The organism is Flavobacterium lacisediminis (assembly GCF_025909975.1).
Lineage (GTDB): Bacteria > Bacteroidota > Bacteroidia > Flavobacteriales > Flavobacteriaceae > Flavobacterium > Flavobacterium lacisediminis.
Genome location: NZ_JAPCIO010000007.1, coordinates 345 through 58015, shown reverse-complemented (window position 1 = coordinate 58015; position 57671 = coordinate 345). Strand labels below are relative to the sequence as shown.

Sequence of the window (57671 nt, the reverse complement as noted above, 5' to 3'; positions counted from 1 at the left end):
AACCTGCTAAAGTTACAACCCCCAATTGAATAAAGTTAACGGCTAAAACTCTGATAGTCCAAGTAGGAACTTCTGGTAATTTCCAACCCGGAATTAATCGCTCTAATAAAAAGCAACCTCCAAAAACGATAAAGATGATGGTAAGTGTCATAGTAATTTTTTTAATTGATTTCTAAACCAAAATTACTATTCATTAAAGATACAATTGATGCACCTAAGTTAATAAATGCGTTTTCGGATGCGGCTTAACGATTGTGGTTTTACGCCAACATACGAAGCAATTAAATATTGAGGAATACGTTGGGTCAAATCCTTGTAATGTTCCAAAAAATAGCGGTAACGATCTTCTGGATTATAACGATGAACGGTCAACAATTGATTTACCATGATAATAAATCGATGCTCAATGATGATTCTCCCTAATAAATTTGCATTTTTTGAAATCTTATAGAGTTCTTGTAATTTATCATAATCAATAACTAAAAATTCACAATCCTCTAATGCTTGAATATTTTGTATTGACGGTTCTTTAGCAATAAAACTTCCATAATCTGCAACAAATTCGCCTTCTTTGGTAAATTCCAAAGTTGCTTCTTCATCATTTCTAAAAACGTAATAACGAACCAATCCTTTACACAAAAAACCTAGTTTAGTACACACTTCTGTAGCTTGTAAAAAGTGTTCATTCTTTTTCAACTTGTAAGGTTTGAAAGCATCTAAGAACAATTGTTCTTCATGGGCTTCTAAATTAGTAATCTGTTTTAATGTTTGTAAAAGAATATCAGAATTTTGCATAAAGTCATTGAAGTTGAATTGAGAAATACTTTTTTAATTGTTTTCACGTTTCATAAAAGTATGAAAAAGTTTATAATTATTCTTGCGATTCTATTTTTTAGTTGCCAATCCAACGAAACCGAAAAGTTAACTGTTGGTATTCAACCTTATGGCATATTTCCAGAAGATAAAACTGACACTATCTCTAAGACAATTGCCGATTTTTATCAGATTAAAACGGTTATTCTTCCTGCTAAAGAATTATATAAAGAAGCTTTTACAGAAGTGAAATCACCTCGTTATCGTGCAGATAAAATGATTAATTTACAGAAAAAGAATAAAGTAGAATCGTTAGATTTTGTTTTAGGATTAACCACTAAAGATATTTCGGTTACCAAAAAAGACAAGTGGGGAAAAATAAAAACCCCAACCTACAAATATGCCGATTGGGGAATTATGGGTTTGGCGTATTGCCCAGGGAATAGTTGTATTGTTTCGACTTTTCGCATTCAACATCCCAACTTAAAAACGCATTTTACACGTTTTAAAAAAGTAGCTGTTCATGAATTTGGACACAATTTAGGATTGCCACATTGTCCTGATAAAACTTGCGTTATGACTGATGCTGTGGAAAGCGTGAAAACTATTGATAATGCTAAATTGGCGTTGTGTGGGAAATGTAAAGCGCAATTGAATTAATACTTTCCACTTAACAATTCACCACCAATAGCTGATTTGGCTTCGATTCCTAATTTCTTCATCATTTCGTATGTTGTGCAAACCGCTGCTGAAGTCACAGGAATTCCGCATTCTGCTTGTATTAAATCAATCGCTTCTAACGATGGCATTTGTACACAAGCCGAAGCCACTAAAACATCCACATCGGTTAAATCTAATTGTTTGTAGATTTCCAATAAATTCATCGGGTTTTGAGCCGCAACTTCTAAATTGTCTGGAATCTCTAAAGCAATACTTTGTTTTACTTTAATTCCTTGATTTTCGATATAATCCACCACCATGTCGGTTAATGGACGCATATATGGTGTGATAATTGAAATTTGTTTCGCACCTAAAACTTTCAATCCATTAATCAAAGCACCAGCCGAAGTTACAATTGGAGTAGGGAAGTCGTTTGCTACCGTTTCTTGATGTAAATTTACTTCTGATACACAATGATAACCGCGTCCCATACTCATAATGGCTACTAAACATGCATAACCCATTACGTCAACATGAGCATCAGATAATTCTTGCGCACATTTTAAACTCATGGCATCCATAGCTTCCAATTCTTCTTTGGTAACTTTTTTCATGCGCATTCTGCTGCTGTGAAACGTAAAACGTTCCGGTAAAATGGTTTCACGTGAGCGGAAGATTGCTGGTATTTCGGTTTCCATCGTTACGTTTGATGATGGAACTATTTGGCCTATTCTGTATTTCATTCTTTTTAGTTTACAGTCTCATTCACAGTTAGCAGTCTGAAAACTGAAAACTGGGACTGAATACTTTGATTATATTTCTTTAATTGTATTTACTATTGTACCAATTCCTTCTACAGTAGCTTCCACAACATCTCCATCGTACATCCATTCTTGAGGGTCACGACCTGCGCCAACACCTGCTGGAGTTCCTGTTGCAATGATGTCACCAGCTTCTAAAGTAAAAACAGTACTTAAATCTTCAATTAAATCGTTGATGTTGAATAACATTAATTTAGTATTCGAATTTTGTTTTTCAACTCCGTTTACTTTTAATGACAAATTCAAGTTGTGTGGATTTTCAATTTCGTCCTTTGTTACGATAACTGGCCCCATTGGAGCAAAAGTATCTTGTCCTTTGGAAACAATCCATTGTCCTTCACGACGACAATCACGCGCTGAGATATCGTTGATAACTGTGTAACCAAATACATAATCTAATGCTTCCGATTTAGGTACATATTTACCTTTCTTTGAGATGATTACCGCCAATTCACATTCCCAATCTAATTGTGAAGTTAACTTGGTGTTTTTGATTATTTCGGTATTCGTAGCTGTAACGGTTGTTGGTGGTTTTGAAAAGATAATCGGTTTTGTTGGAAGCTTTCCAGTTGTATCTAAAGTACGAGCACTTTCAGCAACATGTTCCGTGTAATTTAAACCAATTCCAATGATGTTTTTTCTTGGTTTTTCGATAGGAGCTAAAATCGTTACTTCGTTCATTTCATAAGCGATTTCTTCGAAGAAATTTTCTGGAGTTTCATCAATCATTTCTGTAATTTCTGGAATAATTTCAAATCCCATATCAATTAATTCTAACATGTCATTAGGTAATGGGAAATTTGATATCTCTCCAAAATCTTCCATGTCAATTACTTGATTGTTATGAATGAAGCCTAAACGTGGCTCGGTGTCTTGTGTTTTGTATGTAAGTAGTTTCATATTCTTTATTTAAACGCAAAGAGCGCTAAGTTTTGCGCTAAGTTCGCAAAGTTTTTGTTTTTATTGAATTTGTTGGTGTCCGTTGTTTTCTGTTAATTCTCTTCCTTGAAACAATCCTAAACCTTCAATCACTGGTAAATCATTGAAATTGAAAAGGCAAGCATCTTCAGTTTCGGATAAGTTGTGGTGTTCGTGCCAAGCCCAACTCGGAACACAAAAAATATCGCGCTCTTTCCAATCGAAGCGTTTTCCGTTGATGATGGTGTAGCCTTTTCCTTTCGCACATTGGTACACAAATGAACCCGTGTGTTTGTGTGCTTTTCCTTTGAATCCTGCTGGTAATAATTGCATAGAAGCTCCCATGGTTTGCATCACGTGTCCGCCAGTTAACGGATTCGAATATTGCATAAAAATTCCATCAAATGGGTTGACTTCATTCACTTTTTGGGCTTCTAATAATGCTGGATAAACGTTTTTCCAAGAATATTTGAATAGCGGAGAATACGGTTTGTCCCAAGTCTTATCCGCTGGAATCAATCCTGCACCACCATATGTCATAGGAGAGAAGTTTAATGGTGCTGTTAATGGTTGTTTACCATCATAAACCGCATAATCATTGGCCTCCAAAGCATTAACTAATGGAATATCCAAACCATCTTGCCAAATACATGTTTTTCCGCCTTCTTCAACGCCATGTTCATGCCAAGTAGAATTTGGTGTAATGACAAAATCATTCACCTCTAACATAATTTTATTACCATCAACCACGGTATATCCTTTTTCGCCTTCCATAATAAAACGTAGGGCAGAAGCACGATGACGATGTGCCGAAGTACTTTCACCAGGACGTGTTACTTGAATTCCAGTATACAACCAACCCACGGCAGCGGAAACATCTTTTCGTTTGTCGTTTACCAAATAAACAACGCGTCTTCCGGCTTGTTCAGGTGTTACTAGTTCGGATGATTTTAGCACTAAATCACGTAAATCGTCATATTTCCAAAGCATTGGAACAGAAGAAGAACGTGGTTCCCATGGTTCTATATCGTTGGCAACTGTCCATAAAGCGCCAGCGCCTAGTGTTTCTAATTCTTTATAGTACGCAATTAATTCGGGAGAGTCTTGAACTCGAGCTCTTCCGTATTGGTCGTCTGAATAGTTGTTTTCTTCCATAATCTTATATTTTAATTGGTGATCTCGAGAGCCACAGTCACCAATTATTTATCTTTTATTAAATTCTTCGTGATTATCGATAAACGTAATTTTTCGAGTAGGAGCAGTGTTTACTCGTAAGTCGAAAATATCAAATCTATTGTAATGTCCTAAAATATCGTGCATTTGCTTCGGTTGGATGCATTTTGCTAAATCAATTTCGGCATATACCATTCCTTCTTCATCAATTAGTGGTTGTCCGATGACAGCACCATTAGGACCTATAAATCCAGAGAAAGCGGAACTTTTTCTATCCAATAATTCATCTACATTCGGAACATCTGCACGTAAAGCGTCTTTGATTTCTTGCGAAACGGTCGAACAAGAAACAATTGTAAACAATTTTCCTTCAAACGAATGCGCTGCAGCACGAATTTTAATTGCTTCTGCCATATCGTAATCAGGTGGCGCTACGGGAAGCGAAATATAATTCGCAATATGAATTAATTCGCCTTGAGAAAGTAAGGTAAAACGCGCTAATGTATTTGTGTTTTCGCCACAAGCTAAGGTTCCGATTGGACCAATTTCTGTATTGTACACTTTTAACGAAGAACCATCGCCTGAAGACCAGGTTAGTTTTTCAGCCCATGTTGGGACTAACTTTCTGTGCTTTCCAACGATAACTCCTTTGTTGTCGATGATTAAATTGGTATTGTATATTTCTCCAAAGCTTTTACCACGTTCGTTGATTCCCATTACAATATGAATATCATTCTCCTTAGCTGCTAAGCAAAGTTTTTTGATTTCTGGACCTGCTACGTCAACCGAATTTTTATACAATTCTTCGTACCATTTGCTCCCTTGAACTGGCGTCATAATCCAATTCCAATAGGGATATCCAGCGATAAATACTTCTGGAAAAGCGATTAATTTTGCTCCGCTATTACTAGCTTCTTTAATAAAAGAAATGGCTTTATCTACTGTTTTTTCTACATTAAGAAATACAGGAGAAGTTTGAACGGTTGCGGCTTTGAATTTTTTGAATTCCATAGTTTAATTATTGTCTAATGAATACTTTAATGATGTATTATCAGTATTTTCTTTGTTGTAATTTATGAGTATAATTTGTTCAAAAGCTTCGACAGAATCATCAATTTTTTTATATGACCATTTAGACCCAATTAAATTCCGAATGAAAATTTGATCAATTTTTCTACCTAAAGAGTTTATCACTTCTATATCAATAACTTCACCTTTTTCATTATGGATTAGCTTATAACATCCAAAAGTTTTTTTAGAATCTAAATTATTTATACTTAGTAAGGCTTTGTGATATCCATCATCTTTTGGCAATTTATTAGATGACTTTAGATTAAATTCTTTAATCTTTTTGATGTTTAATTCTTCTAAGATATTCAAAACTCTTTTTTGTTGTTTAGGATATTCTTCAAAATAATTTTTATATTTTAAAGAATCGATAGTTTTGTTTAATTGAAAATTACCACTGCAAAGGCTGGTGTAAATTTTACCATCTTTCTTATTTTTAAAACCATAAACAATCCATTCAGAATCTTTTGGTAAGTACATTCCACATGATGAATCATTCATACTTTCCAAATGTATTTCATTTACTTTTTCACCAAAATATTGTTTAACTGTTTCTATTTTTACAAAATAAGGGTTAAAAGTATCTATATAATTCTCAATTGTTTTAGATTCTGTAATTTTAATTTTTGCTATATAATCATGTGTTTTAACTTTATCAATTAATGATAATTGCGAACAAGAACAGGAAAAGCTCTTGTAGAAAACAAAAAATAATATTACTAATATTTTATATTTCATAAAACTTTATTTTATTCTTCATTTCTTCTGTAAAAGGTTCCGCTTTGATGCCATTTCTTTCTGCGTTGAAAGCTACGTTTACCAATGTTACTTCGCCTTCTAAAACGGTATTTTCTGCTTCATTTACAAATTGAAACCCACATAGAATAGAGGAGTTCTTTAATTCTTTTACCCAAAGTTTTTTGGTTAAGATTTCGCCTAATCTTGCAGCATTTTTGAATTGAATTTTTAAATCAACCGTCGGAATTCCATTGGTTTCGTGCATTTTTGAAAAAGGACGATCTAAGGCTTCTTCAAACCAATCTTCTACTAGACAATTTAGCATTTCTAAAAATCGGGGATAGAAGACAATTCCAGCATAATCTATATGTTGGAAACGTACTTTTTCTTGTTTTATAAATTGCATATTTTTATGTTTTAACTTTATAATTTTCCATAACGTTGATGTTCAGAAAAATAAAGAATTATTGTTTTGTTACCTTTTTTATATGGATAGAATAATTCATAATCGCCATCAGATGATGAAAATCGAACTTCAGTATTATTTTTATTGAAAACATTATCTAAATAATCTCTTTCAATTTTGGTTGTTTTATAAATGTAATTATTTTTTCTAGGAACCAATGTGTCATTTTCCTTAAATGAAGCGTAATCATTGAAAATTAGATACACTTGATTTTTGTCAATTGTATCTTTGACAATCAATCTAACATTTGGAAAATTCCTATCGGTATTTGAGTATTGCTCCAAAATATCTGCAGTATTTATTATGTAATTTTTAGAAAATTTATAATCTACAAGTTTGTTGGTTTTTTCTTGACTAATTTTAATGATGTATTCGGCAGAATTAATTAAAAGCTCTTCCTTTTTTTTCTTTGTTAAATAATCACCTCCAAAAAGTATAATTGCAATTGTTGGAAAAATTAGTAAAAGAGTAATGATTATTTTTTTGTTATTTTTCGAAACTTCTTCGTCATTGTTGTGTTTTTGGGCAATTCGAGTTAAATTGAACATTATATTGATTATCAAGGCTCCTGCCATCATTGCTAATATTCCTAAAACACTTAAATAAAATGAGTCAGTCATATTTTTTCTGAAAACTTTTAATCCAAAAACTTCTATTAAAATAAATGTAAATACCCAATACACCAATAATATAATTGATATGAAGCCAATATAATTGCTAATTTTTACTAATTGTTTTGCGTTCATTTAATGCTTATTTTAATTTAAACCTCTGTATTTTTCCTGTTTCCGTTTTTGGCAAACATTCCACGAAATTAATTACTCTTGGGTATTTATAGGGAGCAGCTACTTCTTTGAACCAGTGTTGAATACGGTTTTTCATTGCATCTGTTGCTTTAGTTGTATCGTGTAACACAATATGCGCACAAACCAACATTCCTCGTTCTTCATCAGGTAAACCTACTACGGCACATTCCAAAATATCTTCGTGGGTTAAAAGTACGGATTCTACTTCAATTGCCGCAATATTATAGCCCGAAGAAATAATCATATCATCGCCACGTGCCACAAAATGGAAGTAGCCTTCTTCATCTTGACGGAAAATATCGCCCGTGATGTTCCAACCGTTTTCTACATATTCTCGTTGTTTTTCTTCTCGGTTTAAGTATTTACAACCTGTAATTCCTCGCACCGCTAATCTTCCAGCTTCGTTTCTTGGTAATTCGTTGCCTTGTTGGTCTATGATTTTAGCTTCGTAACCTGTAATCGCTTTTCCTGTAGCGCCAGGTTTCATGTTCTCTTCGTTTGATGAAATAAAAATATGCAACATTTCGGTAGCGCCAATTCCGTCAATGATTTTTAAACCTGTCGCATCGTACCAATCTTGCCAAACTTTCAAAGGCAAGGTTTCACCAGCAGATACACATTTTCTCAAACTTGAAATATCGTAATCCTGAACTTTTGTAGTGATGATGCGCCAAGCAGTAGGAGCGGTAAAGCAAATCGTGATTTTGAAGTCTTGAATCGCTTTCAACAATAAATCTGGACTTGGTTTTTCGATAAGAAATGTTGAAGCTCCGAAATACATTGGAAATAATACTAATCCGCCTAAACCAAAAGTAAATCCTAAAGGTGGACTTCCTGTAAAAATATCATTTGGAGTGGCTTGTAGTGAATATTGTGGAAACGCTTCGCAAATATTCAAAATATCTTTGTGATAATGTGCCGTCATTTTGGGTAAACCTGTTGTTCCAGAAGTGAAACCAATCAAAGCCACCGAATCTGATTTTGAATGATAATTGTCGAATATTTTAGACTTAGAAGCCATTAATACTTCTAATTGTGAATTCCCATAAAAACACGTTTGTTTTAAGAAATCGGATTTTACCAAATGGATTTCCTCTTCCAATTCCTTATCACACATCACATGCGAAATTTCAGCACAATCGATAATTGTAGTCAATTCTTTAGAACGAAGCAATGGCATGGTTGCCACAACAATTCCACCCGCTTTTAAAATAGCGAACCAACACGCCACCATCATCGGATTATTAGCCGAACGAATCAAAACACGATTACCCGATTTTAATCCTAAATCATCCACCAAAACGTGAGCAATTTGATTCGCTTTTTCATATAAATCTTGATACGTCCAAGTTTCCTCAAACGTACGAATGCAAATGTTATTTCCGCGACCTTCTCGAACATGGCTATCTAACAATCTTTCTACGCAATTCAGCATTTCTGAATGTTGGAATTGAGGTAAATCCAAAAAGGTATATTCTGGTTGTAATTCCAGAGCAGGTAAGCTATTGTGAGCGAAATTATCCTTCATTAATTACGAATTTTAAATTACGAATTACGTAACGTTTTTTGAATAGAACCAATTATTCTAAGTAACTCATCAACATCTTTAAGTAAACTATCAGCTTCCTCAACAGATAAATAATCAGTATCTTTTAATAATCTAATCCAATAATGTGTTTCTCTTGCTTCTTTATATGATATGGTTATTTTGGCGAAAAAATCTTTTCCTGATTGTCCTCCAATGGCTTCTTCAATATTAGCTCCAATTGAAGTTCCACATCTTAATAGTTGTTTACTTAAAACAAATTCTTTTTTTTGTTCAGATAAATATTTAAAAACTTTTATTATTCGAACAGCAAAAGCATAACTTTTTATTTGAACAACATTATCATTTTTCATAATTCGTAATTTCTAATTCGTAATTATTTACTTCTTATTACTTTTCGGTTTTAATGCTTTTTTCATTCCTTCCACATGTTTTCTTTCCGAAGCTTTTAGCGGATACAGATGCGAAATTCCCATTTTATATGGATTTGGGATATCATTCGCTTGAAATTGTTCGTAAGCTTGTGCGTTTCTAACGAAATTAGCATCTAACAATAAAGGTCTTCCTAAAGCGACTAAATCAGCTCTTCCGTTAAGAATTATTGTATTGATTTGGTCGATATCTTGAATATATCCAGTGGTAATGGTTGGGATATGAACAGTATTTCGAACGGCATCTGAAAAAGGTGTCTGCCACATTCTTCCCGTTAATGGTTTTTGACCTGAGACCGTATTTCCTGTTGAAACATTGATGATGTCAGCTCCAGCATTTTTAAAAGCAGTTGTGATTGCAATTACTTCTTGTTCTGAAATTCCATTTTCTGCCCAATCTGTTGCTGAAATTCTCACTGAAATTGGTTTTTCAGTTGGGAATACTTCACGAATTGCTTTAAATACTTCTATTGGATATTTCAAACGATTTTCGATGCTTCCACCAAATTCATCTGTACGAATATTGGTTAATGGTGATAAGAAAGAAGCTAATAAAAAGCCGTGATGGGCTTGTAATTCTATCATATCAAATCCAGCTTCGTCTGCATTTTTTGTTGCTTGTACGAATTGTGCATTAATCGCTGTCATATCTTCCAAAGTCATTTCCTTTGGAGTAGCAAAATTTTCATTGAATGGAATAGGAGAAGCCGAAATTAAATTCCAAGGTGTTTCCATTGGTCCGTTGCCTTCCCATGGTTTTTTAGTAGCACCTTTACGTCCCGAATGTCCTAATTGAATTCCGATTTTAGTAGAAGTATTGTTATGAATGAAATCGGTAATTTTTTTCCATTGGTTCAATTGTTCTGCATTGTAAATTCCTGCACAACCTTCTGTAATTCTTCCGGTTTCGGAAATGGCAGTCATTTCGGTAATGATTAATCCAACGCCACCAGTTGCGCGACTTCCGTAATGTACCAAATGCCAATCAGAAACCAATCCGTCTGTAGCGGAATATTGTCCCATTGGCGCCATAACGATGCGGTTTGGGAGTTCTAATTCTCTTAATTTGAATTTTGAAAAAGCTACTGATTGATTTTTGATATTGACATTGCAATTGTCATTGAATTCTTCTAAAACTTTATCTGTAAACGAACTATCTCTTAAACGTAAGTTTTCATACGTTACTTTTTTCGAACGTGTCATACATCCAAACGCAAATTGTTGGAAGGGATGTTGCATGTGACGATCCATATTTTCGAACCAATCTAAAGAAACGATTGCTGCATATTGAATCATTTCTACTGTATTTCTTCTTGACTTGTCGTATTGTTCAAAAGCGGCTTGCACATTGTTTGGGTTAGCAATTACGGCATCTGATAATCCGATAGCACAATCCATTGCTAATTTTGTTCCTGAACCAATAGAGTAGTGGGCTGTAGCTTTCGCATCGCCTAATAAAACAATATTGTTATGATACCAATTTTCATTCGTTACATGCGGAAATTGACGCCAATGTGATTTGTTTGAGATTAGCGGATGACCATCTAATTCTTCTTTAAAGATTTCCGCGATTTTAGTCATCGTGTCTTCTTCATTTGTGACTTCAAAACCGTGTTTTTGCCAAGTTTCATCTGAACACTCGAAAATCCAAGTACTCATGCCTTCTTCATATTGATAGGAGTGAGCAACTATTGTTCCGTGAGGTGTACTTCTGAAGAAATAGGTAAATGCATCCAGCGGTTTTGTTGAACCTAACCAAACGAATCTGTTTTTCTTTAATTCGATTTTAGTTCCGAATTCTTTTTGGTATTTTGTTCGAATAGTACTTGCAATTCCATCAGTTGCTAGAATTATATCAGAATCTGCGAATTGCGACAAATCTTCAACATTTTGTTCGAAATGCAGATTTACGCCTTCTTCAATACAGCGTTGTTGTAATAATTGTAACAATGTTTTTCTTGAACAACCACAAAATCCATTTCCAGCAATATTAACTGATTCGCCATCACGAGCTACAATAATATCGTCCCAATACGCAAATTTGCTACGAATTAATTCATATGATTGCATGTCACGTTTTAGGAATTCACCTAAGGTTTCGTCGGAGAATACTACACCAAAACCAAAACTATCGTCGGGTTTATTGCGCTCGTAAATATCGATTTGGCAATGTGGCATTGCTTTTTTGGTTAATATCGAAAAGTAAAGTCCGCCTGGACCACCACCTATAACTGTTATTTTCATGTTTTTAATTGATAATTAACAATGAATAATTGATAATTAGTTATTGTCTTTTGATTGAAAAAATTTCTCCTAATTTACTATAATTTGAACCTGCTAAACGCGCAACTGGTTTGTATTTGTCTAAGTTAATTCTATGATTTTCCATTAAAATAGAGTCGTCAATATGCATGGTGATTATTTTACCAATAATAATACAAGCGCCGCCATTTTGATGATTTTCTATAAAATAATGATGTACCATTTCACATTCAAAATGGACTAAGCTTTCTTTGACACGTTTTGGTTTGATGTAAACAGCATTAATTGGAGTGACACCTGCTAATTCGAATTCATCGATATCAGAAGCAACACTTTGAGAAGTGGTATTCATTTGTTCTACAACTTCTTCCGTAACTAAATTGACAACGAATTGTTTGTTATCTAATATATTATTTAAGGTGTCTTTGTTTTTATTTCCAGTTCGAACAGTTGAAAACATAACGTGTGGCGGATCTTCGCTTACTACATTAAAAAAGGAAAAAGGAGCAAGGTTATTAATTCCATTGGCATCAATTGTTGAAATCCAACCTATTGGTCTAGGAATTACAGTTCCTGTTAATAGTTTATATAAAGCGGAAGATTCCGTATTAGTAATATCGAATTGCATGGTTTAGTGTTGTTTCTACAAATTAAATAAAATAACTATACTATTTCATAACAAAAATGCATTTTTTTTCATTTTAACAAAATTAAAAATGTAGTGATTTTGAGTTTAATTTATACTATTCATAATTTTAAAACCTAAAAATTGAAAGAAGTAAAAAAATGAATTGAAATTTTTATCATATTATTTTTTGTATATTTGCAAAATTAGTATATTTATGCAAAAATTATATATATGGAGATTTTATCCTGTCCAAAGTGTCAAAGCGACAATATCGTTAAAAGTGGTATCATCAAAGATAGACAGCGCTATTTATGCAAATCATGTAATTATTACTTCACAGTCAATAAATTAGGAAAAAAGATAGATGATTACTATGTAACTAAGGCTTTACAATTGTATTTAGAAGGATTGAGTTTTAGAGAAATTGAACGTATTATTGGTGTTTCACACGTTTCTATTAGTAATTGGGTAAAAGAGTTTAAAATCAAGAAACCACCACATCCTAATTACCATCCAACATATAAGATTTTTAAGCATAATGAATTGGTTGAATTCCTTCAAAACAAAGATCAATTGTCTGGTGCTGGTATGATAATCACAGAACTTGGAGATAAATTCATGTTGATTAAATGGGAACGATTTAAAGATTAACTATAGTAGTTTACAAAAATATATACCGTAATTTTTTTCGTTAACAGAAATTCAGAATTTGGTCATGCAGAAATGCCCAACTAACCAAATTTTAATTATGAAAAAATTACTAACTATTTCAGGATTATTTTTATCTCTGCTTGTATCTGCTCAGGGTTCACCTGATTACGGTGGAGGTTTAAAATTCAATTTAAATCCAGAAGGAAGCAAATACATGCGCTTTATTGCATGGAATCAAGTTTGGCTTCGTTCAACCGATTTGAATCCAGGTTCTATGATTGGAGATGAATCTGTTTCTTCTTATGAAGATGCTGGCTTACGTCGTTTACGTTTGTTAGCTTATGCACAAATTTCTCCACGTTATATGATTTTGACTCACATTGGAATCAATAATCAAACTTTTATTAATGGAGGTGCTTCAGGTTCGGCTGGAACTGGTGGATATGGAGCAGGAAAAAAACCGGGAATATTTTTCCATGATGCGTGGAATGAATATGCTGTAGTTTTACCACAAGAATCAAAACCTTTTAGTTTATCTGTTGGAGCTGGATTACATTATTATATGGGATTATCTCGCATGACAATGTCTTCTACCTTAAATTATTTAACTGTTGATGCACCAATCTTCAACTGGCCGTTAATTGAAAATTCAGATCAATTTGCAAGACAAATTGGAATTTTCGCTAAAGGAAAATATAACAAATTAGAATATCGTTTTAGTATCAATAAACCTTTTTCTACAAATCAAACACCAACAAATGTTACCGATGCAAGCATTGCAAGAGCTGTAGATAATAACAATGTTACTCAATGGTCAAAAGCGGGTTATGTGGAATATCAATTCTTTGATAAAGAAGCTAACTTTTTACCTTATAAAGTGGGAACTTATTTAGGAACTAAAAAAATGTTCAATATTGGAGCAGGTTTTTATAATGCACCAAAAGGAACGCAAACTTCAGTAAACGGAGTAATTGAAGAACATCCAATCAACTTATTTGCTGGTGATGTTTTCTTGGACATGCCAATTGGAGCTAAAGAGAAAAAAATGGCTATCACAGCGTATAGTGTTTTCTATAATTATGATTTCGGACCTAATTATTTAAGAAATCTTGGTATTATGAATGAAAGTATTGCGGATCCATCATTTTCAGGTTCACCATCTCTGGCAGGAGTAGGGAATTTACAACCGATGATTGGTACAGGAAATATTTGGTACACACAAGCAGGGGTTTTATTACCAAGTAAAAGTGAGAAACCAAAAGTAAGAATTCAACCATTTGGAGCTTATACTTATAAAAACTTTGATGCTTTAGAAAAAGCAAGTAGCCAATTTGACTTAGGTGCTAACTTTTTCTTAGACGGTCATCATGCAAAAATTACTACCCAATATTCAACACGACCTGTTTACACAGCAGTTGATAAAATTGACAAGTATAAAGGAGAATTCATCATACAATTACAAATCTATTTATAAACAACTAATAAAATTAAATTATGAGCGATAACAAATCATCAAAAGGAATCTGGAAAGTTATTTCGGCTTCCTCTATGGGAACAATGATTGAGTGGTACGATTTCTACATCTTCGGAAGTTTAGCTGTAGTATTATCTACTAAATTTTTCCCTTCAGATAATCCAACAGCTGCCTTCTTGTCAACGTTAGCAACATTTGCTGCTGGTTTCGTAGTTCGTCCGTTTGGAGCCCTTTTCTTTGGTAGATTAGGCGATTTAATTGGAAGAAAGTATACTTTCATGGTTACTTTAATGTTAATGGGGGGTGCTACTTTTATAATTGGATGTATTCCAAGTTTTGAAACCATTGGCTACGCAGCACCTGTTTTAGTGTTAATTCTTCGTTTACTTCAAGGTTTAGCGCTTGGAGGTGAATATGGTGGTGCAGCAACTTATGTAGCAGAACATGCGCCTAAAAACGAAAAAGGATATTGGACTTCTTGGATTCAAACTACAGCAACTGTAGGTTTATTTATCTCTTTGATGGTAATCTTACTTACTAAAGGGCTAATGTCTAAAGAAGCTTTTGATGAGTGGGGATGGAGAGTACCGTTTTGGGTTTCTATTGTAATGGTATATGTTTCGTTCTTGATTCGTAAAAACATGCATGAATCTCCAGCTTTCGCAAAAGCAAAATCGGAAGGTAAAACATCAACAAATCCATTAAAAGAGAGTTTTGGAAATAAATTCAATTTAAAATTTGTTCTTTTAGCATTATTTGGTGCAACAATGGGGCAAGGAGTTGTTTGGTATACGGGGCAATTTTATGCCATGAACTTCTTAAAAACAGTACAAAGTATTGAATCTTCTCAAGTAGATACTCTATTAGGTATTGCGCTTTTATTAGGAACTCCATTTTTCGTATTCTTTGGATGGTTGAGTGATAAAGTTGGAAGAAAAGTGATTATGATGAGTGGTATGTTGATTGCTATTTTAGCGTATCGCCCAATTTATAGAGCCATGTATGCTTCAACAGATTTAGCATTGAAAACAGAAATTGTTGAGAAAACTAAAGTAGTTCCTTCTTTAAAAGAAATTGATGCTACAAAAATGGATTCTATCTACACTACAACTAAAGCTTACACCGATGGGACTACTGTAGAAGAAATCAAAACTATCCATTTTGAAAGTGGAAAAGTAATGTTAGATGACAAAGGAAAAGACAGAGTAGAAACCAAAGTAACTAAAATGATTAATAATAGCGACCGATGGTTCTTAGTATTAATGGTTTTTATTCAGGTGATTTTTGTAACTATGGTTTATGGACCAATTGCTGCATTCCTTGTAGAAATGTTCCCTGTTAAGATTAGATATACCTCAATGTCTTTGCCATATCACGTAGGAAATGGTATCTTTGGAGGATTACTGCCTGCAATTTCAACGTATTTTGTTACCACTTCTAAAGAAGCAGGAGATGTAGAGTTTTACTTGGAAGGACTTTGGTATCCAATTGGAATAGCAGCGATATGTTTCGTAATTGGAATGATTTACATCGATAGAAAAATTAATACACTTCACGACTAAAAAATAATAATCATGAACACAATAAAAAAATATTTAGGAATCGTATGGATAGCGTTAGCAATTGCAATAGCCTATTTTTCGATTGGAATTTTTGGAGGTAAATTAACTTCAGGAAAACAAGATGATTTAGTTTTTGGAATTATAGTTTTCTTTATACTTTTACCAATGGTTGTTACCGGATTAACTATTTTTGGTTGGTATGCAATCACTGACGAATATGAAGATTAATTAAAAAAAATATACTTAACTTAGAAGCTCTTATTTTACATAAGGGCTTTTAGGTTTTATAAATAGATATAAAAATGAAAAAAAGACATCAACAAAAATTAGTGGTTTTGTCATTGCTATTGCTTTTGGCGCTCAACTTGCCAATAGTATTATTATTTGATAGTTCCGAAAGTTTTTTAGGGTTTCCCATCATTTATATTTATATTTTTTCAGCTTGGTTATTTTCGGTTTTAATGTCATGGATTGTAGTACAACGTTATTATGAATAGTGCGATACTTTTACTTATTCTACTAGGCTACTTGGGTATTCTTTTTTTTATTGCACATTGGGCTGAGAAAAAAGAAAACATCAAATGGACTAATAATTCATATATCTATTCTTTATCATTAGCGGTGTATTGTACGGCTTGGACGTACTATGGAAGTATTGGAGTAGCAGCAAATTCGGGTTTAGGATATTTGCCTATATATATTGGACCTATCATCATAATTCCCGCATGGATTATTATTTTAAAGAAAATCATTCGCATTTCTCGAGTGAATAAAATTTCAAGTATTGCTGATTTTATTTCCCTTCGTTATGGTAATAGTCGTTTTTTAGGAGCCATTGTAACTGTCGTTTGTTTGGCCGGAATTACTCCTTACATCGCTTTACAATTAAAAGCAATCTCAGAAACATTTCATATTGTAACAAAAACGAATACAAGTTCTTATATTTTTGATGACACCACGACTTATGTCGCCATCGCTTTAGCCTTATTTGCTTCTTATTATGGAACACGTTATGTAGATGCTTCTGAAAAACGTAAGGGAATTGTAACTGCTGTAGCTTTGGAAAGTATACTGAAGTTAGTCTTCTTTTTAATTGTTGGAGTTTACGTTACTTTCTTCGTTTTTGATGGATACGATGATATTTATGCAAAAGCCTCACTTTTAGAAAACTTTAAAGAAAAAAATACCATCGGCGGATTAGAACAAGGATTAAACTGGTTCTTTTTGAGTATGGTTTCGCTTTTTGCTATTTTCTTATTGCCTAGACAATTCCAAATGTCGGTAGTGGAAAATAACAGAGAACGTCATATTAAAACCGCGATTTGGTTGTTTCCATTATACTTATTGTTGTTCAATATTTTTGTGTACCCAATTGCTTGGGGTGGAAATGTTTTATTTGAAGGTCAAAATGTAAATGCTGATACTTACTCGCTTTTAATTCCTCAATTTTTCGATAATAAAACCTTAACTGTTTTAGTTTTTCTTGGCGGATTTTCAGCAGCAATTTCTATGATTGTAGTTTCAAGCATCAGTTTGTCTACGATGTTGAGTAACAACTTGTTGATTCCGTATACTTTCTTAGGAAAATTAAAAAACGAGGAGCAAATTATCAACAACAAAAAGATTGTAAATATCCGTAAAATCGGAATCTTTTCATTAATTATCGGCGCTTATTTGATTTACCGATTCTTCGCATTAGATTACAGTTTAGTTTCTATTGGATTGATTTCGTTTGTCATTATTGCCCAATTAGCGCCAGCATTTTTCGGAGCCATTTTCTGGAGAAGAGGTTCAAGAATGGGAGCTATTTATGGAATTTTAATTGGATTTGTAATTTGTATTTATACTTTGTTGTTGCCTTATGCTATCGGGTTAACCAATAATGAAAGTTCGTTTATATCAGAAGGTTTCATGAAAATTGGGCTTTTAAAACCATTTCAACTTTTTGGATTGGATTATTTGCAACCAGTACCACATGCTTTGTTTTGGAGTATGTTATTCAATACGTTGACTTATTTCGCGGTTTCGGTGAGTTTTAAAGGAAATTATCGCGAACGCAATTATGCCGAAATGTACGTTGACATCGATAAATACAGTACCAATCATGAAAACGCTTTTGTTTGGAAAGGAACGGCTTACACACGTGATATCGAAAAAGTCTTAATCCGATTTTTAGGAGAAGAACGTACCAAACGCGCCATGAATATCTTCAATGTGAAGTACAATGTGGATAAAGATCAAGAATTGGCAGATGCGAGATTAGTGAAATTTGCCGAGAATTTATTAACGGGTCACATTGGAACAGCTTCGGCACGAATTCTGATTTCGAGTGTGGTTAAGGAAGAAAAAGTTACACTTCCTGAAGTTTTGAAAATTCTAGAAGAATCAAAAGAAAATATCACCATCAATAAAAAATTGACGGAAACTTCGAACCAACTCCAAAAAATCACTTCAGAATTACAAAAAGCCAATGAAACGTTGGTACGAAAAGATGTTCAAAAAGATGAATTTTTAGATACGGTAACACACGAACTTCGCACGCCAATTACCGCTATTCGGGCTGCGAGTGAGATTTTGCACGATGATGACGAAATTCCAGAAGAATTACGAAAACAGTTTTTACAAAATATCATTTCCGAATCCGACCGATTGAATCGTTTGATTGATAAAATTTTGGATTTAGAGAAATTCGAAACCGGAAAACAAACCATTCATCCAAGTCAAAACAACTTAATTGCCACGATTGAACATTCGATTGAACCTCTAAAACAGTTAATTAAGAACCGAAATATCAGCGTTTATGTAGAAAGTAAAGACACGGTTTTGGCTTTTTATGATGAAGATAGAATTATTCAAGTGGTTACCAATTTACTTTCAAACGCCATAAAATTCTGTCCCGAAACAGATGGTTTAATCACGATTCAAGTCAAAAAGAAAGATAATTTTATAGAAACTTCGGTTCAAGACAACGGAAAAGGTATAAATCCTAACGATTTTGACGTTATATTTGACAAATTTTATCAAGCTTCCAATCAGAATTTCAAAAAACCCGTTGGTAGCGGATTAGGATTAGCGATTTGTAAGCAAATTATAGAACATCACAAAGGTAGAATTTGGGTAGAACCAAGTGTAAAAGGCGCTTGTATTGTATTCACTTTACCGATAAAAAATATTGAAAATACAGATTTATGAAAAAGATTTTAATAGTAGACGACGAACCTAATATCGTAATGACACTTGAATACACCTTCAAGAAAAGCAATTACGAAGTTTTCATAGCACGCGATGGACAAGAAGCTTTAGATATTTTAAAAACCAATTTCCCTGATGTTATCATTTTGGATATCATGATGCCGATGGTAGACGGTTTTGCCACTTTAGAACAAATCAGAAAAGACGCTAATTTACAACACACCAAAGTCATGTTTTTATCCGCAAAAAATAAAGAAAGCGACATTGAAAAAGGTTTAGCACTTGGTGCTGATGCTTATATGACGAAGCCGTTTTCGATTAAGAAAGTGGTAGAGAAAGTGGAGGAGTTGTTGAGTTAGTAATCATTTTGAGAGTAAAATTATAATGAAAATTGGCATTTATAACATATTTACAACCTTTTGGTTTTTAATAATGTTGCTATGTAGCGGTACTCTAACTTACTTTTCATTTTATAAAAACCTATATTCAGGTGATGCTATTTTAATTGTAAAAATAGTTATTGCAATAATATCTTTAATTTTTATTTGTGTTCTGTTCTATCTTTTATATAAGTTTAGAATTTTGATAGTTTATAAAAATCGTTTCATTTCAATTCATCCTTTTATTTTAAAAGTAATTACAATTGATATTTCGCATACAAAAAACGTGAAATGGAAAAAATTTTCTGCATTTAAAGGAACAATTTATAGAAATGTTGAACTTAAACAAGAAAAAAACAAAATTGATATATCAGATTTAGAATTTGAAAATTTTGAAAATTTGGTAAGAAATTTAAATAGAAATCTTAACAAAGATAAAATCACAATTGAGCAAGCAAAGTCGAATAATTCAATGATGATTTTTAATGTTGTTATACTCTCTGGTTTTTTGGTTTTTCTTGTTGTTAATACAAATTGGAAAAATATTCATAATGCAGAACTAATTTTCTTTTTGACAAACATTATCTTACTATTTGCTTCTATAAAAAGAGTATATAATTACAGAAAAGTTTTAAATTCATCTCAAAATTAGTTTTAAAACAATTAATTAAATATCTTTTACAATCTATACCTATTTAGCAAGATTAATTCATTTAGCATTATTTTATTTTCTACATTTACTAAAGAAAATAAATCACATAAATTGAATAATACAAATGAATTATTGCGATATTTATAATAAAAGTATAACTTCTTCTGAAGAATTCTGGAAGGAACAAGCGAATCAGTTAGAATGGTATAATCAACCTTCCAATATTTTATCAACTGATAAAAACGGTTATCCATTATGGTTTGCCGATGGAGATTTAAACGCTTGCTACCTTGCAGTTGATAAACACATTCAAGATGGCTATGGCGAACAAGTAGCTATCATCTACGATTCACCCGTTACACAAACTGTTAAAAAGTATACATTTAACGAAGTTAAAACCGAAGTAGCCAAACTAGCAGGCGGTTTATTATCACTTGGATTAGAAAAAGGCGACACCGCTGTAATATACATGCCAATGATTCCTCAAGCAGCTTTTGCTATGTTAGCTTGCGCTCGAATAGGAGTAACGCACTCGGTAGTCTTTGGAGGATTCGCACCACATGAGTTAGCCATTCGTATCGATGATTGCGAACCTAAAGCCATTATTACCGCTTCCTCAGGAATTGAAATCGATAGATTAATTGCCTACAAACCTTTAGTAGATGAAGCTATCGAATTAGCCAATCACAAACCAGAAAAAGTAGTGGTTTTCAATAGAAAATTAGGAGCAAGAGTTCCATTCAAAAAATATGATGTTGATTATGATGCATTGGTTTACGGTTCAGAAGAAACGCCTTGTATTCCTGTAAATTCGACACATCCATTATATATTTTATACACTTCTGGAACCACTGGAAAACCAAAAGGAATCGTCAGAGATACAGGCGGTTATGCTACAGCACTTAAATTTTCAATGCAACATATATACGATGCAAAAGAAGGTGACGTTTTTTGGGCAGCTTCTGATGTGGGTTGGGTAGTTGGACATAGTTATATTGTTTACGGACCTTTAATGAATAGAAATACTACGGTTCTTTTCGAAGGAAAACCAATCCGAACTCCTGATGCGAGTACGTTTTGGCGTGTTATTGCTGAACATAAAGTAAATATCATGTTTACCGCTCCAACAGCCATTCGCGCTATTAAAAAAGAAGATCCAAATGGAGAGTTCATCAAACAATACGATTTAAGTAGTTTGAGAATTCAATTCTTAGCAGGTGAACGTTGTGATGTGGCGACTTTAGAATGGTATCGCGAACATATTCCAGTTCCAGCAATTGACCATTGGTGGCAAACAGAATCAGGTTGGCCAATGATTGCTAATATGATGGGAGTGGAGTATTTGCCTATAAAACCAGGCTCAGCAGGAAAAGCGGTTACAGGTTATGACATTAGAATTTTTGGAGAAAACGGACAAGAATTAGGTCCAAATGAAGAAGGATATGTAGTTATCAAATTGCCATTACCGCCAGGAACTTTATTAGATTTATGGAAAGACAACGAACGTTTTAAAGCAGGATATTTAAACAAGTTTCCGGGTTATTATTTCTCAGGTGATGGCGGATTTAAAGATAATGACGATTACATTTACATCACAGGAAGAGTTGATGATGTCATTAATGTAGCGGGTCACCGACTTTCAACTGCTGAAATGGAAGAAATTGTAGCTTCTCATCATTCTGTGGCAGAGTGTGCTGTTATTGGAATTAATGACGAATTAAAAGGTCAAATTCCTTTAGCATTAGTAGTAGCAAAATCTGGTGAAGATATTAAACATTTCCAATTACAACATGAAGTGGTGCATTTAGTTCGTGAGCAAATTGGAGCGGTGGCTTCATTGCGTGATGTAATTATTGTGCAACGTTTACCCAAAACACGTTCTGGAAAAATTCTTCGTAAAATGATGCGAAGCATTGCAGACGGTGAACAATTTCAAGTTCCATCAACCATTGACGATGAAGCAATTATTGATGAAATTAGAGATGTTTTAGAACATGCTAAAATTGGTTGTTTTAAATAATTTTGACCAATCACTAATTTCTTTTTACTAATCACTTAACTATATCTATTTAGCAAGAAAATATAAAATTCTTAAAACAGATTGGTTATCTTTACATTATCAATTAAAATAAAGCTAAAAAATGAGTTATTATAAAATACACGATTTAGAAAACTACTTTAAAATGTATAAGAAATCGGTGCGCGAACCAAGAAAATTTTGGGATCGTATTGCCGATGAAAACTTTACTTGGTACCAAAAATGGGACAAAGTTTTTGAAGTAGATATGCAAGAAGCCAACTTTAAATGGTTCTTAAATGCAAAAGTAAACATCACTAAAAACTGTATCGACAGACATTTAGCAAAAAGAGGCGATAAAACCGCAATCATTTTTGAACCAAATGATCCAAGCGAAGCAGCACAACATATTTCTTACAACGAATTATACGTTCGTGTGTCTAAAATGGCAAATGTTTTGCGCGATCAAGGTATCAAAAAAGGCGATAGAGTTTGTATTTATTTACCAATGATTCCAGAATTAGCCGTTGCAGTTTTAGCTTGTGCTCGAATTGGAGCTATACATTCAGTTGTTTTTGCTGGATTTTCATCTTCGGCAGTTGCTAGTCGTATTAATGATAGTGAATGTAAAATGGTGATTACTTCTGACGGAAGTTATAGAGGTAATAAATCAATCGATTTAAAAGGAATTGTTGATGAAGCTTTAGAAAAATGTCCTTGTGTAGAAACTGTTTTGGTAGTTAATAGAACCAATACAGAAGTTACCATGAAAGAAGGCAGAGATTTATGGTTACAACCATTAATGGATGCTGCTATTGGTAACAATGTCGCTGAAATTATGGATGCGGAAGATCCGTTATTTATATTATATACTTCTGGTTCAACCGGAAAACCAAAAGGAATGGTACATTCTACTGCCGGATATATGGTTTACACCGCTTATACCTTCAAAAACGTATTCAATTACGAAGAAAACGATGTGTATTGGTGTACCGCAGATATTGGTTGGATTACAGGTCACTCTTATATTTTATACGGACCTCTTTTAAATGGAGCTACAACCGTAATTTTTGAAGGTGTTCCTTCTTACCCAGATTTTAGTCGTTTTTGGGAAGTAATTGAAAAGCATAAAGTTACACAGTTTTATACTGCGCCAACAGCTATTCGTGCTTTAGCAAAAGAGAGTTTGGATTATGTACAAAAATTCCCATTGAGCTCTCTAAAAGTAATTGGTTCAGTGGGTGAGCCAATTAACGAAGAAGCTTGGCACTGGTATAACGATCACGTAGGAGGGAAGCGTTGCCCATTAGTAGATACATGGTGGCAAACCGAAACCGGAGGAATTATGATTTCGCCAATTCCATTTGTAACACCAACAAAACCAACCTATGCTTCGTTACCATTACCTGGAATTCAACCTGTTTTAATGGATGAATTACGTAATGAAATTGAAGGCAATCAAGTAACAGGTGCTTTGTGTATTAAATTTCCTTGGCCTTCGATGGCGAGAACCATTTGGGGCGATCATCAACGTTATAAAGAAACCTATTTCACTGCTTTTCCAGGTAAATATTTCACTGGTGATGGTGCTTTACGTGATGAAGTAGGGTATTATAGAATTACAGGTAGAGTAGATGATGTTATCATTGTTTCTGGACATAATTTAGGAACAGCACCTATTGAAGATGCTATTAACGAACACCCAGCAGTTGCAGAAAGTGCGATTGTAGGATTCCCTCACGATATCAAAGGAAATGCACTTTACGGATTCATTATCTTGAAAGAAACAGGTGAAGGTCGTGATAGAAATAACTTAGCAATAGAGATTAATCAATTGATTTCTGATCAAATAGGTCCAATTGCGAAGTTAGACAAGATACAATTTGTAAGTGGTTTACCAAAAACACGTTCGGGTAAAATCATGCGTAGAATATTAAGAAAGATTGCTGAAGGAGACTTCTCTAATTTTGGAGATATTTCCACTTTATTAAATCCTGAAATAGTGGAAGAAATTAAAAACGGCAAGCTCTAGTTTTTTAGTTTTATTGGTTAAGAAACTGCTTCAGTAATGGGGCAGTTTTTTTATTTTAAATCTCTAATTTTCGCTTCAATTTCAAAAACAATAAAGCTGTAATAAATGCATCACCACTTGCGGTATGACGATCGGATTTTTTGATTTTGTAGATATCGCATAATTCGTCTAAAGAGCTTTGCTGTTCTTGTGGTAAATATTTTAGTTTTTGATACATTACGTCTGTATCCATGGCTTGATTTTGTAATTTCCCTACATCCAAACGATCTAGTGCTTGATTAATCATTTCGATATCAAAATCCACATGATGCCCAACTAAAGTTGCATTTTTTATAAAATCCAAAAAGCGAATTATAGCTTCAGCTTCAACTACTTTTTCTTCCTTTCCTTCTCTTAAAATACCATGTAAAGTAACCGTTTCAGGGTTGAAAACATCTTGTTGTAAAAATACTTCCATAAAGTCACCTACAATAATTTGATTGTTCTGAATTCCAACAGCTCCAATAGATAAAATTCTATCTGATTTGTAATCTAAACCTGTGGTTTCACAATCAAAAACTACATAACGTTGCTCTTTACTTTGATTTTCATTAAAGCAACTTAGGTAGGTTTCCCAAAATTTAGGGTAATCTTTTACTATTTTTTTAAACCAATTAATTGCCATATTTTAAGTAAAATAAGTTAATTGGAATTTATTTTTAATCACTTCCTGAATGTCGTTAATTGGTTGGAAATCGTTTTTAAGTTTTACTTTATCTAATTTCGATAACTCGCTTAAATTCAAATATCTACCATCTGATTCATTTTTCAAACCTTCTTCAGTTCTGAACTTCAATAATTCTGCAAAAGCATCGGCACAAGCTTCATAAACTGGAGCATTTTGCGGTTCTAATTCTGCCAGCTTTGCATATCTGGAAATAGTATTTGCTGTATTTTTAATTCCTTTACTTAAAGATAAAATTCGAGCAGCATCAATCAATGGCATTAAAGCTCTTCCTTTTAAATCAAAAGTATCTTTGTGTTCACCATCACTTTCAACCAAAAACTGACGGAAAAATCCTAATGGTGGAGGATTTTTTAGAGCATCAGCACCTAAATACGCAAAAAACAACTGGTTATCATTTATTTCTTCGTGAATTGTTTTAGTAATGGTATCAACTAAAGATTCATTTCCATAAACAAAATCATAATCAAAGAAAATAGTATTTTGTAAAACGTTTTTATCAGCAGGATTAATAATCCAGCCTTTAAACTGGTTTTGCCAATCTGAAATTGATTTACACCAAAGCGAATTACTTGCCATCATTTCATTTGGACAAAAATCATAACCCACTTTATTCAATGTTTTTGTTGCTTTCTCCGCTAATTCAAGAAAGTATTTTTTTACAGTATCGTAATTATCTTCAGGAACATCTTCAAAAATAATTGCATTATCTTGATCTGTAAGCAAAAGTTGCTCTTTTCTACCTTGACTTCCAATGTTTATCCAAGCAAACTGGGCTGGAGGAGGAGTACCAATTTTTTCAATAGCTAATTCGATAGCACGTTTGGTAATCGCTAAATTAATTTCGCCAACAATAGAACCAATATGATTAATAGGTACATTTTTATCTAACGAATGTTGAATTAAATCGGCTAATTTTTCTCTAACTTCTTTTAAATCAGATGATCTTTGTGCTCGTTTAGACTGTTTTAGTAAAACTCCTGGATTGTTAGCTTGAGCGACAACAATATCATGTTCTGTAATAATTCCTGTTATTTCTGAATCAGTAGAACCATCTTTTGTAACACATAAATGAGAAACATTGTTTTTCAACATAATGATTTGTGCTTCAGCAATAGACAAGTTGTCAGCTACTGTAATTACAGGAGAAGACATGATTTTGTCAATTGTAACATCAATAGAATAAAGTCCGGTTGCAATTTTAGAACGCAAATCTTTATCAGTGACAATTCCGATTGGTTTTCTATTTTCGTGAATAATCATACTTCCAATTTTGCTACTCGACATAGTTTGTGCAACAAATTTTACAATATCATTTGGAGAAGCAGTTATAGGATTAGAAGTATACTTTATAGGTTGATAATATTGAATTTCAGAACTTTGGTCATTGTAAATTACGTTTTCAGAAATTAATTTTCCTTTATGACTTTTATCGTAAGGATTTCTAGTATTTGAAGCAAAACTCTCTAATAAAAAGCTCAACACATCTGGATTTGCAGCTACATAGGGTTTGAAAGTTTCTATTGGAATAGCATAAATAATACTTTCTTCACGAGCTTTCGCTGTCATTAAGTAATTATTTTTAGCAAAAAAAGGCCGTAATCCTAAAATATCACCCTCATCACATTTGTCAATTAGTACGTCATCTGAATCTGAAGTTACTGATAAACCAACAGCACCTGAAGCCACCACATAAAAAAAGGAATGTGTAGCATCATTTATTTTAAATAACGTTTGATTTTTTTCTAAATAAATTACCTGACATGTTTTAGCAATTTCTAATAAGCTTTCATAAGGTAAACTAGAAAAAGGTGGGTAATGTTTTAAAAAATCAGTGATGCGTTCGGCAATAGGGTTTTTCATATAACTTTGATATTACGAAACGAAGATACAAAGTTTGTATGGCTTATTAAAGTAATTAGCTAAATTTTCTATTTTACATAATGTATATTATATATCAAAAAAGAATTCTTCGAATAATGTTAAAATACTATTCAAAACGTTTGTGTAAAACTATGAGAAAGTTTAGTTTTGCAATCTATATTATTACGAATCATGGAAAACAGACAAGCCCTTAAATTAATCGAAAAGATTCAGAAAGAATTATTTAAAGATAATTTCGAAGTTTCTGAAATTGTTAGCGATTTAAAAAAACTAAGAGAAATTACTTTAGAATTAAATAATCCAGTTGTAACAAAAGCTTTACGTTTGGCCTACGAACATTTAGATAACAACAATGGTTTTTTTATTGGTATTCCAGATGATGAACCAATTGACAGTAAAGACACTGAATTAGAAGCAAATATTTCAGACGAAAACAATATAGAAAGTTTTAATTACTTCCTTTCTTTATTGACTGATTTAGATAAGAAAAATAATCTTTTGGATTTAAAAGAATATAACAAAGCTTTTTTGGCTTTTTAATTCAAAATTCTATTTTACATAATATAAATCGGTAAGGAAATATTTTTACCGATTTTTTTGTTTTTTTTAACGTAATCACATCCTATATTATTTAATTTTGTTCGAATTATATCCTTTAATGGATTTCAAATTTTTACTCCTTTATCATGATAAAATCATTTAGATCAATCGCTTTATTAGAAGGTCTTTCATTGTTAGCTTTATTGTTTTTCGCTATGCCAATGAAATATATGGCTGGAAATCCTATTTATGTAAAAAATATTGGAATGGCTCATGGAGTCTTATTCATTTTATACGTTGCTTTTGCTATTTTAATTAAAAACGAACAAAAATGGAGTTTTAAAACCTTTATTATTGTTTGTTTGGCATCAATTGTTCCATTTGGTACGTTTTATATTGAGAAAAAATACCTTCAAAATACGTAATGAAAATCTTTAATTGGGCATACGATATTTTTAAAAGTCTCGACTTTAGTAATGACGTTTCTTCCTATTTGAATTTAGGTGTTAATATCATTATTTTAGTTGTTGTTTCTTATATTTTAGATTATCTGTTTAAGAAATTATTCATTATTTTTCTTGCTATAATTGCTGCTAGAACAAAATCGTCTTTTGATGATTTTTTGGTAGCAAATAAAACAGCAAAATATTTAGCTCACTTACTCCCTCTCCTATTTATATATAAAACCGTACCCGTAATTTTAAAGAATTTCACCTATTGGGAATACATTTTTGAAAAAGGAGTCAAAATTTATATCATTATCCTTTCACTTTGGATTACTCGAAGTATTTTCAATTCACTAAGAGATTATTTAAAGCAAAAACCACGTTTCAGCGATAAACCAATTGATAGTTATATTCAAGTAATTATGTTGTTTTTATGGTTGTTTGGAATCATTTCTTTTGTTTTAATTCTATTTGACGTAAGTAAAACAACTTTACTGACTACTTTTGGTTCTATTTCGGCAATTATTATCTTAATATTTAGAGATACCATTTTAGGATTTGTAGCCAGTATTTCTGTTTCAGTAAATGATATGGTTCGTATTGGCGACTGGATTACAATGGAAAAATTTGGTGCTGATGGCGATGTTATTGAAATTAACTTGGCAACTGTAAAAGTTCGAAATTTTGATAATACCACTACAACCATTCCAACATACAGCTTAATATCAGATAGTTTTAAAAACTGGCGTGGTATGCTAGATTCTGATGGAAGACGAATTAAAAGACATGTTTTGATAAAAGCAAATACGGTGCGATTTATTCAATCAGAAGAATTAGAAAATTTTAAAAAAATTCAGCATTTAACAGCTTATATTAACCATCGTCAGGCGGATATTGATAAATATAATCTCAACAATGGAATTGATAAATCGGTAATTGTAAATGGTAGAAATTTAACCAATTTAGGATTGTTTCGTAAATACATTAATCAATATATTTTATCACATCCAGGAATCAATAAGGACATGCAATTAATGGTTAGACATTTACAACCAACAGAAAAAGGCATTCCATTAGAAATATACTGTTTTTCAAAAGATAAAACTTGGTTAAATTATGAGCATATCATGGCCGATATTTTTGATCATGTTATGGCTTCCTTACCTTATTTTGATTTAGAAGTATCAGAACTTGGTACACCAAGCCCAAAAACAGTAGCAGAATAATACAAAGTAATTAACAACTGATTCTTAATAACTTAAAGTAACCTTCAAGAAATTGGAGGTTATTTTTTTTAACTTTAAGTATTAAAAAAAACTAAAAAATGAAAACAAAAGACGAAGCAATCCTAGAAATCAGAGGTGAATCTATTGGAACCATTTTTGAAAATTCGAGTTCGGAAGAAAAGTTTCAAAATCAAACTCTTCGTCCTATTTTAAAATTTCAAAATGATTTGTTTATTGAAGTTTTTAGAAATTATGCAATTAAGCAAAAGAATGCCTTTTTTACCTTAAATCCAGAGAAGAAAATGATTTATATTGAAAATGCCATTCAACGCGATATCAAATTTAGAAACTCCTTGAAAGGTATTATCATTGGCTTATTTACAATTTCCGAATACAAAGACTACATTCAAAATTCGTCTAATTTAAACAAACGAATGATGAATTTATTGATTGAACGTTTAAAAAGTCAAGTTCAATTGTTCGAAGAAAATTAATAAATCGATTCTCCATTCAAATCCGTACTCAAAACATCACTCATATAGTCAAAGAAAGGTCGCATTGCTTTGAAAGTAGCTAAAACTTCATCTTGAAAATTGGGAGCTAAAACTTCTTTATTTGAAAACTTTCTTCTAATTACAAACTGCTTTTTTCTAATCAATTCAATTTCTGGATGCGTTTTATCAAATCCTTTAGGTGCCGTTTTTAATCCCTCGCCTTCTAATGTCCCAAAATATGAAACAAACGTTTTATCCGTTATAATTTCTTTTAAATCGGAAGCATCTAATTCGATTTCTTTTCTAATTCTAAATAAATCTTCATTATTGGGCTCCCAAAATCCACCACCTACAAAACTTGCATCGTTTTCAATGTGCAAATACATACCTCCGCGCAATAAAGGTTTTGTTCTATCAAAACTTACCGAAAAATGATTTTTGTAAGGTGTTTTATCTTTTGAAAAACGAATATCTCTATAAATACGATGCATTTGCATTTTTTCGATACTATCAATTTTTTCTAAATCGGTTAGTATTTGCGTAAAAAAAGTTTTAGTAGCTTTTTGTTCGCTGTCAAAACGTTTTTTATTTTCTGTAAACCATTCGCGGTTGTTGTTTTCTTTAAGTTGAGATAGAAATTCTAAAGTTGATTGTTGTAGCATATTCATTATTTTTTCAATCGGTCTTCAATAAATTCAATTTGAGTTTTGCCATGTGGTTTAGGTTTTCCATCTTCGCCTAGGTTGACCATTGTAATATTATCAATTGTAATAATTTTTTCACGAGTCATCATATTACGAACTTCGCATTTCAATACTAACGAAGATTTTCCAAAATGTACCACATCCAAACCAATTTCAACAATATCGCCTTGTTTGGCGGCACTCATGAAATTAATTTCACTCATAAACTTGGTCACCACTTTAGAATTTTCCAATTGCACAATCGAATACAAAGCAGCTTCTTCGTCTATCCAAGCTAATAATTTACCTCCGAATAACGTACCATTCGCATTCAAATCTTCGGGTTTTACCCATTTTCTCGTATGAAATCGCATCTTGAATTTTTATTTTAAAGGTAAGAATTTTTGTAGAAATTTGGATATATTTGAGAAGTTAAAAATTAGATAAAACATGAAAACAGAAAAAGCTTTATTAATCGTATTTATTATTTCACTTATTTTTAAATTGATGCATTGGCCTGGTGGTGGCCCATTAATGGTTTTATCGTTAACATTTTTAGCTTTTTGTTATTTTCCGTTTGGATTCTATTTTTTTAGTGACAAAACTTTTAAAAACCAAAAGATTGGTGTCTCAATATTATTTGGATGGTTATTATCTGTTGCAATAATTGGTATTGAATTTAAATTGATGTTTTGGCCAGGATCAAAAGTAATGTTGCTAGTAGGTTGTATGTCAGCTGCAATTTTATTATTAGCTGGATTTTCATTATTTAAAAAATCAAATGAAGATTTAAAAAATTATTACAAAAACTTATTGACAAGAACGGTTGTTATATTTGTTTTTGCAACGATCTGTTTAATTTTACCTAATAGTGTATTAATTAATCATTATTATTCTAATGAACCAGAATTAAGAGAGCTATATTTAAAACAACAAGAAAATCCTGAAGATGAAAATATTCAAATGGAAATTCAAGCGTATAAAGCCAAACAATATGAACAAGAGAATGGTAGACAACGAAAATAATTTTTTTATTCATTTTCCCAAACAATTATAATTAAAAAAAATCCCGCTAGTGCGGGATTTTTCTATTATAACTTTCTACGTTCTTTTTCTTTTTTAATCAACGTTAACTCCCTACTCGTTTGACCAGCTACTGAAGTATTTTCTTCTGCTCTTCTTATTAAGTAAGGCATAACATCTCTAACTGGTCCAAAGGGTAAATATTTAGCTACATTATAACCATTACCCGCTAAATTAAAGCTGATATTATCACTCATTCCTAATAATTGTCCAAAAAAGATTCTCTTGTCATTTTTAGCAATTCCTTTTTCAGCCATTAATTGCATTAACTTATATGAACTTTCCTCGTTATGTGTTCCTGCAAATACTGCCATGATATCTAAATGCTCCACCATATATAAAACAGCAGCATCATAATTAATATCGGTAGCTTCTTTAGAAACACAAATTGGCGATTTTAATCCACGTTCAGCTGCTCTATCATTTTCTTTTTCCATGTAAGCACCACGAACTAATTTCATTCCAATATAAAATCCTTCCGATTTTGCTTCTTCGTGTAAACTTTTCAAATAGTCTAATCTGTCCCAACGATACATTTGTAACGTATTAAAAACAATAGCTTTTTGCTTGTTGTATTTGCGCATCATATCGGTAACAATAGCGTCTGCAGCATCCTGCATCCAACTTTCTTCTGCGTCAATTAACAATAAAACATCTTTTTCAAAAGCGGTTTTACAAGCTAAATCAAATCGAGCAATTACACGATTCCATTCTTGTTGTTCAGCTTCTGTTAAAACCGACTTCTCTCCTACTTTTTCATATAAATCTATACGGCCAAAACCTGTTGGTTTAAAAACAGCAAATGGAATAGCTTCACGTTCTCTCGCAAACTCAATTGTTTTTAAAGTCATTTCTAAAGCCGCGTCAAACTGAGCTTCTTCTTCTTTTCCTTCTACAGAATAATCTAAAACCGATGAAACTCCTTTGGTAAACATATTATCTACCACTTTTAAGCAATCAACCTCATTGACACCACCACAAAAATGGTCAAAAACAGTTGAACGAATCAATCCTTCAACAGGTAAATGTGCTTTAAGGGCGAAATTTGTAACGGCAGTTCCTATTTTTACAAGTGGCTGACTTGCAATTAGTTTGAAAAGAAAATAAGCTCTTTCTAGTTCGGTATCACTTTTCAAAGAAAAAGCAACTTGTGTATTGTCAAATATTTTATTCATGGTATTTTTGATAAAAAGCGACACAAATATACATCAGTTTTTACGAATTTTAAATAAAAAATGCCTTATTTTGCAATAAAATTCAAGCTTTTCACATGCAAACAATTACAGCCAATAATTACAGTGTTTACTTTGATTCTAAAGGATATGAAACTTTAACAGAAATGCTAAAACCTTCTCATTATTCTAAGATTTTTATTTTAGTAGATGAAAATACATCTCAGTATTGTTTACCACATTTGTTAAATAATTTAGCTACCGAAATAGAAATTGAAATTATTGAATTAGAAGTAGGTGAAATTCACAAAAACATAGCTACTTGTACAGAAGTTTGGGGTGCTTTGTCGGAATTAGGGGGCGATAGAAAAAGTATTCTTATTAATTTAGGCGGCGGCGTAATTTCTGATTTAGGCGGATTTGTAGCTTGTACTTTTAAAAGAGGTATTGATTTTATTAATATTCCAACAACATTACTTTCTATGGTTGACGCTTCTATTGGTGGTAAAAATGGTGTGGATTTAGGAAATTTAAAAAATCAAATCGGAATTATTCGCGAACCAAAAGCTGTCGTTGTTGATACCCAGTTTTTAAGTACTTTACCTCAAAACGAAATGCGTTCAGGATTAGCCGAGATGCTGAAACACGGATTGATTCATGATAAAGAATATTGGAATAAATTTAAAAACTTAAAGAATTTAAGCACAGAGGATTTAAATCAATTAATTCACCAATCAATTGAAATAAAAAACGAAATTGTTTGCGAAGATTTAACTGAAAATGGCATCCGAAAAGCATTGAATTTTGGACACACTTTAGGTCATGGAATCGAAAGTTATTTCTTAGAAAACGAAGATAAAACCAGCTTACTTCATGGAGAAGCAATTGCCGTTGGGATGATACTGGAAAGCTATATTTCTAAAGAAAAAAACTTATTATCAAACGAAGAATATCAAGAAATCAAATATATAATCAATGATATTTTTGATCGTGTTGAATTTACTGAAAAAGATATAAATGAAATCATTGAACTATTGATTTACGATAAAAAAAATGAGTTCGGAAAAGTACAATTTGCTTTACTTGATGGAATTGGGAAAATAATAATCAATCAAGAAACTGATAATGAATTGATTTTCAAAGCATTTAAAGATTATGCTATCTAATCATTTTTTTAGATTTTCTTTAAATAATAGCCATTTTATTTTTTAACTTTGCGCCAATGAAAGAAAACAACAATACGAACAATTACTACAGGATTCTTAATAATAGGAATGCTGACTTATCTATTATTGAACGGTTGTTCTTTTCTATATTTTGTTTTCACATAACTGATTTATTCGAGCTATCGAAGGCTTTTAATGAAAAATTACTGATTCGATATGCAAATATTAGGGTTTGAAAATTAAGATTAAAACAAGTACACCTATAAACTTTTTTAATTTTAATCTTATTTTTCAAAATGAACACTAAATACTACGACTTAATTAATCAGACTTTTTATTTTCCTCAAGAAGAATTTACTTTAAATAAAGACAATCTTCAATTTCACGGCATTGACTTAATGAAATTAGTAGAAGAATACGGAACACCATTAAAGTTTACTTATTTACCTAAAATTTCGCAAAACATCAATAGAGCCAAAATGTGGTTCAGAAATTCAATGGAAAAACATGGCTATGAAGCTAAGTATTTCTATTGTTACTGTACAAAAAGTTCTCATTTTGAGTTTATTTTAAATGAAGCTTTAAAAAACAACATTCACATTGAAACTTCTTCTGCTTTCGACATTAATATTGTTGAACAATTAATGGCGGAAGGAAAAATCAATAAAAATACTTTTATCGTTTGCAATGGATTTAAACGTGACCAATATGTAACCAACATTGCACGTTTAATTAATAACGGACATAAAAACACAATTCCTGTAATTGATAATTTCGAAGAATTAGATTTATTACAAGAAGAAATCGATGGTAAATTCAAAATCGGAATTCGTATTGCTGCTGAGGAAGAACCAAAGTTTGAATTTTACACCTCTCGTTTAGGAATCGGTTATAAAGATATTCTTCCATTTTACAGAAAACAAATAGCTGAAAATAAGAAAGTTGAACTTAAAATGCTTCACTTCTTTATTAATGCAGGTATTCGTGATACAGCTTATTATTGGAACGAATTATTAAAATGTATGAAAGTGTACATTGCTTTGAAAAAAGAATGTCCTTCATTAGATAGTTTAAATATTGGTGGTGGATTCCCAATAAAAAATTCATTGGCTTTTGATTACGATTACCAATATATGGTGGACGAAATTTTAAACCAAATCAAAATCGCTTGTGATGATGCAGAAGTTGCTGTACCTCATATTTTTACTGAATTCGGCTCGTTTACTGTAGGTGAATCAGGTGGTGCTTTATACCAAGTGTTATACCAAAAGAAGCAAAATGACAGAGAGAACTGGAACATGATAGATTCTTCATTCATTACTACTCTACCTGATACTTGGGCTATTAACAAACGTTTTGTTATGATGGCTGTCAATCGCTGGAATGATACTTACGAAAGGGTATTACTGGGTGGACTAACATGTGATGGCGACGATTATTACAATTCGGAACAACACATGAATGCGGTTTATTTACCAAAATACAACAAAGAAAAACCATTATACATTGGATTCTTTAATACAGGAGCTTATCAAGAAACTATTGGAGGTTTTGGCGGATTAAGTCACTGTATTTTACCACAACCAAAACATATTTTAATTGATAAAGACAAAAACGGAATTATTGCAACTGAAGTATTTTCAGAGCAACAAAAAGCCGAAGACGTTTTAGAAATTTTAGGATACAACAAGAAAAAAGAACAATAAAATAAAAAGTAATGAGCAAAGGACCAATTAGTCAGTTTATTGAGAAACATTATCTTCACTTTAATTCTGCCGCTTTAGTAGATGCTGCAAAAGGATATGAAGAACATTTATTAGACAACGGAAAAATGATGATTACATTAGCTGGTGCCATGAGTACAGCTGAATTAGGAAAATCATTAGCCGAAATGATTCGTCAAGATAAAGTACACATTATTTCTTGTACTGGAGCTAATTTAGAAGAGGATATCATGAACTTGGTAGCTCATAATTCTTACAAAAGAGTTCCAAATTACAGAGATTTATCACCACAAGAAGAATGGGATTTATTAGAAAACCATTACAATCGTGTAACAGATACTTGTATTCCAGAAGAAGAAGCTTTCAGAAGATTACAACAACATTTATTTGATATTTGGAACAATGCAGATTCAAAAGGAGAGCGTTATTTTCCACATGAATTTATGTACCAAATGATTAATTCTGGTGTTTTAAAACAATATTATGAAATTGACCCTAAAGATTCTTGGATGGTAGCAGCAGCTGAAAAGAATTTACCAATTGTAGTTCCTGGATGGGAAGATAGTACAATGGGTAATATTTTTTCTTCTTACTGCATTAAAGGTGAATTCAAAGCTACTACAATGAAAAGTGGAATTGAATACATGATGTGGTTAGCTGATTGGTATCCAAAAAACTGTGCAGGAAAAGGTATTGGTTTCTTTCAAATTGGTGGAGGAATCGCAGGAGACTTCCCTATCTGTGTTGTTCCAATGCTATATCAAGATATGGAAATGCATGATGTGCCGTTTTGGAGCTATTTCTGTCAGATTTCTGACTCAACAACAAGTTATGGATCGTACTCTGGAGCTGTTCCAAACGAGAAAATTACTTGGGGTAAATTAGATATTCATACACCTAAATTTATCGTAGAGTCTGACGCTACGATAGTTGCGCCATTAATGTTTGCGTATGTTTTAGGCTGGTAAAATTTTTGAAAAAAATATTTCAAATTGTTTGAAAATATAGTTTTAGGATAGTACATTTGACCAAAATACAAGATTAAAACCTACCCAATGAAAAGAGTTATTGTTGATTACGCTAAATTAACAAATGAAATCTTAACCTTACTAGTTGAGAAATTTCCTGACGGATATGATGATTCAGACATTATTCGTTTTAAAAATGCTAAGAATGAAACTGTTGAAGCTGTAGAAGTTCGTACAGAAGATACTATTTACTTAGTTAAAGTAAGTACAAAACTTGCTGATAGAATCGAAAACTATGATGAGGACGACATTATTGAAGATGATGTGGTAGCTGTACCAGATGAAAAAATAGGAAGTCTTAAAGATTTAGATATTGAAGAAGACGATGAAGATGATGATATATCAAATGATTCAGATGATATTGTAGATTCAGATGATGATTCAGACGACGAGGACGACGAAGATTAATACATAAAAAAGGGGATTCAAAATTTGAATCCCCTTTTTTATTATAAATAACGTTCTAAAATTACATTCTTGTGATGCAATTCATGCCCGAGTGTTATATATCCAATAGCTCTAACAGATACACTGCAATTTGAAGCTGTTCCTAAACTTAGTAAATCTTTATCTGAAAAAGTTTCAAACAGACTTATTGTAGCATTTCGAACACTTTCATATTCTGCTAACAAACTTTCGTATTCTCTATTATTTGCATCAGCCGTAATTACATAATCATTTTCCTCAAATCCTGGCAAAGCAGTTTTATCATTTCTTGCAATTCGTAAAGCGCGGTAAGCAAATATTCTCTCCGCATCAATTAAGTGCAGGATTATATCTTTGACAGTCCACTTCCCTTCTGCATATCGAAATTCATGCTTAAAAACCGGAACCGATTTAAAGAAATGCAACATTTCTTCTTTTTGAATTATAAGTCCTTTAATAATATCTTGCTCTGGAACTAATTTGATATAATTCTCGTAATATGGAGCAAATTCATTTGGTTGTAAATTTTTCATAACTTAAAGATATAAAAAAAGCCTCATTAAGAGGCTTTCGTATTTTACAATTCTTTAAAAATCGTATGCATTAAACGTTTTTTGTCGTTGATGCTCTCTTCTAAAGATATCATGGTTTCAGTTCTGTAAACACCTTCGATATCGTCAATCATGAAGATAACTTCTTTAGCATGTTTAGTGTCTTTAGCTCTAATTTTACAGAAAATATTGAATTTTCCAGTAGTCACGTGAGCAACTGTTACGAATGGAATCTGATTGATACGTTCTAAAACGAATTTAGTTTGAGACGTGTTGTGCAAGAAAACTCCAACATAAGCAATGAAAGAATATCCTAATTTCTCATAATCTAATGTCAAAGAAGAACCTTGAATGATTCCTGCATCTTCCATTTTTTTCACTCTAACATGTACTGTTCCTGCAGAAATTAATAATTTTTTTGCAATATCTGTAAAAGGAACTCTCGTGTTATCAATCAACATGTCCAAAATTTGATGATCTACTTCATCTAAACGAAACTTACTCATAAGTGCTTATAATATTTGTTAAATTTTTGATTTTTATTCAAATCTGAAGCAAATTTATCAAATAATTTTTACACCATTGTTAAATTCTGTTAAATTATTGATAAAAAAATCAGCTTTTTCTTCTATTATTGGGAAATAATTCCCTTTTGAAGTAAATAAACCATTTTTACAATCGTACTCTAAATGTCCTTTAAAATCCTGCAAATCATTAATTTTAATGATTCTTGCCACAAATTTTAGCTGACCATCTTGCACTACTTCAGTATATTGAGCTGCAAAGTTAATTATTTTTTCTTCACTATTATCAATAATTTTGACATTTTTGTAAATAAAATCATAAAAACATTTGTTATTTTGAGGAATCTTCAAATAATCACTTAATTCGTTATCAACTATAACGTTTTCGTAACTTACATCAAATGAACTCAAAAGCGAAGTAAAAATATAATTTCGAACAATATCTCTATCATAATCATTTGCATAATGGCCCGCCTCAAATAAAATAGTTGGCGTATTTTGAGTTGTGAAATAATCACCAGTACAATTTACATTATAACCATCATCAAAACGACCTACTTGATTAGGAATATAGCCTTGTAACGCATTATTCATCTTGTTTATTATCTGAATTGCTTTTAAGCGTACATCGTTGTATTCTCTCTCTTCATTGTAAGCAGGCGATAAAAAAGAAACTGTTGCTGGTAAATTAAAGCCTTCTGTTCCAAAAATAGTTCTTTGATCGTGTAAATTATAGCAATAATCAGGTTGAAAACTTTTATAAATACTGTGTAAGACTTGCATTTCTGGTTGAGTAGCATTAAAAGCATCTCTGTTTAAATCTACTTTATTGGCATTTTCTCTCGTATATAAGAAAGCGCCGTCTGGATTCAACATAGGAATACATAATAAGGTGTATTCGTTTTTAATACGATTCGCAATTTCGTTATCCGATTGTAAAAAATTAAAGAAGTCAAACAGCCCTTTTGTCGTGGTAGATTCGTTTCCATGCATTTGCGACCACATCAAAATTTTGGTTTTTCCTGTTCCAATTTTTACTTGATGAATAACTCTTTCTTGAACGGATTTTCCAATTTCAGTAATTTTAAAATCTGAATTTAATGATTCTAATATTGGTAAAATAGTATCTAAATGAATATACTTTCCTTTGAGTTTTGGTTCTAAATATTGAGTTGCTAATTGTAAATAATTCATGGCTTTCTTTTGATTTACAAATGTAAACAACTTATATTTTACATTTGTAAACATGTAAAAACACCGTATAATTTACTTTTGTAAACTATTGTAATACCTTTAATAACTCCCTAGTATTAGTCATGTTTACAAGATTAATACTAGTTTAATTAAAATAATTATATTATTGTAAATCAGTTTAATAACATTACTCACATTAAGTCTTTATTTACATTAAAACCTTCTATTTACATTTGTAAACTTGCTTAATTCACTATTATTGTTTACATTTGTAATTCTTTAAATCTATTCACTATTTACAATGGTAAACATCGATGATTTTATTAAACGTTTAGAAATTATACTCGATTATTATAATTTATCTGCTTCTGCATTTGCGGATAAAATCAATGTGCAGCGTTCGAGTTTGTCTCACCTACTCTCTGGGAGAAATAAACCTAGCTTAGATTTTATCATCAAAGTAATTGAGGTTTTTCCTGAAGTAGATTTGTATTGGATTTTAAACGGTAAGGGAAATTTTCCGAAATCTGAAATTGTGGCTCAGTCAGTTATAGAAATTGAAAAAGATACATCTTCATTACCAATTGTAGATATCCCTAATTCGGAACTGGATTTATTTTCGACTGTAGAAAAAGGAATTCCTCCTACTCTTTCAGAAAGCAATACTGTAGAATCGATTAAAACAGAAAATAATTCTCCTGAAGAAATAGAGCGCATTGTAGTGTTTTTTAAAAACGGGACTTTCAAAAACTATAAACCATAAAAAAACTCTGAATTTCTCCAGAGTTCTTAAATAATTAAATAACTAACCTTTATCTTCTGTGTAAATAAACTGCTGTTACTCCTGCTTCTGCTCTACTCATTTGAGGTGTTGCATCTGCTGACATTGTTGGGAAAGCAAATTTTAAAACTAAACCGCCTGAATTCAAGCGTTCTGCTACATAAATTGCATTTGTTACGTGGTCATAAGCAACATCGACAGGGTTTCCTAACATAGAATTAGGTCCGTACACTCTAATTTGATTGTTCATAGCAATTGTTCCCAAATTATTCGTCATGTTTAGTACAGAAGTAAAGTTATTAATAACCACTAAACCACCGTCGGTTGCGCTTGAAGCTAATCCTACATCGGATAAAACCATTACATTATCTTGCGGAGAATAAGTAATTCCGTGTGTTCTAACTAAGCCTTCAATAGTTACTCTTTTTGAAGCCGAAATTGACCCTGTAGCATTTGAAAAGAAATTGTTGTAAACTACTAAATCGCTAGTATTATCAGCAATAGCATACATGGTAGTTCCATCTAAATGGATTCCCCAAAGTTTGATATCTACAGTGTATGTATTTAAAAGTGTAAATCCAGTTGTATTTCTTTGGTACACATAAAATTTACTGATATTTCCATTACCAGCATTTTGATCTTGAGCTACCACTAATTTATCTCCTGAAACCGCAATTTCACGAGCGTTTGTAAAATCCACTGAAGAAGAAAACGATAAATCTAATGTTGTTGCAGATGAAATGATGGCATTTCTTAATCCGTTGTAAGCTTCTACTCTATTATTGGTTCGAGAAGCCAAAACTACTTGATCTTTAAATGTATCATAGTAAACACCATCTGCATCCGTTGAACTAATTGTAAAACTTTTTGCAGTAGGCGTTGTCGCTAGTAAATCTGTAAATGATATTTTTCCTGATGTGTTACTAGTGGTTACCAATTTTAATTCCTGAGCCGGAGTTGGTGTTTGATCAATTGGTTCTGGTTCAGGAGTTACCATTGAAGAATCGTCGTCATTACAAGAAGTAAATAAAACTGCTACTAAAGCAAGAGGTAAAAATAGTTTTTTCATTTGTTAAAAGTTTTGGTTTCTTCTATCTACGAAAAACTATTCTTCTTGGTTTTATTTTGAGTGAAATTTATTTTATCTTCCTAATAATAAACACTTTAAATAGATTATTCCTTTGGAACATAACTCAATTCTGGAACTTTTCCAATGACTCCTTTATAATACGATTCTAAAAATTTAATATCAGCTTCGATATTTCCGGTTGGATAAAAAGGTTCATGATAAACCACTTCTTTTCTTCCGTAATCAAAGGCAACGGGAATTATTGGTACATTCGCTTTTAGGGCCATGTAATAAAAACCTGTTTTCCATTCGGTTACTTTTTTTCGAGTACCTTCAGGAGCAATGGCTAATCGAAACACTTCTTTTTCTTGAAATATTTTAGCGATAGTATCTACTTTATTCTCATTTTTTTGGCGATTTAAAGGCGTTCCTCCTGTCCAAGTAAAAAAATATTTGAATGGAAATATGAATAATTCCTTTTTAGCCACGTAATTAATTTCCAAATTTAAAATTCCACGAGAAAAAATACCTAGAAAAAAATCCCACCAACTTGTATGAGGAACAGCAATAATTACACATTTTTTTACTATTGGAGCTATGGAGCCAACTACTTTCCATCCAAAAATTTTACAGAAAATAAATTTGTATATAATTTGTTTCATATGAGACTATTTTGAGACAAAAATAAAATTATATTTACGATAACAAACAAAAATACATGATTAAGCGTTTATTGAGTTATTTATTACCTATAAAAATTCACCAAAAGAAATCGGTTTACAGTAAAAATCTAGAAGTGACCTGGAATAATGGGCAATTGGTATTAGATTCAGAAAATACTAATTATTCTTTTGGTAGTTTACAACGTGTATTAAAAAAAGGATTAAAATACATTGGTTACGAGCGTATTCAAAATTTTAACTCCATTCTAGTTTTAGGAGTTGCGGGTGGAAGTGTAATTGAAACTCTTAAAAAAGAAGTGAAATTTGATGGTAAAATCACGGGAGTTGAAATTGATGCAACGGTAGTTGAATTGGCAACAAAATATTTTGGATTGGGGAATTATGAGAATGTTACTATAGTAATTGACGATGCTTTTGAATTCGTTTTGAAAACCAAAGAAAAATACGATTTAATCGTTATTGATATTTTTCAAGATACTACAATGCCTAACTTTTTATTTGAAGATTTTTTTATTAATAGAATTAATTTTTTACTTAATGTAAATGGTTTTATCTTATTTAATACCATGATTTTAGATTATCAAGATAGAAGAAGAAATGCAATTTATAAAAGTAAATTTGACAGTAATTATTCTGTAAGACTATACCCAAAAATTGAAGTACATAACGAATTGTTTACCATTAAAAAATTAGCCTAATGCGTGTAGTAAAAAAATTATTGGTTGGTAAAGTCAGTGAAAATCATTCACAATCAATTAGCCCTCTTCAAAAGAGAATTTCTAATATTCAATCTATTTGGAACAATGATCATGAAGATGATAATGGGATTGAGAAGATTGTTCGTTTGTTTTTATCGATTTCTCAATTGTTCTTTTTAGGAATTTATATTAAACATTTTGCTAATAAATTCGGTCATGAATATAAGGATTTGGCAATGGATTTATATGTTTTGTCTAAGGTGATCTTTCCATTCTTAATTCTGATAAATGACTGGCAAAATCATGATTATGTGATTTGGATATTGGTCTTTTTATTATTAGAAACCATACTCTATATTCCAACATTGATTTTTGCCTCCGATTTATTTTCAAGACCTCGCTCTTATAAACGTTCAATGTTATTGTTGTTCTTTAATTACATTGAAGTTGTAGTTTCGTTTGCAGTTTTATATACTTTGGGAGATAATATGAATAAACCTTTTGAACACTGGTTCGATTCTGTTTATTTTAGTTTAATAAGTTCAAATTCCATTGGATACGGAGATTACTACCCTATTACCACTTTTGGAAAAGTATTGGTTAGTTTACAAGCATTGTTCTTTTTATCGTTTGTAATCTTATTTTTAAATTTTTTCTCAACAAAAGTAAAAAGTAAAGGCTATTTTGAAGACGAAGAAATTTAAGACAATAACTTTCTCGCTTTTTCTAAATCTTCAATAGTGTCAATTCCGATGCTTCCGTGCGAAGTTTCCACCATTTTAATACGTTTTCCGTATTCTAAATAACGAAGTTGCTCAAGTTTTTCAGAAGCCTCTAATGATAACATAGGTAAACGATAAAAATCCATCAAAGCTTCTTTTCTAAAAGCGTAAATTCCGATGTGTTTCATATAACGAACACCAACATTTTCTTCTCTTGGAAACGGAATAACCGAACGCGAAAAGTAAAGAGCAAAACCTTGTTGGTCAGTAATTACTTTTACGTTATTAGGATTGTTAATTTCTTCTTTATCAGTAATTTGAAACATTAACGAACCCAAATCAACTTTCTTTTCAGTATCGTTTTTAAAGACTTCGATTAATTCTTCTAAAGGCTTTTTATTGATAAATGGTTCATCACCTTGCACGTTAATTACAACATCAACATCCATGTTTTCAACCGCTTCTGCAATTCTGTCACTTCCGCTTTCGTGTTCTTTTATAGACATGATGGCTTTGCCTCCATTCGAAATAATTTCGTTGAAAATTAAATCAGAATCCGTAACCACGAAAACATCATCAAATAAATTTGTTGACATAGCTGCTTCATAGGTTCTAAGAATTACAGTTTTGCCACCTAAATCTTGCATTAATTTTGCAGGGAAACGTGTGGATGCATATCGAGCAGGAATTACAGCTATTATTTTCATGGTTGATTTATAATTATCGCCTAAGGCATAAATTTAATTTTTAAATATCAATTCTGTTTTCTCATTATTTTTTAAAAGAATGGCGTCTTTTATAGTAAAATCGGTTTTTGTTTCACTAATTTCAAACTGATATACTTCAATTTTTTTATTAGAATAATTTAAAAGATGTTTCATACAATCATCAATTGTAACAAAAATTTCATCATCTAATTTTTGTATTAAACCAGCTTCTTTATTATCAACAATTATAAAGTAATTATCAGATTTATCAATTTCATAATATAATTCTTGAAAAACTCCGTATTTATCTTCAATACTCATTAAATATAGTCCATAACAAATATATGAGAAGAATAAAAAAAGGGTTAAACAAATACCTATAATTATTTTAGTTTTTAATTTCATTTCTCTTTTTTAGAAAAAAACTTTTTGAACAATCTAATTCCGACAAAAATAATAAGGATAACAACAATAAAAGCAACAATAGGCAAGAAAATAGCCAAAACGGATACAAAAGATGCCGTTGCTGTTTCTGAAGTAGAAACTAAATGATTTCCTATTCCGCCAGTAGTTACCGTTGATGTTGCTCTTGTTACTGCTGTTGCTGAATTTATAGCAGTAGCGGTTCCGCCTCCTGCAATGATGGCTAATCCCCAAGTTATCAATGGATCTAAATCGACTAAAGTGGAAGCCATCACAACCGTTCCGGCTATTCCTGCCAAAGGAACAGCTAGAGTATCTAATAAATTATCAATATACGGAATGTAATAAGCAAGAATTTCAATTACTGTGGCTATTCCCAAACAAATAATTGCGGTTAAACTTCCAATCCAAGCAAATGAATCTCCCACAGGAACATATCCAAAATGTGTGGCTAAACTTAGCACAAACAAAGGAATAAAGACTCTAAAACCAGCCGAAGCGGCTAATCCAATTCCTAAACAAACACTAATTATCGTTTCTAACATAGCTTAATTGTGAAAATATTCATCTTTAAATCCAATTAAATATAGTTTTTCTTCTGCACGTGTAATGGCTGTATACAACCATCTCACATAATCAATATCTATACCATTTGGCAAATAAGGTTGCTCTACAAAAACTGTTTTCCATTGGCCACCTTGCGATTTATGACACGTTATCGCATAAGAGAATTTAACTTGCAAGGCATTGAAATACTCATTTTCCTTAACTTTCTGTAATTTTTTATATTGCTGACGCTCGTCTTCATAATCCAATAACACTTCTTGATACAATTTATTCGATTCTTCATAGGTTAACGAAGGTGATTCGCTCATAATTGTATCTAACATGATAACAGTATCAAACGGAATTTGATTGGGATAATCAACCATTCTAACTTTTACCGTTGCGAATTTAAATCCGTACAACTCTTGAATTTTTCTGATTTCTAAAATTTCAATGATATCGCCATTAGCAATAAAACCAGCTTCTGATTCTTCCTTTAACCAAAAATAATTATTTTTTACGACCATCATGTAATCTCCAGTTGAAATTTCACTTTCCTTTGATAAAATGGAAGTTCTAATTTGTTGGTTATACTGATTGGCTCTTTTATTAGAACGTAAAATGAAAACCGTATCTTCAATACTATAATTATCATAAGCCTGATGAATAGCATCTTGAATTTCATATCCATCTTGCAGACGAACAATGTCTTTAAATCCTTTTAGCTTAAATTGAAACGTATCAATAAAATGCGAATGTAATAATTCACGTAATTCGGTAGCATTATACAAAATTCCAGAATGTTCTGCCTGACGCATTACTTCATCTAATTCAATATGATGCACATTTTTTTGATAATGTAATGAAAGTGAATCAATATCTAAAGCTGGACTCACACTCATATTTACTGGAGGCAACTGGGCGGTATCCCCTATTAATAGCAATTTACAGTTTTTTCCAGCTTCTACATAAAAGAACAAATCATCTAACAACGAACCATTTTCATATAATTTAGAATCTTGATTCGTATCTGAAATCATAGAAGACTCGTCTACAATAAAAAGTGTGTTCTTAAATTTATTTTGTTGTAAGGTAAAGCTAACGCCTCCCGTTTTATTTTTTTTAGGAAAATAAATTCTCTTATGAATTGTAAATGCTGGCTTTCCTGAATAATTACTAATCACTTTTGCAGCTCTACCTGTTGGAGCTAACAATACTGCTTTCATATTAACATCGCCCAAATTATTAATAACCGTAGAAATTATGGTTGTTTTACCCGTTCCGGCATAACCTTTGAGAACAAAAATATCATCAGATGTCGAATTCAAAATGAAATCAGCAATTTTCTGAAAAAAAACTTCTTGTTTTTGTGTGGGTTGATGCGGAAAATTATTTTGTAATAAATTGTAAAACAGCTTATAAGTCATGAAAATGGATTTGGCCAATATTAATTTTTCAAATATACTGATGATTTTTACAAGAAATTCTTTTGTGTAGAAAAAAAAATTGTAGATTTGCGTACCTATTTAACTAAAAATAAATTATTCAAATGTTAGAAATTGCTATTTATTTAGTCGTATTAATTATTTTAATCTTTGCAATGGTTAAACTAATTGATAAATTTGTTACACCTGGAAATAAAAAAATATTCTCTATAGTATTATGGGGAATTTCTCTTTTTCTTGTATATTTAATATACTCATCTATTATGAAACCTATTGAGTTTCAAAATGAAAAAGAAGCTCGTTACGAAGTTGCTGTTAAAACTATGTTAGACATCAAAAAACTTCAAACAGGTTATAAATCTGTTAACGGGAAATATGCTGATACTTTTGAGGAATTAATCAAGTTTGTAGAAAACGGACAATTTGAAATTATTTCTAGAAGAGATACTGCTGTTATTGATGCTGCTAAAAATGCTGCTTTTGGTATCACTGTTGGTGCTGATGGTGTTGGTGGTTTCTTTAAAGATGAAGTAATCATTACTAAATTAGGTTCTGTATCTGTTAAAGATTCATTATTCAAAAATTCTGATCGTTACAAAAGACTTAATGTTGTAAAAGTTGGTGGAGTTGAAGTTCCAGTATCTATGAAAACAGGAGTTGTTAGTAGAAACGATATGAATCTTTCTGTATTCCAAGCTATTATTGACAAAAATGCTTTATTAAAAGATTTAGATCAAGAATTAGTAAAACAAGAAAATAAAGTTGAGTCTATTGACGAAATCAATGGTCCACAAATTATTTTAGGTTCACTAGAAGAAGTAACTCTTACTGGAAACTGGCCAAAAAAATATGGTAATAACGAATAACGACATTACTCAAAAAACATACAAAAAGTTGTCCATTCAGGTTTCCTTGAGTGGACTTTCTTTTTGTGTCTTTGATTTAATTTCTAATAAGGTAATGACCACTATGTCAATTCCCTTTGAGAAAAATAAAGTAATGGAAGAACAATTGTGGCGAACTTTTGTCGATTATCCAATTCTTACCAAATCATATGACGAGGTAATGGTTATACATGACAACAACCTAAATGCTTTTGTTCCTACTTCCCTATTCGACGCTAATTTTTTAGCGAGTTATTTGCAATACAATACAAAAGTTTTTGAAACTGATTTTTTTACACATGATGTTATTTTTCCATATGAAATGAATAACATTTATGTCCCTTTCGTTAATATCAACAATTTCCTTTTAGATCAATATGAAACTTTTGAATACCAAAATTCGAATTCTGTTTTGGTAAAACAACTACTCGATTTATCTAAAAACAAAGAAGAAAAGCAAGTTTTTGTTCATGTACAAAAAGAACATTTTGAACTTATTGTAGTTAAAAATCAACAATTGATTCTTTTCAACTCTTTTCAATATAAAACACCAGAAGATTTTATTTATTATATTTTGTTCACATGCGAGCAATTACAACTAAATCCTGAAACTATTTTGGTTCAAATATTAGGAAATTGTTCTGAAGACGACGCTTGTTTTAAAATAGCTTTCCAATACATTAGAAATTGTAGTTTATTAGATGTTACTAGTAAAGCATCAATTTTAGACATTACTCCCACTGCTTTAAGAAATCACTTTATACTATATCATTCATGAGAATTATCTCCGGAAAACACAAAGGGCGTAGATTAGTTGCTCCTAAAAATTTACCTGTTCGTCCTACAACCGATATGTGTAAGGAATCGTTGTTCAATATTCTGAATAACTATTTTAATTTACATGGATTAAAAGTGCTCGACTTATTTGCTGGAACTGGCAACATAAGTTACGAATTTGCTTCTCGTGGCGCTGGACCAATTACAAGTGTTGATGGCGATATGGGTTGTGTAAATTTCATTAAAAAAACTTCAACCGATTTAGATTTAGATATCAGCGTTATCAAAAGTGATGTTTTTAAATTCTTAGAAAAAAGTAAAACGAGTTATGATATCGTTTTTGCTGATCCACCTTATGATTTAGGTCAGGAAAATTTTGAAAAAATTATTCAGCTTATTTTTGAAAACGAAATTTTAGATGAAGAAGGTATGTTGATTGTAGAACATTCCAAACATACAAAACTAGAACACCTAACAAATTTCTCGTTTTCAAAAAGTTATGGTGGTTCTGTATTTTCTTTTTATGAATTTGAAAGCGACGAAGAAGAAGATATTGAAGAGGAAGATGAAGGGTAAAATCTTCAAAAAATAAAAAAAGCAGACCTATAAGCCGGATTCTGTCCACGCCAAAGCGTGGCCTTATCATTTATCTAGATCACACATTACTGCGTGACTCAAGCTGTCTACCCTTCAACATCGGACGAGTCGCCCTTATTCTGATTGCTCAGAAACTGCTGATATACTTGACATTTCACCGCATAGAGTTTACCTGGTTTCACTACAGCATTACCTGTACATACTTTCTGTTGCACTTGTCCTCGCCTTTCAACGGACGGGCGTTACCCGCTATGCTACTCTTTGGTGTCCGGACTTTCCTACCATGCTTACACACGGACGATAAGGCGGTCTGCGGTGCAAACTTACAATAATTTATATGGTTTTAAAGAAATTTTAATAGATAGTTTAACATAACGTTTGGCTTTTATTCTTTATTTAAATTGTAAATTTATAGTCCACAAATCTTTTAATTCTCATTACTATGTCAAGTATCTATCATTATGCCTCGGTTTCAGAAGCTTTAAAAAAATTAAGAGAGAAAGGATTTACTTTTGATTTCAATCAAAATGAAAAAGATATCGTTTTACATCCCGAAAACTATACCATTAATCATATTTACCATTACGAAGGAAACTCCAATCCAGACGATCAGGCTTCAGTTTATGGTATCGTTTCAAAATATGGACTAAAAGGTGTATTTGTTACAGGAACTTCCGCAAATTCTTCAGATGAAAATGCAGAATTAGTATCTAAATTAGCCATCAAAAACAAACACACTCCTACTCTTTAATATTAGTTCAAGATTCAATAATCTGAAAATTGTGAATAACTTTTAGCAACATTTTCCTCAATTTAGATTTCGGAATTTGCCTTTTGGAATTTTTACCTCTATATTTGTGTTTCAATAGAATTTATGGAACAATTTATCGTATCAGCTCGTAAATATCGTCCGCAAACATTTAAAGATGTTGTGGGTCAACAGGCTATTACAAATACTTTGTTGAATGCTATTGAGACCAATCACTTAGCGCAAGCCTTATTATTTACTGGACCACGTGGTGTTGGAAAAACAACTTGCGCGCGTATTTTAGCTCGAAAAATCAATCAAGAAGGTTATGATGACCCGTATGAAGATTTTTCGTTTAATGTATTCGAATTAGATGCGGCTTCTAACAATGGTGTTGACGATATTAGAAGTATTATCGACCAAGTTAGAATACCTCCACAAACAGGAAAATATAAGGTTTACATTATCGACGAGGTGCACATGCTTTCACAAGCAGCTTTTAATGCTTTCCTTAAAACATTAGAAGAACCACCTAAACATGCCATTTTTATTTTAGCGACTACTGAAAAACATAAAATAATACCAACGATTTTATCGCGTTGTCAGATATTTGATTTTAAAAGAATCACGGTTAAAGATGCGAAAGAACATTTAGCCGAAATTGCAAAAGAACAAGGTGTTGCTTACGAAGATGATGCTTTGCATATTATCGCTCAAAAAGCAGATGGTGCTATGCGTGATGCTTTGTCAATTTTTGACAGAGTAGTTTCATATTGTGGAAATAATTTAACCAGACAAGCTGTTACCGAGAATTTAAACGTATTAGATTTTGAATATTACATCAGAATCACCGATTTAATTTTAGAAAATAAAATTCCGGATTTATTAGTTGCTTACAATGATATTTTAGCAAAAGGTTTTGACGGACATCATTTTATAGCAGGTTTAGCATCGCATTTTAGAGATTTATTGGTTTGTAAAAACCCGGCAACTCTTCCTTTATTAGAAGCTGGCGAACAAGCGCAAGCTTTATATGCAACGCAATCGCACAAAGCTATGCATGATTTCTTGATAAAAGGAATTGAATTGGCAAACGAATGCGATTTGAAATTTAAAGTCAGTCAAAATCAGCGACTTTTAGTTGAACTTTGTTTGATGCAATTAGCCTCTATCACTTTTGATGGAGAAAAAAAAAAGTAGCTAAATTTATAATTCCGGCTACTTATTACAAGAACAACTCCTACTCTATTACTGAAATTCCAACGATTAAAACGCAAATTCCAACTGAGGAAACAAAACCTGTTGTAGTTGCTGAAACCGTTGTAAAAGAACCTGAAGTTACAGAAATTCCTCATGTTGAAAATGAAGTAGTTGCTCCAATTGTTCCAGAAATTCCAAAACCGGTTTTAACGAATTTAAATCCGACAGGAACAAAAGTTTCGGCACTTTCGTTAGCTAGTATAAAAGCTAAAAAAGACTTAGAAGCCCAGCAAAATCAGCATCAAAAGCATAGAGAAGAATTGCCTTCAGAAGCATTTAATGAAACCGATATGCTGTTACAATGGAATAAGTTTGCTCAAAAAATGGCTGATACAGGAAAACGTTTATTAGCTACTTACATGCAAATGAACGATCCAACCTTAAACGGAACCACCATTACTTTAGAACTTCCTAATCAAAGTACGAAAGAGGAATTTTTATCAGGTTGCCATGAGTTAATAGGATATTTAAGAGGAAAATTACACAACCACGATATTACTATTGAAGTTGTTGTAAATGAAACCGTTGAAAACAAATACGCTTTTACACCACAAGAAAAATTTGAACGTTTAAAACAAATTAATCCTACGATTGAATTGTTGAGAAAGACGTTTGATTTGGATGTTTAAGGAAAATATACTAGTTGTTAAATTTCTGCTGCTCGATATTAGAGATGTTTACAAAATGATAATTTTCTGTGAAAGATAAATATTTTTGTGAAAAATGTCAAGATAATAAAGCAATCCATTCATTGTTACAGATCATTTTTATATGGAGTTATTGTAGAGGCTCTTTTTTTTCAAACTTTTTAGTTGTCTCATTAAGAATGTAAATTTCAGGCTTACAAAATATACAGTCATTATAATAATAATTTTCTTCTTCTGGCGGATTGATAATTAACATTCTACTGTTTTTTTTATACTCTGAACCAACTGATGAATCCGGAGCATCATATATTTTTCCGGTTCTTCTGTCAATAAGTACATTCATTTGACAAGGACTTCCACAGCCCCATGTCGCAAAAGTGTAATGTCCGGCAAAAAGATTTTCAGAATCATTATAACATTCTCTAATTACAGTTCTGAATTGTTTTCCTAATTCATGAGAATCTAAGTCAAGTTTAGCTTTGACATTTTCAATATTAACTTTATAATCATCAAAAGCTATATATGGTTCAAATTTTATTAGAACTCTTCTAATTTTATCTTTCTGAATAGTTGTATCTCCATAAAGAATTACATTACCTTCATTTAATATAGTATCAAATAAAGGTTTTGTTTTCTCTTTCTTGTGATATGATTTAGTAGTATCTGATTTAATTTCTGATGTAAAGATTTTATCATTTTTATCAGTGCATGACAAAAATAAAAGAAGTATAGCTAAACAAAAGAAGTGTTTTGACATAATTACATATAATTAATATAAACAACATCAAATCTTCCCATAATACATCGCTTTCACGATACCATCGGATAACCCAATTTTTGGCACATAGATGTTTCTTGCTCCACTCCATTTCATGGCATTTAGATAAATACGTGTTGCTGGAATAATTACATCGGCGCGGTCTGGGTTAAGACCTAAATCGGCAATACGTTGTTCGTATGTCATGCTGTTCAACTTTTGATATTGCGATTGCACATACATGTATGACAGCGGTTTGTCTTGGTTTTTCTCCGATAATTTGAATAATTTATTGATGTTTCCACCAGAACCAATTAGCGTAATATTTTCAAATGGTTCCACATTGGCTTTAATCCATTTTTCCATTTCTTGCCAAACGATATCGTTAACCATTTCATTTAACAAACGAACGGTTCCGTTTTTAAATGATTTGGAGGCAATAATTTTTCCTTCAAAAAATAGAGAAAATTCGGTGCTTCCACCACCAACATCTACATATAAATAAGCTTTATCAGAAGTTATGAATTGTTTTAAATCGGAAGCGGCAATAATAGCTGCTTCTTTTTTACCATCAATAACATCAATTTTAATATCGGCTTTTTTCTTAATGATTTCGACAACTTCTTTTCCATTATAGGCTTCTCGCATAGCTGAAGTGGCACAAGCACGATATTGTTCTACTTTGTGAACTTTCATTAATAATTTAAAAGCTTTCATGGCATCAACCATTCGGTCGATGTTTTCTTCCGAAATTTCACCAACTGTAAACGCGTCTTGTCCTAAACGAATTGGAACACGAACTAAGGAACTTTTGTTGAATTGAGGAGCGCAACCTTCTTGCTCTACAATATTAGTTACCAACAACCTCATGGCATTGGAACCGATATCGATAGCCGCATATTTTTTTATTGTAATCATTTATTTGTAATTATTGCAACTCTTCTGCAATTACTTCTAATTTGTTTTGGTAATAATTGTACATTTCTTGTTGGGCTCTAAACGGTTTTTCATCGCCACGTTTTCTGTACTGATTTAGTAAATCGGCTGAATGAATTCGTGCTTTTACATTGGCTTTCCAACCTATTTCAAACGTTTCGATTAATTCTTTTTTAATCTCAGGATCGTAAATAGGACAAGTAACTTCTACCCTTGCATCTAAATTACGGGTCATGAAATCGGCCGAGGAAATATACACTTCAGGGTCGCCAGCATTACCAAATATATAAATTCGTGAATGTTCTAAATAATTATCTACGATACTAATCGCTTCAATATTTTCGCTTAATCCTTTTACACCGGGAATTAAACAGCAAATTCCTCTGATAATCAATTGAATTTTCACACCAGCTTTGCTTGCTTCATATAATTTATCCGTCATTTTATAATCGGATATACTGTTCATTTTCAATTTAATATAGGCTTCTCTTCCAGAAAGTGCATTTAAAATTTCTCTATCGATTAACTTATTAAAACGACTTCTTGTATAATGTGGCGAAACTATTAAATGTTTGTAACGATGCACTCTATAATTAACATCAAAGAAATCGAAAATCTTAGCAGCATCTTTTAAAATTTCAACATTACTTGTAAAAAGTGTAACATCGGTATACACTTTTGCTGAATTTTCATTGAAGTTTCCTGTTGAAATGAATCCGTAACGTTTTACTCTTCCTTCTTCGATTCTTTCGATTACACAAATTTTACTGTGTACTTTTAAACCTTTAACACCAAAAATCAATTCGATACCTTCAGTTTGCATTTGTTCGGAATAAGAAATATTACTTTCTTCATCAAAACGTGCTTGCAATTCAATTTGAACGGTAACTTTTTTACCATTTTTAGCCGCGTTAATTAAAGAACTCACAATTTGGGAATTCTTAGCCAAACGATACAATGTAATTTTTATGGAAGCTACCTTTGGATCTAAAGCCGCTTCACGCAAAAATTTAATGATATAAGAAAAAGACTGATAGGGTGCGTAAAGCAAGTAATCTTTCTTTTTAATTCGTTCTAAAATACTACCTTCCAAAGATAAACCTGGAACAGGTAATGGTAGATTTTCTCTATATAACAAATCGTAACGTCCTAAATTAGGGAAGTTCATATAATCTCTACGATTATGATATCTTCCACCAGGAATAATACTATCAGAAGTTAAAATATTCATTCTTTTTAGAAAAAATTCTAAAGTATCTTTTCCGATAGCTTGATCATAGACAAAACGAACGGGCTCACCTACTCTTCTTTCTTTAACCGAATTGGATATTTTTTCAATTAAACTTTTACTCAAATCGCTATCAAACTCTAACTGAGCATCTCGGGTAATTTTAATCATGTGTGCCGAAATACTTTCGTAATCGAAAATATTAAAGATGCTATTTAAGTTAAGACGTATAACATCATCTAATAGAATGATATACTGTTTTTCTGAATTAGAAGGTAAAACAACAAATCTATTGATCGTATGCGGAATTTCAATAACGGCATATCGGATTTCTTTTTGAGCCGAATCCGATTTCATTACTAATTTTATCGCTAAATAACCCGAAGTATCTTTTAATAAAGGAAATTCTTCCAAGTCATTTAACATGATAGTTACAACCGCTGGACTTACTTTTTGAATGAAATAGTCATGAATGAAAACCTCTTGCTCTTTAGTAACTTGTTTTTCGTTAATAATAAAGATGTTTTCTTTTTCTAATTTCTTTTCAATTTCACTTAGTATGCGTAAACTTTCCGATTGTTGTTCGATAACAATATCGGTAATTTCTTTAAGTAATTGTTCGGCTGGTAAACCTAGTATTTTTTCGGTATCTATATTTTCGTGACTTAGTCTTCGAATGGCAGCATATCGAACTCTAAAAAATTCATCAAGGTTATTGGAAAAAATTCCAAGAAAACGAAATCGATCTAATAAAGGTACGTTCTCATCGTTAGCTTCTTGAAGTACTCTTGCATTAAATGTTAACCAACTTTTTTCTCTATCTATATAGTTATCTATGGTATTACTCATTTTTAAACTGGCTTGGAAATAATGTTGCTATAGTTTTTCCTTTAGATAAATCATTCCAATCATGGGTATCAAATTGCAAAGCAACTACTCCAGATGTTGGAACATTATCAATATAAAGGTCCCCAAATTTATTAACAAATTTTGTAATAGCTTCATTATGTCCGAAAAGAATTAAACTATCATATGAATTTTGGCATTTTTTTATATTTTTTTCCAACTTCTTAGAATCAAAAGTGTATAAATCTTCCGAAAAATGGATTGTTTCGATTGGAATAGAAAGATATTGTGAAAAAATGAAAGCCGTTTCTTGTGTACGTTTTGCTTTACTACTCCAAACAATATAAGAAGGAGGTAAAATTTTTGGTGTTTTAGAAGCGATTAAATGGGCATCACGAACACCTCGTTGAGAGATAGATCTATCAATATCCTGAACTGGAGCATCCCAACTTGATTTAGAATGTCTAATAAGTATTAAATTTTTCATAGTTATTAGTTTAGAGATTCAAATTACTACTTTTTTTTGAATTAAAAGTTAAAGCTTTTGCCAATTTTAAGTTAGTTAGTAGATTTTTTTAAACACTTTATCGAAAACAAGGACCTAACTATAGCTAACTATTAGTTTTTGAGTAATTTAGCATTAAGAAATTTCTACAATAGTTGCCCTGACTAGAACTTTAATTACTTTTTACAAGTAATAGATATGTGTTAAAAAAGTTAATTTAAATCATTTTTAAAAAATCATTTTTGTTTTTTATTTCCCCCAACTATTAGTTATTCACTACTCGTTTTTGGTCTATTTTTCAATTATTGTTAAATTAAATCAAAACGTTCATGAAAGCAAAAATTACCATTTCGATATTTCTTATCTGTCTTGGGTTTAATTTTGTTCATTCACAATTTACAACAACAAAACCCGATTTAAGATTATGTGGTACTGCTCCTAATTATTATCAAGATTATTACAATTGTACATCAAACAATTATACTTTAGATGATGTCTTTTTAAGTTTAACTGATGTTAACGGAGTACCATTAAATAATACTACATGTACACCAGGTGTGTCTCAAACCATGTATGTAATGTTGAACTATACATCAAATTCAAATAGCAATATTTATCATGCAAGAATGTTTGCAGATTTGATAATTGATGGAACAACAACCCAATTAAATGTAAATTTAGGAACCGTAGCACCTGGTTCAGGTCAACGATTACTTTATGGTCCATTTACTTGGGTTTGTGGGCAAGAAATGATTTTAGATAGAATTTTAATTGTTTGGAAAACATCCGGAGATGGATCCGAATTAATTCCATACTCTTGTAGTACCTATAACAAATCACAATGTGAATTTCCTACTAGTGTAATCATTACCGCTCCCCTTGCGGTTCAATTTGAATATTCTGGTTGTACAAATGGAAACATTTCTACCATAAATTTTGATTCTACAACAAATGGAGGAACACCTCCTTACACTTATGCCTGGGATTTTGATTCCAATGGAACAATTGATTCTACACAAGAAAATCCAACTTTCAATTATAATAACACTGCTTCAAATACTGCTACATTAACTGTAACAGATTCAATGGGATTGACAAATACTTTTTCAGTTCCAATTGTTTATCCTAGTGGTGTGATTATAAATGCTAATGTTCAAGGATTAACTTGTGTTGCTGGATCTACAGCTTCTATTGATTTGACAATTTCTGGGGGAACTGCTCCTTATTCCGTTGTTTGGAATATCGGGGCTACAACACAAGATTTATCAAATTTAGGTATTGGAACTTATTCAGCAACCATTACTGATGCTTTGGGTTGTGTTAAAAATTATTCAACTACAATATCACCTATAGTTTGTTGTGAATTTTTAGTAACCTGTCCAACTTTTTCTCCTATTAGTTTACAATGTTATGATTTATTACCTCAAGCAACTTCTTTAACTGAGTTAGAATTTGAAGCTTTAGGAAATGGTGATGGTATAATTGGAAATAATCCTTGTGGTGTAATCCAAATAACTGCTTCTAATAGTGCTTATTTAGGTTGTAATACACAAGTAACTCGAACTTATACAATTACCGAATATCTTGATGCTAATGACAATGGAATTAGAGATGCTGGAGAAAATACAATATTAAATGTAATAACTTGTAGTCAAATTTTTAATATAAATGACACTACAAACCCAGTGATTTCTGTTCAAGCTTCGAATTTAGAAGTACAATGTGATGGCGCTGGAAACACTGCTGCACTAAACGCTTGGTTAGCTTCTAATGGTGGTGCTTCTGCTAGTGATACTTGTTCTTCTGTAACTTGGAGTAACAACTTTACTTCAGTTTCTGATACTTGTGGAGCTACAGGTTCGGCTTCGGTAACTTTTACTGCTACTGATAACTGCGGAAATAGTTCTTCAACTACTGCTACATTTACAATCATTGATAACACTAATCCTGTGATTTCTGTTCAAGCTTCGAATTTAGAAGTACAATGTGATGGCGCTGGAAACACTGCTGCACTAAACGCTTGGTTAGCTTCTAATGGTGGTGCTTCTGCTAGTGATACTTGTTCTTCTGTAACTTGGAGTAACAACTTTACTTCAGTTTCTGATACTTGTGGAGCTACAGGTTCGGCTTCGGTAACTTTTACTGCTACTGATAACTGCGGAAATAGTTCTTCAACTACTGCTACATTTACAATCATTGATAACACTAATCCTGTGATTTCTGTTCAAGCTTCGAATTTAGAAGTACAATGTGATGG

At 31.8% G+C, this 57671-nt stretch carries 60 protein-coding genes, 1 other RNA gene and 1 pseudogene (1 of these 62 only partly in view); 30 read left to right on the top strand and 32 right to left on the bottom strand.

The window, feature by feature from the left end:
* Together OJ995_RS10675 and OJ995_RS10670 are read right to left on the bottom strand one after the other, a co-directional pair.
* Positions 1–151, bottom strand: partial view of a sterol desaturase family protein gene (locus OJ995_RS10675; RefSeq protein WP_264369406.1) — the 5' end (the start) only. 572 nt of this gene lie to the left of the window's left edge; the window shows 151 of its 723 coding nt (coding positions 1–151); the start codon lies at positions 149–151; its stop codon lies beyond the left edge, outside the window.
* Between the two features lie 68 nt (positions 152–219).
* On the bottom strand, positions 220–795 hold the full coding sequence (locus OJ995_RS10670; protein ID WP_264369405.1) for a Crp/Fnr family transcriptional regulator: 576 nt from the start codon (positions 793–795) through the stop codon (positions 220–222).
* Positions 796–855: 60 nt separating this feature from the next.
* Between OJ995_RS10670 and OJ995_RS10665 the strand changes: the two genes are divergently transcribed.
* Entirely contained in the window at positions 856–1473 is a 618-nt protein-coding gene (locus tag OJ995_RS10665) for a matrixin family metalloprotease (RefSeq protein ID WP_264369404.1), read from the top strand.
* On the opposite strand, the gene OJ995_RS10660 is transcribed toward OJ995_RS10665, so the two are convergent.
* The 11 genes from OJ995_RS10660 to OJ995_RS10610 all read right to left on the bottom strand — a co-directional run bounded on the left by OJ995_RS10660 (position 1470) and on the right by OJ995_RS10610 (position 12330).
* Positions 1470–2216 carry a maleate cis-trans isomerase family protein gene (locus OJ995_RS10660; protein ID WP_284698689.1) on the bottom strand — a complete coding sequence of 249 codons (747 nt, stop codon included), beginning with the start codon at positions 2214–2216 and terminating at the stop codon, positions 1470–1472. The genes OJ995_RS10665 and OJ995_RS10660 overlap by 4 nt on opposite strands.
* Before the next feature lie 69 nt (positions 2217–2285).
* Positions 2286–3194 carry a fumarylacetoacetate hydrolase family protein gene (locus OJ995_RS10655; RefSeq protein ID WP_264369403.1) on the bottom strand — a complete coding sequence of 303 codons (909 nt, stop codon included), beginning with the start codon at positions 3192–3194 and terminating at the stop codon, positions 2286–2288.
* 60 nt (positions 3195–3254) lie between these two features.
* Positions 3255–4367, bottom strand: a complete 1113-nt coding sequence (locus OJ995_RS10650) for a cupin domain-containing protein (protein WP_264369402.1) — start codon at positions 4365–4367, stop codon at positions 3255–3257.
* Between the two features lie 48 nt (positions 4368–4415).
* Positions 4416–5396, bottom strand: coding sequence for a carbon-nitrogen hydrolase family protein (locus OJ995_RS10645; RefSeq protein ID WP_264369401.1), 981 nt, complete (start codon positions 5394–5396; stop codon positions 4416–4418).
* A 3-nt stretch (positions 5397–5399) separates the two neighbouring features.
* Positions 5400–6191, bottom strand: a complete 792-nt coding sequence (locus OJ995_RS10640; protein WP_264369400.1) for a hypothetical protein — start codon at positions 6189–6191, stop codon at positions 5400–5402.
* A complete protein-coding gene (locus tag OJ995_RS10635; protein ID WP_264369399.1) occupies positions 6181–6597 on the bottom strand; it encodes an acyl-CoA thioesterase in 417 nt (138 codons plus the stop codon). Before OJ995_RS10635 ends, OJ995_RS10640 begins: the two co-directional genes overlap by 11 nt.
* Before the next feature lie 17 nt (positions 6598–6614).
* Positions 6615–7403: a hypothetical protein gene (locus OJ995_RS10630; RefSeq protein WP_264369398.1), complete on the bottom strand. Its 789-nt coding sequence runs from the start codon at positions 7401–7403 to the stop codon at positions 6615–6617.
* Positions 7404–7410: 7 nt separating this feature from the next.
* Positions 7411–8991: an AMP-binding protein gene (locus tag OJ995_RS10625; protein WP_264369397.1), complete on the bottom strand. Its 1581-nt coding sequence runs from the start codon at positions 8989–8991 to the stop codon at positions 7411–7413.
* Positions 8992–9008: 17 nt separating this feature from the next.
* Positions 9009–9362, bottom strand: coding sequence for a four helix bundle protein (locus tag OJ995_RS10620; RefSeq protein WP_264369396.1), 354 nt, complete (start codon positions 9360–9362; stop codon positions 9009–9011).
* Between the two features lie 27 nt (positions 9363–9389).
* Positions 9390–11684 carry an oxidoreductase gene (locus OJ995_RS10615; RefSeq protein ID WP_264369395.1) on the bottom strand — a complete coding sequence of 765 codons (2295 nt, stop codon included), beginning with the start codon at positions 11682–11684 and terminating at the stop codon, positions 9390–9392.
* A 40-nt stretch (positions 11685–11724) separates the two neighbouring features.
* Complete coding sequence (locus tag OJ995_RS10610; protein WP_264369394.1) at positions 11725–12330, bottom strand: flavin reductase family protein; 606 nt, start codon at positions 12328–12330, stop codon at positions 11725–11727.
* Positions 12331–12561: 231 nt separating this feature from the next.
* Here OJ995_RS10610 and OJ995_RS10605 point away from each other — a divergent pair, with 231 nt between their 5' ends.
* From OJ995_RS10605 to acs, 10 genes are all read left to right on the top strand, one after another.
* Positions 12562–12981, top strand: coding sequence for an IS1/IS1595 family N-terminal zinc-binding domain-containing protein (locus OJ995_RS10605; RefSeq protein ID WP_026725866.1), 420 nt, complete (start codon positions 12562–12564; stop codon positions 12979–12981).
* 97 nt (positions 12982–13078) lie between these two features.
* Positions 13079–14455 carry a porin gene (locus OJ995_RS10600; protein ID WP_264369393.1) on the top strand — a complete coding sequence of 459 codons (1377 nt, stop codon included), beginning with the start codon at positions 13079–13081 and terminating at the stop codon, positions 14453–14455.
* 20 nt (positions 14456–14475) lie between these two features.
* On the top strand, positions 14476–16017 hold the full coding sequence (locus tag OJ995_RS10595) for an MFS transporter (protein WP_264369392.1): 1542 nt from the start codon (positions 14476–14478) through the stop codon (positions 16015–16017).
* A gap of 12 nt (positions 16018–16029) precedes the next feature.
* Positions 16030–16245 carry a DUF6814 family protein gene (locus tag OJ995_RS10590; protein WP_264369391.1) on the top strand — a complete coding sequence of 72 codons (216 nt, stop codon included), beginning with the start codon at positions 16030–16032 and terminating at the stop codon, positions 16243–16245.
* Positions 16246–16319: 74 nt separating this feature from the next.
* Positions 16320–16514, top strand: coding sequence for a hypothetical protein (locus tag OJ995_RS10585; RefSeq protein WP_264369390.1), 195 nt, complete (start codon positions 16320–16322; stop codon positions 16512–16514).
* The gene (locus OJ995_RS10580) at positions 16507–19209 is read left to right on the top strand and encodes an ATP-binding protein (protein WP_264369389.1); all 2703 of its coding nucleotides are present in this window, start codon (positions 16507–16509) and stop codon (positions 19207–19209) included. The genes OJ995_RS10585 and OJ995_RS10580 overlap by 8 nt, the downstream gene beginning before the upstream one ends.
* The gene (locus OJ995_RS10575; RefSeq protein ID WP_133606942.1) at positions 19206–19568 is read left to right on the top strand and encodes a response regulator transcription factor; all 363 of its coding nucleotides are present in this window, start codon (positions 19206–19208) and stop codon (positions 19566–19568) included. Before OJ995_RS10580 ends, OJ995_RS10575 begins: the two co-directional genes overlap by 4 nt.
* Positions 19569–19593: 25 nt before the next feature.
* Entirely contained in the window at positions 19594–20241 is a 648-nt protein-coding gene (locus tag OJ995_RS10570; RefSeq protein ID WP_264369388.1) for a hypothetical protein, read from the top strand.
* 124 nt (positions 20242–20365) lie between these two features.
* Positions 20366–22261, top strand: coding sequence for an acetate--CoA ligase (locus OJ995_RS10565; RefSeq protein ID WP_264369387.1), 1896 nt, complete (start codon positions 20366–20368; stop codon positions 22259–22261).
* Between the two features lie 121 nt (positions 22262–22382).
* Positions 22383–24290 carry an acetate--CoA ligase gene (acs, locus tag OJ995_RS10560; RefSeq protein ID WP_264369386.1) on the top strand — a complete coding sequence of 636 codons (1908 nt, stop codon included), beginning with the start codon at positions 22383–22385 and terminating at the stop codon, positions 24288–24290.
* Between the two features lie 55 nt (positions 24291–24345).
* On the opposite strand, the gene OJ995_RS10555 is transcribed toward acs, so the two are convergent.
* On the bottom strand, positions 24346–24954 hold the full coding sequence (locus tag OJ995_RS10555; protein WP_264369385.1) for a 3'-5' exonuclease: 609 nt from the start codon (positions 24952–24954) through the stop codon (positions 24346–24348).
* Positions 24955–24957: 3 nt separating this feature from the next.
* Complete coding sequence (locus OJ995_RS10550; protein ID WP_264369384.1) at positions 24958–26877, bottom strand: DUF294 nucleotidyltransferase-like domain-containing protein; 1920 nt, start codon at positions 26875–26877, stop codon at positions 24958–24960.
* Positions 26878–27069: 192 nt separating this feature from the next.
* Between OJ995_RS10550 and OJ995_RS10545 the strand changes: the two genes are divergently transcribed.
* The 4 genes from OJ995_RS10545 to OJ995_RS10530 all read left to right on the top strand — a co-directional run bounded on the left by OJ995_RS10545 (position 27070) and on the right by OJ995_RS10530 (position 29604).
* On the top strand, positions 27070–27438 hold the full coding sequence (locus OJ995_RS10545; protein WP_264369383.1) for a hypothetical protein: 369 nt from the start codon (positions 27070–27072) through the stop codon (positions 27436–27438).
* Positions 27439–27584: 146 nt separating this feature from the next.
* The gene (locus OJ995_RS10540; protein WP_264369382.1) at positions 27585–27863 is read left to right on the top strand and encodes a DUF3817 domain-containing protein; all 279 of its coding nucleotides are present in this window, start codon (positions 27585–27587) and stop codon (positions 27861–27863) included.
* On the top strand, positions 27863–29110 hold the full coding sequence (locus tag OJ995_RS10535; RefSeq protein ID WP_264369381.1) for a mechanosensitive ion channel family protein: 1248 nt from the start codon (positions 27863–27865) through the stop codon (positions 29108–29110). Before OJ995_RS10540 ends, OJ995_RS10535 begins: the two co-directional genes overlap by 1 nt.
* 98 nt (positions 29111–29208) lie before the next feature.
* Positions 29209–29604, top strand: a complete 396-nt coding sequence (locus OJ995_RS10530; protein WP_264369380.1) for a glyoxalase — start codon at positions 29209–29211, stop codon at positions 29602–29604.
* On the opposite strand, the gene OJ995_RS10525 is transcribed toward OJ995_RS10530, so the two are convergent.
* Both OJ995_RS10525 and OJ995_RS10520 read right to left on the bottom strand, forming a co-directional pair.
* A complete protein-coding gene (locus OJ995_RS10525; RefSeq protein WP_264369379.1) occupies positions 29601–30272 on the bottom strand; it encodes a DUF2461 domain-containing protein in 672 nt (223 codons plus the stop codon). The genes OJ995_RS10530 and OJ995_RS10525 overlap by 4 nt on opposite strands.
* Positions 30272–30661, bottom strand: coding sequence for an acyl-CoA thioesterase (locus OJ995_RS10520; RefSeq protein WP_264369378.1), 390 nt, complete (start codon positions 30659–30661; stop codon positions 30272–30274). Before OJ995_RS10520 ends, OJ995_RS10525 begins: the two co-directional genes overlap by 1 nt.
* Positions 30662–30737: 76 nt before the next feature.
* On the opposite strand from OJ995_RS10520, the gene OJ995_RS10515 reads away from it, so the two are divergent.
* Positions 30738–31313, top strand: coding sequence for a GldL-related protein (locus tag OJ995_RS10515; RefSeq protein ID WP_264369377.1), 576 nt, complete (start codon positions 30738–30740; stop codon positions 31311–31313).
* 65 nt (positions 31314–31378) lie between these two features.
* Here OJ995_RS10515 and OJ995_RS10510 read toward each other — a convergent pair whose 3' ends face one another.
* Positions 31379–32545, bottom strand: coding sequence for a proline dehydrogenase family protein (locus OJ995_RS10510; RefSeq protein WP_264369376.1), 1167 nt, complete (start codon positions 32543–32545; stop codon positions 31379–31381).
* Between the two features lie 95 nt (positions 32546–32640).
* Between OJ995_RS10510 and aroB the strand changes: the two genes are divergently transcribed.
* The 4 genes from aroB to OJ995_RS10490 all read left to right on the top strand — a co-directional run bounded on the left by aroB (position 32641) and on the right by OJ995_RS10490 (position 36868).
* Positions 32641–33708: a 3-dehydroquinate synthase gene (gene aroB, locus OJ995_RS10505; protein WP_264369375.1), complete on the top strand. Its 1068-nt coding sequence runs from the start codon at positions 32641–32643 to the stop codon at positions 33706–33708.
* 296 nt (positions 33709–34004) lie between these two features.
* Complete coding sequence (locus OJ995_RS10500) at positions 34005–35414, top strand: type III PLP-dependent enzyme domain-containing protein (RefSeq protein ID WP_264369374.1); 1410 nt, start codon at positions 34005–34007, stop codon at positions 35412–35414.
* Positions 35415–35425: 11 nt separating this feature from the next.
* A complete protein-coding gene (locus OJ995_RS10495) occupies positions 35426–36400 on the top strand; it encodes a deoxyhypusine synthase family protein (protein ID WP_264369373.1) in 975 nt (324 codons plus the stop codon).
* An 87-nt stretch (positions 36401–36487) separates the two neighbouring features.
* Complete coding sequence (locus tag OJ995_RS10490; RefSeq protein ID WP_264369372.1) at positions 36488–36868, top strand: DNA primase; 381 nt, start codon at positions 36488–36490, stop codon at positions 36866–36868.
* A gap of 41 nt (positions 36869–36909) precedes the next feature.
* Here the strand turns inward: OJ995_RS10490 and OJ995_RS10485 are convergent, their stop codons facing one another.
* The 3 genes from OJ995_RS10485 to OJ995_RS10475 are packed head-to-tail and all read right to left on the bottom strand — an operon-like array spanning position 36910 to position 39155.
* A complete protein-coding gene (locus OJ995_RS10485) occupies positions 36910–37419 on the bottom strand; it encodes a DinB family protein (protein ID WP_264369371.1) in 510 nt (169 codons plus the stop codon).
* Positions 37420–37463: 44 nt separating this feature from the next.
* Complete coding sequence (locus OJ995_RS10480; RefSeq protein ID WP_026726210.1) at positions 37464–37943, bottom strand: Lrp/AsnC family transcriptional regulator; 480 nt, start codon at positions 37941–37943, stop codon at positions 37464–37466.
* Positions 37944–38000: 57 nt separating this feature from the next.
* Entirely contained in the window at positions 38001–39155 is a 1155-nt protein-coding gene (locus OJ995_RS10475; protein WP_264369370.1) for a M14 family metallopeptidase, read from the bottom strand.
* A 301-nt stretch (positions 39156–39456) separates the two neighbouring features.
* On the opposite strand from OJ995_RS10475, the gene OJ995_RS10470 reads away from it, so the two are divergent.
* A complete protein-coding gene (locus OJ995_RS10470) occupies positions 39457–39918 on the top strand; it encodes a helix-turn-helix domain-containing protein (RefSeq protein ID WP_264369369.1) in 462 nt (153 codons plus the stop codon).
* Positions 39919–39967: 49 nt separating this feature from the next.
* On the opposite strand, the gene OJ995_RS10465 is transcribed toward OJ995_RS10470, so the two are convergent.
* Both OJ995_RS10465 and OJ995_RS10460 read right to left on the bottom strand, forming a co-directional pair.
* Positions 39968–41005 (bottom strand): hypothetical protein, encoded by a 1038-nt coding sequence (locus OJ995_RS10465; protein ID WP_264369368.1) that lies wholly within the window; start codon positions 41003–41005, stop codon positions 39968–39970.
* A gap of 104 nt (positions 41006–41109) precedes the next feature.
* A complete protein-coding gene (locus tag OJ995_RS10460) occupies positions 41110–41667 on the bottom strand; it encodes a 1-acyl-sn-glycerol-3-phosphate acyltransferase (protein WP_264369367.1) in 558 nt (185 codons plus the stop codon).
* Positions 41668–41723: 56 nt separating this feature from the next.
* Here OJ995_RS10460 and OJ995_RS10455 point away from each other — a divergent pair, with 56 nt between their 5' ends.
* Together OJ995_RS10455 and OJ995_RS10450 are read left to right on the top strand one after the other, a co-directional pair.
* Complete coding sequence (locus tag OJ995_RS10455) at positions 41724–42386, top strand: spermidine synthase (RefSeq protein WP_264369366.1); 663 nt, start codon at positions 41724–41726, stop codon at positions 42384–42386.
* A complete protein-coding gene (locus tag OJ995_RS10450; RefSeq protein WP_264369365.1) occupies positions 42386–43090 on the top strand; it encodes a potassium channel family protein in 705 nt (234 codons plus the stop codon). Before OJ995_RS10455 ends, OJ995_RS10450 begins: the two co-directional genes overlap by 1 nt.
* Here the strand turns inward: OJ995_RS10450 and kdsB are convergent.
* Genes kdsB through OJ995_RS10430 form a run of 4 tightly spaced genes read right to left on the bottom strand, consistent with a single transcriptional unit; the run spans position 43087 to position 46211 of the window.
* Positions 43087–43815 (bottom strand): 3-deoxy-manno-octulosonate cytidylyltransferase, encoded by a 729-nt coding sequence (kdsB, locus tag OJ995_RS10445; protein ID WP_264369364.1) that lies wholly within the window; start codon positions 43813–43815, stop codon positions 43087–43089. The genes OJ995_RS10450 and kdsB overlap by 4 nt on opposite strands.
* 33 nt (positions 43816–43848) lie before the next feature.
* On the bottom strand, positions 43849–44220 hold the full coding sequence (locus OJ995_RS10440) for a hypothetical protein (protein WP_264369363.1): 372 nt from the start codon (positions 44218–44220) through the stop codon (positions 43849–43851).
* A complete protein-coding gene (locus tag OJ995_RS10435) occupies positions 44217–44783 on the bottom strand; it encodes a DUF4126 domain-containing protein (protein ID WP_264369362.1) in 567 nt (188 codons plus the stop codon). Before OJ995_RS10435 ends, OJ995_RS10440 begins: the two co-directional genes overlap by 4 nt.
* Before the next feature lie 3 nt (positions 44784–44786).
* Complete coding sequence (locus tag OJ995_RS10430; protein WP_264369361.1) at positions 44787–46211, bottom strand: ATP-dependent DNA helicase; 1425 nt, start codon at positions 46209–46211, stop codon at positions 44787–44789.
* Positions 46212–46333: 122 nt separating this feature from the next.
* Here OJ995_RS10430 and OJ995_RS10425 point away from each other — a divergent pair, with 122 nt between their 5' ends.
* From OJ995_RS10425 to rsmD, 3 genes are read left to right on the top strand one after another with little or no spacing between them, the layout of a single operon-like run.
* A complete protein-coding gene (locus OJ995_RS10425; protein WP_264369360.1) occupies positions 46334–47095 on the top strand; it encodes a hypothetical protein in 762 nt (253 codons plus the stop codon).
* Positions 47079–47891 carry a DUF3822 family protein gene (locus OJ995_RS10420; RefSeq protein WP_264369359.1) on the top strand — a complete coding sequence of 271 codons (813 nt, stop codon included), beginning with the start codon at positions 47079–47081 and terminating at the stop codon, positions 47889–47891. The genes OJ995_RS10425 and OJ995_RS10420 overlap by 17 nt, the downstream gene beginning before the upstream one ends.
* Complete coding sequence (rsmD, locus tag OJ995_RS10415; protein WP_264369358.1) at positions 47888–48466, top strand: 16S rRNA (guanine(966)-N(2))-methyltransferase RsmD; 579 nt, start codon at positions 47888–47890, stop codon at positions 48464–48466. The genes OJ995_RS10420 and rsmD overlap by 4 nt, the downstream gene beginning before the upstream one ends.
* Positions 48467–48480: 14 nt before the next feature.
* Here rsmD and rnpB read toward each other — a convergent pair.
* An RNA gene (gene rnpB, locus OJ995_RS10410) (RNase P RNA component class A) lies at positions 48481–48804 on the bottom strand.
* Between the two features lie 125 nt (positions 48805–48929).
* On the opposite strand from rnpB, the gene OJ995_RS10405 reads away from it, so the two are divergent.
* From OJ995_RS10405 to OJ995_RS10395, 3 genes are all read left to right on the top strand, one after another.
* Positions 48930–49238, top strand: a complete 309-nt coding sequence (locus OJ995_RS10405; RefSeq protein WP_264369357.1) for a hypothetical protein — start codon at positions 48930–48932, stop codon at positions 49236–49238.
* Between the two features lie 123 nt (positions 49239–49361).
* The gene (gene dnaX, locus OJ995_RS10400; RefSeq protein ID WP_264369356.1) at positions 49362–50435 is read left to right on the top strand and encodes a DNA polymerase III subunit gamma/tau; all 1074 of its coding nucleotides are present in this window, start codon (positions 49362–49364) and stop codon (positions 50433–50435) included.
* Between the two features lie 320 nt (positions 50436–50755).
* Entirely contained in the window at positions 50756–51124 is a 369-nt protein-coding gene (locus OJ995_RS10395) for a DUF8493 domain-containing protein (RefSeq protein WP_264369355.1), read from the top strand.
* A 148-nt stretch (positions 51125–51272) separates the two neighbouring features.
* Here OJ995_RS10395 and OJ995_RS10390 read toward each other — a convergent pair whose 3' ends face one another.
* Genes OJ995_RS10390 through OJ995_RS10375 form a run of 4 tightly spaced genes read right to left on the bottom strand, consistent with a single transcriptional unit; the run spans position 51273 to position 55396 of the window.
* A complete protein-coding gene (locus OJ995_RS10390; protein WP_133607077.1) occupies positions 51273–51899 on the bottom strand; it encodes a hypothetical protein in 627 nt (208 codons plus the stop codon).
* Positions 51900–51926: 27 nt separating this feature from the next.
* The gene (locus OJ995_RS10385) at positions 51927–52817 is read right to left on the bottom strand and encodes a Ppx/GppA phosphatase family protein (protein ID WP_133607079.1); all 891 of its coding nucleotides are present in this window, start codon (positions 52815–52817) and stop codon (positions 51927–51929) included.
* Between the two features lie 10 nt (positions 52818–52827).
* On the bottom strand, positions 52828–54912 hold the full coding sequence (gene ppk1 / locus OJ995_RS10380) for a polyphosphate kinase 1 (protein WP_264369354.1): 2085 nt from the start codon (positions 54910–54912) through the stop codon (positions 52828–52830).
* Positions 54905–55396, bottom strand: a complete 492-nt coding sequence (locus OJ995_RS10375; protein ID WP_264369353.1) for a SixA phosphatase family protein — start codon at positions 55394–55396, stop codon at positions 54905–54907. The genes ppk1 and OJ995_RS10375 overlap by 8 nt, the downstream gene beginning before the upstream one ends.
* 347 nt (positions 55397–55743) lie before the next feature.
* On the opposite strand from OJ995_RS10375, the pseudogene OJ995_RS10370 reads away from it, so the two are divergent.
* Positions 55744–57671 (top strand): annotated as a pseudogene (locus OJ995_RS10370) (PKD domain-containing protein); the annotation flags it as partial.

Bases quoted from the DNA above. Each gene is read 5' to 3' on its own strand.
- OJ995_RS10495 (WP_264369373.1), top strand. From the start codon at position 35,426: ATGAGCAAAGGACCAATTAGTCAGTTTATTGAGAAACATTATCTTCAC.
- OJ995_RS10435 (WP_264369362.1), bottom strand. From the start codon at position 44,783: ATGTTAGAAACGATAATTAGTGTTTGTTTAGGAATTGGATTAGCCGCT.
- OJ995_RS10465 (WP_264369368.1), bottom strand. From the start codon at position 41,005: ATGAAAAAACTATTTTTACCTCTTGCTTTAGTAGCAGTTTTATTTACT.
- OJ995_RS10525 (WP_264369379.1), bottom strand. From the start codon at position 30,272: ATGAATATGCTACAACAATCAACTTTAGAATTTCTATCTCAACTTAAA.
- OJ995_RS10625 (WP_264369397.1), bottom strand. From the start codon at position 8,991: ATGAAGGATAATTTCGCTCACAATAGCTTACCTGCTCTGGAATTACAA.
- OJ995_RS10510 (WP_264369376.1), bottom strand. From the start codon at position 32,545: ATGAATAAAATATTTGACAATACACAAGTTGCTTTTTCTTTGAAAAGT.
- OJ995_RS10450 (WP_264369365.1), top strand. From the start codon at position 42,386: ATGCGTGTAGTAAAAAAATTATTGGTTGGTAAAGTCAGTGAAAATCAT.
- OJ995_RS10605 (WP_026725866.1), top strand. From the start codon at position 12,562: ATGGAGATTTTATCCTGTCCAAAGTGTCAAAGCGACAATATCGTTAAA.
- OJ995_RS10635 (WP_264369399.1), bottom strand. From the start codon at position 6,597: ATGCAATTTATAAAACAAGAAAAAGTACGTTTCCAACATATAGATTAT.
- OJ995_RS10565 (WP_264369387.1), top strand. From the start codon at position 20,366: ATGAATTATTGCGATATTTATAATAAAAGTATAACTTCTTCTGAAGAA.
- OJ995_RS10500 (WP_264369374.1), top strand. From the start codon at position 34,005: ATGAACACTAAATACTACGACTTAATTAATCAGACTTTTTATTTTCCT.
- OJ995_RS10545 (WP_264369383.1), top strand. From the start codon at position 27,070: ATGGAAAACAGACAAGCCCTTAAATTAATCGAAAAGATTCAGAAAGAA.
- dnaX (WP_264369356.1), top strand. From the start codon at position 49,362: ATGGAACAATTTATCGTATCAGCTCGTAAATATCGTCCGCAAACATTT.
- OJ995_RS10620 (WP_264369396.1), bottom strand. From the start codon at position 9,362: ATGAAAAATGATAATGTTGTTCAAATAAAAAGTTATGCTTTTGCTGTT.
- OJ995_RS10570 (WP_264369388.1), top strand. From the start codon at position 19,594: ATGAAAATTGGCATTTATAACATATTTACAACCTTTTGGTTTTTAATA.
- OJ995_RS10455 (WP_264369366.1), top strand. From the start codon at position 41,724: ATGATTAAGCGTTTATTGAGTTATTTATTACCTATAAAAATTCACCAA.
- OJ995_RS10665 (WP_264369404.1), top strand. From the start codon at position 856: ATGAAAAAGTTTATAATTATTCTTGCGATTCTATTTTTTAGTTGCCAA.
- OJ995_RS10540 (WP_264369382.1), top strand. From the start codon at position 27,585: ATGATAAAATCATTTAGATCAATCGCTTTATTAGAAGGTCTTTCATTG.
- OJ995_RS10405 (WP_264369357.1), top strand. From the start codon at position 48,930: ATGTCAAGTATCTATCATTATGCCTCGGTTTCAGAAGCTTTAAAAAAA.
- OJ995_RS10580 (WP_264369389.1), top strand. From the start codon at position 16,507: ATGAATAGTGCGATACTTTTACTTATTCTACTAGGCTACTTGGGTATT.
- OJ995_RS10550 (WP_264369384.1), bottom strand. From the start codon at position 26,877: ATGAAAAACCCTATTGCCGAACGCATCACTGATTTTTTAAAACATTAC.
- OJ995_RS10655 (WP_264369403.1), bottom strand. From the start codon at position 3,194: ATGAAACTACTTACATACAAAACACAAGACACCGAGCCACGTTTAGGC.
- OJ995_RS10425 (WP_264369360.1), top strand. From the start codon at position 46,334: ATGTTAGAAATTGCTATTTATTTAGTCGTATTAATTATTTTAATCTTT.
- OJ995_RS10430 (WP_264369361.1), bottom strand. From the start codon at position 46,211: ATGACTTATAAGCTGTTTTACAATTTATTACAAAATAATTTTCCGCAT.
- OJ995_RS10630 (WP_264369398.1), bottom strand. From the start codon at position 7,403: ATGAACGCAAAACAATTAGTAAAAATTAGCAATTATATTGGCTTCATA.
- aroB (WP_264369375.1), top strand. From the start codon at position 32,641: ATGCAAACAATTACAGCCAATAATTACAGTGTTTACTTTGATTCTAAA.
- OJ995_RS10585 (WP_264369390.1), top strand. From the start codon at position 16,320: ATGAAAAAAAGACATCAACAAAAATTAGTGGTTTTGTCATTGCTATTG.
- OJ995_RS10555 (WP_264369385.1), bottom strand. From the start codon at position 24,954: ATGGCAATTAATTGGTTTAAAAAAATAGTAAAAGATTACCCTAAATTT.
- OJ995_RS10480 (WP_026726210.1), bottom strand. From the start codon at position 37,943: ATGAGTAAGTTTCGTTTAGATGAAGTAGATCATCAAATTTTGGACATG.
- OJ995_RS10640 (WP_264369400.1), bottom strand. From the start codon at position 6,191: ATGAAATATAAAATATTAGTAATATTATTTTTTGTTTTCTACAAGAGC.
- OJ995_RS10645 (WP_264369401.1), bottom strand. From the start codon at position 5,396: ATGGAATTCAAAAAATTCAAAGCCGCAACCGTTCAAACTTCTCCTGTA.
- OJ995_RS10390 (WP_133607077.1), bottom strand. From the start codon at position 51,899: ATGTCAAAACACTTCTTTTGTTTAGCTATACTTCTTTTATTTTTGTCA.
- acs (WP_264369386.1), top strand. From the start codon at position 22,383: ATGAGTTATTATAAAATACACGATTTAGAAAACTACTTTAAAATGTAT.
- OJ995_RS10375 (WP_264369353.1), bottom strand. From the start codon at position 55,396: ATGAAAAATTTAATACTTATTAGACATTCTAAATCAAGTTGGGATGCT.
- OJ995_RS10470 (WP_264369369.1), top strand. From the start codon at position 39,457: ATGGTAAACATCGATGATTTTATTAAACGTTTAGAAATTATACTCGAT.
- OJ995_RS10485 (WP_264369371.1), bottom strand. From the start codon at position 37,419: ATGAAAAATTTACAACCAAATGAATTTGCTCCATATTACGAGAATTAT.
- OJ995_RS10615 (WP_264369395.1), bottom strand. From the start codon at position 11,684: ATGAAAATAACAGTTATAGGTGGTGGTCCAGGCGGACTTTACTTTTCG.
- OJ995_RS10520 (WP_264369378.1), bottom strand. From the start codon at position 30,661: ATGCGATTTCATACGAGAAAATGGGTAAAACCCGAAGATTTGAATGCG.
- OJ995_RS10535 (WP_264369381.1), top strand. From the start codon at position 27,863: ATGAAAATCTTTAATTGGGCATACGATATTTTTAAAAGTCTCGACTTT.
- OJ995_RS10600 (WP_264369393.1), top strand. From the start codon at position 13,079: ATGAAAAAATTACTAACTATTTCAGGATTATTTTTATCTCTGCTTGTA.
- OJ995_RS10670 (WP_264369405.1), bottom strand. From the start codon at position 795: ATGCAAAATTCTGATATTCTTTTACAAACATTAAAACAGATTACTAAT.
- OJ995_RS10650 (WP_264369402.1), bottom strand. From the start codon at position 4,367: ATGGAAGAAAACAACTATTCAGACGACCAATACGGAAGAGCTCGAGTT.
- OJ995_RS10660 (WP_284698689.1), bottom strand. From the start codon at position 2,216: ATGAAATACAGAATAGGCCAAATAGTTCCATCATCAAACGTAACGATG.
- OJ995_RS10420 (WP_264369359.1), top strand. From the start codon at position 47,079: ATGGTAATAACGAATAACGACATTACTCAAAAAACATACAAAAAGTTG.
- OJ995_RS10530 (WP_264369380.1), top strand. From the start codon at position 29,209: ATGAAAACAAAAGACGAAGCAATCCTAGAAATCAGAGGTGAATCTATT.
- OJ995_RS10460 (WP_264369367.1), bottom strand. From the start codon at position 41,667: ATGAAACAAATTATATACAAATTTATTTTCTGTAAAATTTTTGGATGG.
- rsmD (WP_264369358.1), top strand. From the start codon at position 47,888: ATGAGAATTATCTCCGGAAAACACAAAGGGCGTAGATTAGTTGCTCCT.
- OJ995_RS10515 (WP_264369377.1), top strand. From the start codon at position 30,738: ATGAAAACAGAAAAAGCTTTATTAATCGTATTTATTATTTCACTTATT.
- OJ995_RS10475 (WP_264369370.1), bottom strand. From the start codon at position 39,155: ATGAATTATTTACAATTAGCAACTCAATATTTAGAACCAAAACTCAAA.
- OJ995_RS10440 (WP_264369363.1), bottom strand. From the start codon at position 44,220: ATGAAATTAAAAACTAAAATAATTATAGGTATTTGTTTAACCCTTTTT.
- OJ995_RS10385 (WP_133607079.1), bottom strand. From the start codon at position 52,817: ATGATTACAATAAAAAAATATGCGGCTATCGATATCGGTTCCAATGCC.
- OJ995_RS10590 (WP_264369391.1), top strand. From the start codon at position 16,030: ATGAACACAATAAAAAAATATTTAGGAATCGTATGGATAGCGTTAGCA.
- kdsB (WP_264369364.1), bottom strand. From the start codon at position 43,815: ATGAAAATAATAGCTGTAATTCCTGCTCGATATGCATCCACACGTTTC.
- OJ995_RS10610 (WP_264369394.1), bottom strand. From the start codon at position 12,330: ATGCAATTCGATATTACTAATACGGAATCTTCCGCTTTATATAAACTA.
- OJ995_RS10490 (WP_264369372.1), top strand. From the start codon at position 36,488: ATGAAAAGAGTTATTGTTGATTACGCTAAATTAACAAATGAAATCTTA.
- ppk1 (WP_264369354.1), bottom strand. From the start codon at position 54,912: ATGAGTAATACCATAGATAACTATATAGATAGAGAAAAAAGTTGGTTA.
- OJ995_RS10595 (WP_264369392.1), top strand. From the start codon at position 14,476: ATGAGCGATAACAAATCATCAAAAGGAATCTGGAAAGTTATTTCGGCT.
- OJ995_RS10575 (WP_133606942.1), top strand. From the start codon at position 19,206: ATGAAAAAGATTTTAATAGTAGACGACGAACCTAATATCGTAATGACA.